Origin of the sequence: Streptomyces sp. NPDC006516 (assembly GCF_040611875.1) — a bacterium.
GTDB lineage: Bacteria > Actinomycetota > Actinomycetes > Streptomycetales > Streptomycetaceae > Streptomyces.
Genome location: NZ_JBEXPD010000002.1, coordinates 1,124,857 through 1,182,527, shown reverse-complemented (window position 1 = coordinate 1,182,527; position 57,671 = coordinate 1,124,857). Strand labels below are relative to the sequence as shown.

The 57,671-nt window shown below is 71.3% G+C and carries 43 protein-coding genes, 2 pseudogenes and 1 riboswitch (1 of these 46 running past the window's edge); of the genes and pseudogenes, 25 read left to right on the top strand and 20 right to left on the bottom strand.

Annotated elements, in window-relative coordinates; all coding sequences use genetic code 11:
• Positions 1-55 precede the first annotated feature (55 nt).
• The 5 genes from ABZY45_RS11540 to ABZY45_RS11520 form a co-directional block, all read right to left on the bottom strand.
• Positions 56-1,816, bottom strand: a complete 1,761-nt coding sequence (locus tag ABZY45_RS11540) for an ABC transporter substrate-binding protein (RefSeq protein ID WP_356738519.1) — start codon at positions 1,814-1,816, stop codon at positions 56-58.
• A gap of 48 nt (positions 1,817-1,864) precedes the next feature.
• On the bottom strand, positions 1,865-2,857 hold the full coding sequence (locus ABZY45_RS11535; RefSeq protein WP_356738517.1) for an ABC transporter permease: 993 nt from the start codon (positions 2,855-2,857) through the stop codon (positions 1,865-1,867).
• A 386-nt stretch (positions 2,858-3,243) separates the two neighbouring features.
• The gene (locus ABZY45_RS11530) at positions 3,244-3,996 is read right to left on the bottom strand and encodes an enhanced serine sensitivity protein SseB C-terminal domain-containing protein (RefSeq protein ID WP_356738791.1); all 753 of its coding nucleotides are present in this window, start codon (positions 3,994-3,996) and stop codon (positions 3,244-3,246) included.
• 235 nt (positions 3,997-4,231) lie between these two features.
• Positions 4,232-5,002: an enhanced serine sensitivity protein SseB gene (locus ABZY45_RS11525; RefSeq protein ID WP_356738515.1), complete on the bottom strand. Its 771-nt coding sequence runs from the start codon at positions 5,000-5,002 to the stop codon at positions 4,232-4,234.
• Between the two features lie 239 nt (positions 5,003-5,241).
• The gene (locus ABZY45_RS11520; RefSeq protein WP_356738513.1) at positions 5,242-5,931 is read right to left on the bottom strand and encodes an AAA family ATPase; all 690 of its coding nucleotides are present in this window, start codon (positions 5,929-5,931) and stop codon (positions 5,242-5,244) included.
• Positions 5,932-6,104: 173 nt separating this feature from the next.
• Positions 6,105-6,202: riboswitch (glycine riboswitch) on the top strand.
• A gap of 165 nt (positions 6,203-6,367) precedes the next feature.
• Here ABZY45_RS11520 and gcvT point away from each other — a divergent pair.
• From gcvT to ABZY45_RS11485, 7 genes and pseudogenes are all read left to right on the top strand, one after another.
• Positions 6,368-7,495, top strand: coding sequence for a glycine cleavage system aminomethyltransferase GcvT (gene gcvT, locus ABZY45_RS11515; RefSeq protein ID WP_356738511.1), 1,128 nt, complete (start codon positions 6,368-6,370; stop codon positions 7,493-7,495).
• An 89-nt stretch (positions 7,496-7,584) separates the two neighbouring features.
• Positions 7,585-7,962 carry a glycine cleavage system protein GcvH gene (gene gcvH / locus ABZY45_RS11510; protein ID WP_356738509.1) on the top strand — a complete coding sequence of 126 codons (378 nt, stop codon included), beginning with the start codon at positions 7,585-7,587 and terminating at the stop codon, positions 7,960-7,962.
• An 18-nt stretch (positions 7,963-7,980) separates the two neighbouring features.
• Positions 7,981-9,240, top strand: coding sequence for a serine hydroxymethyltransferase (gene glyA, locus ABZY45_RS11505; RefSeq protein ID WP_356738507.1), 1,260 nt, complete (start codon positions 7,981-7,983; stop codon positions 9,238-9,240).
• Positions 9,241-9,397: 157 nt separating this feature from the next.
• On the top strand, positions 9,398-10,783 hold the full coding sequence (locus ABZY45_RS11500) for an L-serine ammonia-lyase (RefSeq protein ID WP_356738505.1): 1,386 nt from the start codon (positions 9,398-9,400) through the stop codon (positions 10,781-10,783).
• A gap of 226 nt (positions 10,784-11,009) precedes the next feature.
• The gene (locus ABZY45_RS11495; RefSeq protein ID WP_356738503.1) at positions 11,010-11,282 is read left to right on the top strand and encodes a hypothetical protein; all 273 of its coding nucleotides are present in this window, start codon (positions 11,010-11,012) and stop codon (positions 11,280-11,282) included.
• A pseudogene (locus ABZY45_RS11490) lies at positions 11,279-11,463 on the top strand (DNA-binding protein); the annotation flags it as partial. The gene ABZY45_RS11495 and the pseudogene ABZY45_RS11490, both read left to right, overlap by 4 nt.
• A gap of 90 nt (positions 11,464-11,553) precedes the next feature.
• Positions 11,554-11,649: pseudogene (locus tag ABZY45_RS11485) on the top strand (helix-turn-helix domain-containing protein); the annotation flags it as partial.
• 164 nt (positions 11,650-11,813) lie between these two features.
• On the opposite strand, the gene ABZY45_RS11480 reads toward ABZY45_RS11485, so the two are convergent.
• Positions 11,814-12,656: a hypothetical protein gene (locus ABZY45_RS11480; protein ID WP_356738501.1), complete on the bottom strand. Its 843-nt coding sequence runs from the start codon at positions 12,654-12,656 to the stop codon at positions 11,814-11,816.
• Positions 12,653-12,907 (bottom strand): hypothetical protein, encoded by a 255-nt coding sequence (locus ABZY45_RS11475; RefSeq protein WP_356738499.1) that lies wholly within the window; start codon positions 12,905-12,907, stop codon positions 12,653-12,655. The genes ABZY45_RS11480 and ABZY45_RS11475 overlap by 4 nt, the downstream gene beginning before the upstream one ends.
• 648 nt (positions 12,908-13,555) lie before the next feature.
• Between ABZY45_RS11475 and ABZY45_RS11470 the strand changes: the two genes are divergently transcribed.
• The 6 genes from ABZY45_RS11470 (at position 13,556) to ABZY45_RS11445 (ending at position 20,263) form a co-directional block, all read left to right on the top strand.
• On the top strand, positions 13,556-14,029 hold the full coding sequence (locus tag ABZY45_RS11470) for a carboxymuconolactone decarboxylase family protein (RefSeq protein ID WP_356738497.1): 474 nt from the start codon (positions 13,556-13,558) through the stop codon (positions 14,027-14,029).
• Between the two features lie 174 nt (positions 14,030-14,203).
• Positions 14,204-15,103, top strand: coding sequence for an ABC transporter ATP-binding protein (locus ABZY45_RS11465; protein WP_356738789.1), 900 nt, complete (start codon positions 14,204-14,206; stop codon positions 15,101-15,103).
• Positions 15,100-16,068 carry an ABC transporter permease subunit gene (locus tag ABZY45_RS11460; RefSeq protein WP_356738495.1) on the top strand — a complete coding sequence of 323 codons (969 nt, stop codon included), beginning with the start codon at positions 15,100-15,102 and terminating at the stop codon, positions 16,066-16,068. The genes ABZY45_RS11465 and ABZY45_RS11460 overlap by 4 nt, the downstream gene beginning before the upstream one ends.
• Before the next feature lie 24 nt (positions 16,069-16,092).
• Entirely contained in the window at positions 16,093-16,518 is a 426-nt protein-coding gene (locus ABZY45_RS11455; protein ID WP_356738493.1) for a GntR family transcriptional regulator, read from the top strand.
• A 234-nt stretch (positions 16,519-16,752) separates the two neighbouring features.
• Complete coding sequence (locus ABZY45_RS11450; RefSeq protein WP_356738491.1) at positions 16,753-17,760, top strand: terpene cyclase; 1,008 nt, start codon at positions 16,753-16,755, stop codon at positions 17,758-17,760.
• 217 nt (positions 17,761-17,977) lie between these two features.
• Entirely contained in the window at positions 17,978-20,263 is a 2,286-nt protein-coding gene (locus ABZY45_RS11445; protein WP_356738489.1) for an N-acetylmuramoyl-L-alanine amidase, read from the top strand.
• Positions 20,264-20,306: 43 nt separating this feature from the next.
• On the opposite strand, the gene ABZY45_RS11440 is transcribed toward ABZY45_RS11445, so the two are convergent.
• The 6 genes from ABZY45_RS11440 to ABZY45_RS11415 form a co-directional block, all read right to left on the bottom strand.
• On the bottom strand, positions 20,307-20,522 hold the full coding sequence (locus ABZY45_RS11440; RefSeq protein ID WP_203182564.1) for an EF-hand domain-containing protein: 216 nt from the start codon (positions 20,520-20,522) through the stop codon (positions 20,307-20,309).
• A gap of 126 nt (positions 20,523-20,648) precedes the next feature.
• Positions 20,649-21,461, bottom strand: a complete 813-nt coding sequence (locus ABZY45_RS11435; protein WP_356738487.1) for a polysaccharide deacetylase family protein — start codon at positions 21,459-21,461, stop codon at positions 20,649-20,651.
• Between the two features lie 378 nt (positions 21,462-21,839).
• Positions 21,840-22,355, bottom strand: coding sequence for an ATP-binding protein (locus tag ABZY45_RS11430; protein ID WP_356738485.1), 516 nt, complete (start codon positions 22,353-22,355; stop codon positions 21,840-21,842).
• A 251-nt stretch (positions 22,356-22,606) separates the two neighbouring features.
• Positions 22,607-23,374, bottom strand: a complete 768-nt coding sequence (locus tag ABZY45_RS11425) for an enoyl-CoA hydratase-related protein (protein ID WP_356738483.1) — start codon at positions 23,372-23,374, stop codon at positions 22,607-22,609.
• Positions 23,375-23,461: 87 nt separating this feature from the next.
• A complete protein-coding gene (locus ABZY45_RS11420) occupies positions 23,462-24,715 on the bottom strand; it encodes an Ig-like domain-containing protein (RefSeq protein ID WP_356738481.1) in 1,254 nt (417 codons plus the stop codon).
• A gap of 205 nt (positions 24,716-24,920) precedes the next feature.
• Positions 24,921-26,141, bottom strand: coding sequence for an Ig-like domain-containing protein (locus tag ABZY45_RS11415; RefSeq protein WP_356738479.1), 1,221 nt, complete (start codon positions 26,139-26,141; stop codon positions 24,921-24,923).
• Positions 26,142-26,409: 268 nt separating this feature from the next.
• On the opposite strand from ABZY45_RS11415, the gene glgX reads away from it, so the two are divergent.
• On the top strand, positions 26,410-28,530 hold the full coding sequence (gene glgX, locus ABZY45_RS11410) for a glycogen debranching protein GlgX (protein WP_356738787.1): 2,121 nt from the start codon (positions 26,410-26,412) through the stop codon (positions 28,528-28,530).
• A 10-nt stretch (positions 28,531-28,540) separates the two neighbouring features.
• Here glgX and ABZY45_RS11405 read toward each other — a convergent pair whose 3' ends face one another.
• The 4 genes from ABZY45_RS11405 to ABZY45_RS11390 form a co-directional block, all read right to left on the bottom strand.
• On the bottom strand, positions 28,541-29,197 hold the full coding sequence (locus tag ABZY45_RS11405; protein ID WP_356738477.1) for a response regulator transcription factor: 657 nt from the start codon (positions 29,195-29,197) through the stop codon (positions 28,541-28,543).
• A gap of 21 nt (positions 29,198-29,218) precedes the next feature.
• Positions 29,219-30,469: a sensor histidine kinase gene (locus ABZY45_RS11400; protein WP_356738475.1), complete on the bottom strand. Its 1,251-nt coding sequence runs from the start codon at positions 30,467-30,469 to the stop codon at positions 29,219-29,221.
• Positions 30,470-30,594: 125 nt separating this feature from the next.
• Positions 30,595-31,368, bottom strand: a complete 774-nt coding sequence (locus tag ABZY45_RS11395) for an ABC transporter permease (protein WP_356738473.1) — start codon at positions 31,366-31,368, stop codon at positions 30,595-30,597.
• Positions 31,365-32,273, bottom strand: a complete 909-nt coding sequence (locus tag ABZY45_RS11390; protein WP_356738471.1) for an ABC transporter ATP-binding protein — start codon at positions 32,271-32,273, stop codon at positions 31,365-31,367. Before ABZY45_RS11390 ends, ABZY45_RS11395 begins: the two co-directional genes overlap by 4 nt.
• A 153-nt stretch (positions 32,274-32,426) precedes the next feature.
• Between ABZY45_RS11390 and ABZY45_RS11385 the strand changes: the two genes are divergently transcribed.
• From ABZY45_RS11385 to ABZY45_RS11375, 3 genes are all read left to right on the top strand, one after another.
• Positions 32,427-34,229 carry an ABC transporter ATP-binding protein gene (locus ABZY45_RS11385; RefSeq protein WP_356738469.1) on the top strand — a complete coding sequence of 601 codons (1,803 nt, stop codon included), beginning with the start codon at positions 32,427-32,429 and terminating at the stop codon, positions 34,227-34,229.
• Positions 34,226-36,097 (top strand): ABC transporter ATP-binding protein, encoded by a 1,872-nt coding sequence (locus ABZY45_RS11380; protein WP_356738467.1) that lies wholly within the window; start codon positions 34,226-34,228, stop codon positions 36,095-36,097. The genes ABZY45_RS11385 and ABZY45_RS11380 overlap by 4 nt, the downstream gene beginning before the upstream one ends.
• Before the next feature lie 394 nt (positions 36,098-36,491).
• On the top strand, positions 36,492-38,537 hold the full coding sequence (locus ABZY45_RS11375) for a M4 family metallopeptidase (RefSeq protein WP_356738465.1): 2,046 nt from the start codon (positions 36,492-36,494) through the stop codon (positions 38,535-38,537).
• Positions 38,538-38,629: 92 nt separating this feature from the next.
• Here the strand turns inward: ABZY45_RS11375 and ABZY45_RS11370 are convergent, their stop codons facing one another.
• Positions 38,630-40,432, bottom strand: a complete 1,803-nt coding sequence (locus ABZY45_RS11370; RefSeq protein ID WP_356738463.1) for a SpoIIE family protein phosphatase — start codon at positions 40,430-40,432, stop codon at positions 38,630-38,632.
• A 179-nt stretch (positions 40,433-40,611) separates the two neighbouring features.
• Positions 40,612-43,290: an alpha-glucan family phosphorylase gene (gene glgP, locus ABZY45_RS11365; RefSeq protein WP_356738461.1), complete on the bottom strand. Its 2,679-nt coding sequence runs from the start codon at positions 43,288-43,290 to the stop codon at positions 40,612-40,614.
• Positions 43,291-43,998: 708 nt separating this feature from the next.
• Between glgP and ABZY45_RS11360 the strand changes: the two genes are divergently transcribed.
• The 4 genes from ABZY45_RS11360 to glgB all read left to right on the top strand — a co-directional run bounded on the left by ABZY45_RS11360 (position 43,999) and on the right by glgB (position 51,987).
• On the top strand, positions 43,999-46,110 hold the full coding sequence (locus tag ABZY45_RS11360) for an alpha-1,4-glucan--maltose-1-phosphate maltosyltransferase (RefSeq protein WP_356738459.1): 2,112 nt from the start codon (positions 43,999-44,001) through the stop codon (positions 46,108-46,110).
• A complete protein-coding gene (gene treS, locus ABZY45_RS11355) occupies positions 46,107-47,813 on the top strand; it encodes a maltose alpha-D-glucosyltransferase (RefSeq protein ID WP_356738457.1) in 1,707 nt (568 codons plus the stop codon). Before ABZY45_RS11360 ends, treS begins: the two co-directional genes overlap by 4 nt.
• Positions 47,814-48,062: 249 nt before the next feature.
• Positions 48,063-49,511 carry a maltokinase gene (locus ABZY45_RS11350; RefSeq protein ID WP_356738455.1) on the top strand — a complete coding sequence of 483 codons (1,449 nt, stop codon included), beginning with the start codon at positions 48,063-48,065 and terminating at the stop codon, positions 49,509-49,511.
• A gap of 40 nt (positions 49,512-49,551) precedes the next feature.
• The gene (gene glgB, locus ABZY45_RS11345; RefSeq protein WP_356738453.1) at positions 49,552-51,987 is read left to right on the top strand and encodes a 1,4-alpha-glucan branching enzyme; all 2,436 of its coding nucleotides are present in this window, start codon (positions 49,552-49,554) and stop codon (positions 51,985-51,987) included.
• A gap of 120 nt (positions 51,988-52,107) precedes the next feature.
• Here the strand turns inward: glgB and ABZY45_RS11340 are convergent, their stop codons facing one another.
• Positions 52,108-52,578, bottom strand: a complete 471-nt coding sequence (locus ABZY45_RS11340) for a hypothetical protein (protein ID WP_356738451.1) — start codon at positions 52,576-52,578, stop codon at positions 52,108-52,110.
• Positions 52,579-52,986: 408 nt separating this feature from the next.
• Here ABZY45_RS11340 and ABZY45_RS11335 point away from each other — a divergent pair, with 408 nt between their 5' ends.
• The 4 genes from ABZY45_RS11335 to ABZY45_RS11320 form a co-directional block, all read left to right on the top strand.
• Positions 52,987-53,706, top strand: coding sequence for an IclR family transcriptional regulator (locus ABZY45_RS11335; protein ID WP_356738449.1), 720 nt, complete (start codon positions 52,987-52,989; stop codon positions 53,704-53,706).
• 372 nt (positions 53,707-54,078) lie between these two features.
• Positions 54,079-55,833 carry a hypothetical protein gene (locus ABZY45_RS11330; protein ID WP_356738447.1) on the top strand — a complete coding sequence of 585 codons (1,755 nt, stop codon included), beginning with the start codon at positions 54,079-54,081 and terminating at the stop codon, positions 55,831-55,833.
• A complete protein-coding gene (locus tag ABZY45_RS11325) occupies positions 55,830-56,720 on the top strand; it encodes a hypothetical protein (RefSeq protein WP_356738445.1) in 891 nt (296 codons plus the stop codon). Before ABZY45_RS11330 ends, ABZY45_RS11325 begins: the two co-directional genes overlap by 4 nt.
• A protein-coding gene (locus tag ABZY45_RS11320) for a membrane dipeptidase (protein WP_356738443.1) crosses the window boundary here: on the top strand, positions 56,717-57,671 show its 5' portion. Its footprint extends 56 nt past the window's final position; only the first 955 of its 1,011 coding nucleotides appear in the window; it begins with the start codon at positions 56,717-56,719; its stop codon lies off the right edge, out of view. The genes ABZY45_RS11325 and ABZY45_RS11320 overlap by 4 nt, the downstream gene beginning before the upstream one ends.

Sequence of the window (57,671 nt, the reverse complement as noted above, 5' to 3'; positions counted from 1 at the left end):
CCGCCGGCCCGGCGCCTTCACCTGCCTTTCAGGGGATGCTGTCGATGAACAGGTGTTACTTGGTGGACGTCATCAGCACGTAGTCGTACATGCCGAGGTACGCGTCCGTGACCGTGACGTTCGCCGCGGAGTCCGGGCGGTAGAGCAGGTTCTTGCGGTAGACGAGCGGAACGAGGGAGGCGTTCTCCATGACCTTCTGGTCGACCTCGCCCCACGCGGCGTTACGCGCCGTGGTGTCCACCGTGCCGATGCCCTTGACCAGGGCCTCGTTGACACCCTTGTCGTTCAGCTCCATCAGGTTCGTGCCACCGGACGGCTTGATGGCCGTGCCGTTCACGATCTGGTCCAGGAAACCGAAGCCGGTCGGCCAGTCGGCGCCCCACTGCATCATCATCATGCCCGCGTTGTTCTTGTGGACCCACTCGGGCACACCCGCGAAGTCGGTGAAGTACTTGTCCGACGGGAACTGCTTGATGTCGGCGGTGATGCCGATCGCCTTCAGGCTGCCCTGGAGCTGCGTGGCGGCGGTGATCTCGTCAGGACGGTCCGAACGGGCCGTCAGCGTGGTCTTGAAGCCCTTGGGCTGACCGCACGCGGTCAGGTGCTCCTTCGCCTTGGCGACGTCACCCTTGCTGCCCTCGGTCGGGTAAAGGTCGAACTTCTTGTACCCGGCGACGGTCGGCGGGATGACCGTGGTGGCCGGGTCGCCCTTGACGGAGCCACCGATGGAGTCGATGAGGCTCTGCTTGTCCACGGCGTACTGGACGGCCTTGCGGCACTCGATGTTGTCGAACGGCTTCACGTTGACGTTCAGCGCCAGGTACTGCAGGACGCCGGCGTACGGGTTGTCCGTCTTCGCCTTCTCGGCGGCCTTCACCAGGACCTTGGGCTGCGTCTTGGACTGCAGGCCCGTGCCCGCGACGTCCGCGGTGGTGACGTCGTTGAGCAGGTGGTCGTCGACCGTGGTGGGGTTGACGTTGAGCTTGAGCTCGATCTTGTCCGGCAGCGCCTTGCGGATCGGGTCCGTCTTCGGGTCCCACTCCGGGTTGCGGACCAGGGTCGCGCCCTTGCTCTCGTCGTACGCCGAGAACTTGTACGGCCCCGAGGAGACCATCTTCTGGACGTAGCTGGCACCCGTGTCGGCCTTCTGCGGGACCGGAGCGGTCTGCGAGAAGGCGGCCAGGTAGTCCATGTCGGCGAACGGCTTGTTCAGCTTGAAGACGATCGTGTGGTCGTCCGGGGTCTCGATGGACTTGAGACCCTCGGCGGACTTGTCCTTGTACGGACCCTTGTACTTCTCGCCGCCCTCGAGGTAGGCCTTGAAGTACGTCGGGCCGTTGGACAGGGCCTCCGGCGCGAAGTTGGAGCGCTCGACGGCGTACTTGACGTCCTTCGAGGTGATCTCGGTGCCGTCCTCGAACTTCACGCCCTTGCGGATCGTGTACGTCCAGGTCTTGGCGTCGTCACTGGCCTTGCCGAGACCGGTGGCGAGGTCCGGGACGATCTCCAGGCTCTCCTTGCCGGCGGCCGGCTTGAAGGTCACCAGGGAACGGGCGTACAGGCGGGAGAAGTTCTGCACCCAGCCGTAGTACGTGTTGCCGGGGTCCAGGGAGTCCGGGCCACTGGAGTGCTCGAACGTGACCGTCCCCCCCTTCTTGTCGGTCGCGTTGACGATGCTGGTCAGAGCGGCGTCCGCCTTGGCGTTGCCCCCACCGCCGTTGCTGTCACCGCCCGAGTCACTGCTGCTGCACGCCGATGCGCCGAGCGACACCGCTACGGCCACGGCTATGGCCGCTGCTGTCTTTCTGTTCTGCATGCTGAGGAAAGCCCCCTCGCTAGTCCGGTGCGGCACTGCCTGCCGCGATTACTTGCCACGAGGGTCGAGTGCGTCACGCAGCCCGTCCCCCAGCAGATTGAAGGCCAGCACGGTGATGAAGATCGCCATGCCGGGGATGACCATGAACATCGGGTCCACCTCGTAGAGGTCGACCGCCTGGGTGAGCATGCCGCCCCATGACGCCTGCGGCGGAGCGATACCGACGCCGAGGAACGACAGGGAGGCCTCGAAGAGGATGTTCGTGGGGATCAGCAGCGTCGCGTACACGAGGATCGGCGCGATCAGGTTCGGCAGCAGCTCGCGGAACAGGATGAACGGTCCGCGGGCGCCGAGCGACCTGGCCGCCTCGACGAACTCACGCTCGCGCAGCGACAGGGTCTGCGCGCGGACGATACGGCCGATGTAGGGCCAGCTGAAGAAGCCGATCACGAAGATGAGGACCGCGATCCGCAGCGTGAGCCCTTCCATCCCGAAGGCGTTGCCCTGCAGGGAGGCGGAGATGGAGATCGCGAAGAGGAGCAGCGGGAAGGCGAGGAAGGTGTCCATCAGGCGGCTGATGAAGCTGTCGACCCAGCCGCCGTAGAAACCGGCGACGACACCCATGACGACGCCGATCACGACGGACAGCAGGGTGGAGCCGACGGCGACGACCAGGGAGACCCAGGAACCTTCGAGGATGCGGGCCAGGATGTCGCGTCCGGTCTGCGGTTCCACGCCGAGGGGGTGGTCCCAACTGATGCCGCCCAGGGCGCCCTTGGGCGCCAGCATGACGGGGTCGACCAGGCTCTGGTTGAACGCGTTGGGGTCGAGCCCGAGGAGCGACTGGAGCGGCTTGGACAGGACGGCGGTGAGGATCAGCAGCACGACAACGATGCCACCGGCCATCGCGGCCTTGTCCCGCTTGAAGCGGGTCCAGGCGATCCGGCCGAGCGAACGGCCCTCGATCTCCTTGCGCCCGGCGCCTTCCAGCACCGTTTCGGGCCGCGCATCCGCCCCGGTGGTCTCGATCGGTGCCGTCATTGCGCTGGAGACCCCTCTCGGCCGGCGGATGGCCGGCCTGTGACCGCCGCTGTAGCGGCTCGTACAGAACGTGACACAAGTGGTGGTGTGCGGCCGAACGGGCCCTGTTTGAAAGAGGGCTGCGCCGGGCAGGGAACCACCTGCTGTGTGGAGTCTTCAACCACTTTGCGATCACCCGCCAGACCTGACGGGGAATGTTTGCTCAAACGTGATGCTGCCAAGGGGCTTCCGTTATCCGGACAGCCGTGCTTGCTGAGCGGACCTCTCGGTCACTAATCCGCTATACCGGACATGGCACCCAACTGTGCTGATCAGGTCATCAATTGACCGTGCGCCCTGTGGACACCCGCTCTTCCGCCGACGCCGGCGACCGCGCCGACGGGCGGTCAGTAGGCGTGCGGAGCCTGGCCGGTGGGGGGCGGGTAGCCGTAGCCGGGGACGGCGGGTGCCTGGGCGTGCGCCTCGCGGTCGTAGAACGGCCGGGAGTTGGCCTGGAGCCACATCGCGACGGGGTCGTACTCGTCGGACATCGAGACCGTGGAGACGGGCAGCCCGTCGGGAACGGCCCCGATCGACTGCCGCATCATCGCCCGGACCGCGTCGACGGACGGCCGCCCCGTGTCGTAGAGGTCGAGCCCGATCGCGAGGTACGGGACGCCGAGCGCGGGCTGCACCCAGGCCCGGCGGAGCGCCCTGACGGCGGGGGTGCGGTGGGCGTTCTGCGACAGCAGGGCGTAGAACTGCGGGATCTCGATGGCGGGTTCGGTGAGCCGCAGCGGCCCCGCGGGCATCCGGTCGAGACCGGTGGCGATGCGCCGCAGGTCCAGCCAGGGGATGCCGACGCCGCCACCGGGGGCGTGCGGGTTGAGCCAGATGCCCCAGCGGTCGGGGAAGAGCGCCCTGGCGATGTCGCGGCCCGTGGTGACCTCGTGGGCCCTGTTCCAGCCGCTCGCCGAGAGCTCCTGCGCGGAGGTCACGCACGGGGCGTAACCCAGGCCATCAACCTCCATGTTGCCGTACTGGGCGTCGGGGGCACCCGCCGTCCCGTGCCAGAGCAGCATCCAGACCTGGCCCTCCGCCAGGGATCGCAGCAGCGCCTCGTAGGTGTCGAGGCGCCCGGGTGTCACCTGACGCAGCAGGTGCTCGACGTCTTCCCGAGCCCTCGGCTCCGCCCGAACAGGGGAGACCCCGTCGGCCGCCCCCGTGCCTGACGCACTCACCCTGGGTCCCGCCCCTCTTCGATCCGCTGTTGAAGCATGCTTCGCGGTGCTGTCGTCCCGCTCCCGGGCACACGGGGCGGCCTCGTCATCCAACCAGCTTATGCGCCGCCTCGGACACCTTCCGGGCGCCACGTGGCGGTGTGGGCCCCAGCCGTCAGTGGCCCTCGCGCCGGTAGAACGGGCGTACCTTTTCCAGCATCCAGTCGCCGACCGGGTCCTGCGCCACGTCCAGCAGGACGAGATTGACCGGCCAGGGCACCTGTATCCGGCCCAGCGCGCGGCCGAGGGCCTCCATCGGGGCGCTCTGCCCCGCGCCCTCCCAGGTGGCGAACTCGACGCCGACGAACAGGACGGGGCTGTCGCCCTCGATGCTGGCCAGCGCCCTGCGCGCCGTGCTCACCACGCCGGTGTCCTGGAACTCGGCGGACACCGCGGCGAGGAAGTCGACCGGGTCCTCCTTCCAGTCCGGCTCGTACAGCCGCACCCGGCCGCCGCTCGCGGGGCCGTCCAGCGGTGTGCGCCCGGCCCGGCAGAGCTCGGCCACGGCGGGCGGCGGAAGGGGCACGCCGACCGCGCCGCCCGGGTTCACCGCGATGCCGAGCTGCGGCGGCAGCCCGCGGGCGAACTCGCGCGCGGGCGCGATGGTGAAGGAGAGGTGGGAGCCGACGCACTGGAGGAACTGCCCCTCGGAACTGAAGACGGGGACGAAGGCGGCGCCGCCGATGTCGACGGTCGGCAGGTCGAGGTCGGGGCTGTCCGGGCCGCCGCCGTTGGGGAGGGGCACCCAGATCTGGCTGCGGCCGAGCACCTCGATCAGCCGGCCGGCCGCTCCGGGGACGCCGAGCGAGGCGGTGAGCACTTCTTCGAGCTCGTTGGCCGGCCATCCCTGCGACGGATGGGGCGGCGCCTGGGCCGGAATGTCCACGGTGTCTGAGTCCTTTTCTCGCCATGCGGTGCGGCAGAAACCTTAGACCGGCTCACGCCTCGCCCGCAGTGCCGCAGGCCGGAGCCCCGCCCGGCCCCCGCGTACCGTCCGGATCGCGGACAGGTGGCCGGACCACCGCGAACTGTGCGTATGCGAACGGTGACGCCCGGGGCACTCACCGCGGGCCGCTGTGGACCCTCGCCACGGACGCCCGGACCGGCTCCTCCGGTCCGTCGTCCCTACTCCTGCCCCGAACGCGCCTCCGGGAACGAGATCCGCCGGATCGCCCCGGCGGTCTCCCGGTCGATCAGCACCGCCGACGCGCACCCAGGAGGCAGCAGACCCCGCTCGGTGTCGCGCAGCAGCCTGCCCACCGCGCGCCGGTGACGGGCGAAGGCGTATCCGGACACACCGCGCCCACGCTCCCGCTGGCCCTGCCGGGCCACCTGCGGGGTGACGTCGAGCAGCACGAGGTGCAGGGTCCTGCCCCGGCGCCGGGCCTCACGCGCGAGCCAGCGCCGCACCCAGGCCTGCGTCCCGCAGTCGTGGACGACGACCGAGGCGCCCGAGCGCAGGGCCCGCCACAGCCCTGCGTAGTGCGCCGCACGCACCAGCGGGCGGTAGAGCGCGTACGGGAGTAAGGCGGGCAGGGTTGCGGCCCAGCGGTCCCGGGTGTCCTGGGAGTCGATCGCGTGCCCCTGCACCGCCCGCCGGATCAGCGTCGACTTCCCGCTGCCGGGCAGACCCGAGACCACGACCACGTCACCCGCCGCGAAGTCCAGGACGGTCGGGCCGCGAGCGCCTCCGCCCCGCAGATCACGCACCACCGGAGCCGGCCCGCCCCCCAGCTCCCGGGCGGGTGCGCCCGGCTGCTGGGGCATCGCACCGCGCGCCGCCCCCGCGGTCGCCGCGTAACGCTGCAACGTCATCGTCTTCCCCCTGCCGAGTGACCCACTGACCTGCCCAAGAAGTGTAAAGAAAAGGTAATGCGGCACAACCGCTTCCGGTCGCACGTGTCGGGACCCGCACCCGTGCGGACCTGATCGCCCCACTCTCCCGCAATGCGTGCGATGATGACCCCGCCAACTGCATACCGGCCGTTTGAATCCGCGCGGGAGAGTCCCGGACACCGTGTGCGCCGGGCGCCGAAGGAGCAAGTTCCTCCCTTGAATCTCTCAGGCCCCGTACCGCGTGGATGAGGCAGATCTGAAAAGCGGGCCGCTTCGCGGCTCCACCCAAGGTGCAAGCCGACCCTGAAGGGGATGCCCCCTCCAGGACCCTTTCAGGGGCTCTCGGCGAACCTCTCAGGTTCCGATGACAGATGGGGAGGGAAATCCCCTGTCGTCATGCCCTGGAGCCATGTCCATGAGCACTGCCCCGAGCGCCGCCCCCCGCCAGACCGCCCTCGACGCCCTGCACCGGTCCCTGGGCGCGACCATGACCGACTTCGCCGGCTGGGACATGCCGCTGCGGTACGCCAGCGAGCGCGACGAGCACAACGCCGTGCGCACCCGGGCCGGACTGTTCGACCTGTCGCACATGGGCGAGATCACCGTCACCGGTCCGCAGGCCGCGGCCTTCCTGAGCTACGCCCTGGTGGGCAACATCGCCACCGTCGGCGAGGGCCGGGCCCGCTACACGATGATCGTCGCGCAGGACGGCGGAATCCTGGACGACCTGATCGTCTACCGGCTGGCCGGCGACGAGTACATGGTGGTCGCCAACGCGGGCAACGCCCAGCTCGTCCTCGACACCCTCACCGAGCGAGTCGCCGGTTTCGACGCCCAGGTGCGGGACGACCGCGACGCCTACGCGCTGATCGCCGTCCAGGGCCCCGACTCCCCCGCCGTACTCAAGTCGGTCACGGACGCCGACCTGGACGGACTGAAGTACTACGCCGGGCTCCCCGGAACGGTCGCCGGTGTGCCCGCGCTCATCGCCCGCACCGGCTACACGGGCGAGGACGGCTTCGAGCTCTTCGTCGCCCCCGGCCACGCCGAGCAGCTGTGGAAGGCCCTGACGGAGGCCGGAGCGCCGTACGGCCTGATCCCCTGCGGGCTCTCCTGCCGGGACACGCTGCGCCTGGAGGCGGGCATGCCGCTGTACGGGCACGAGCTGACCACCGCGCTGACGCCGTTCGACGCCGGCCTCGGCAGGGTCGTGAAGTTCGAGAAGGAGGGCGACTTCGTCGGGCGCGAGGCGCTGCTCGCCGCCGCCCGGCGCGCCGAGACCGCCCCGCCCCGCAAGCTCGTCGGCCTGGTCGCCATGGGCCGCCGGGTGCCGCGCGCCGGTTTCCAGGTCGTGGCCGGCGGGGAGGTCGTCGGCGAGGTCACCTCCGGGGCCCCGTCCCCGACCCTGGGCAAGCCGATCGCCATGGCGTACGTGGACGCCGCGCACGCCGCGCCCGGCACCGAGGGTGTCGCGGTCGACATCCGGGGCACGCACGAGCCCTACGAGGTCGTCGCGCTGCCGTTCTACCAGCGCCGTAAGTGACACCGCGCCCGCGCACGTGACGCAGTCGTGTCTCACACCGTAAGACCACCGTTCATCAGCACTCCCCCGCGTACAGGAGAATTCAGGTCATGAGCAACCCCCAGCAGCTGCGGTACAGCAAGGAGCACGAGTGGCTGTCGGCCGTCGAGGACGGCGTGGCCACGGTCGGTATCACCGAGTACGCGGCCAACGCGCTCGGCGACGTCGTCTACGCCCAGCTCCCGGAGGTCGGTGACACGGTGACCGCGGGCGAGACCTGCGGGGAGCTGGAGTCGACCAAGTCGGTCAGCGACCTGTACTCGCCGGTGTCCGGCGAGGTGACCGCGGCGAACCAGGACGTCGTGGACGACCCGTCGCTGGTGAACTCCGCCCCCTTCGAGGGCGGCTGGCTGTTCAAGGTGCGCGTCGCGGAGGAGCCGAACGACCTTCTCTCCGCCGACGAGTACACCGCGTTCTCCGGCAACTGAGACCCAAGGGACCCACTGATGTCGCTTCTCAACTCCTCCCTCCACGAGCTGGACCCGGACGTCGCCGCCGCCGTCGACGCCGAGCTCCACCGCCAGCAGTCCACCCTCGAGATGATCGCCTCGGAGAACTTCGCTCCGGTCGCGGTCATGGAGGCGCAGGGCTCCGTCCTCACGAACAAGTACGCCGAGGGCTACCCCGGCCGCCGTTACTACGGTGGCTGCGAGCACGTCGACGTGGTCGAGCAGATCGCGATCGACCGCATCAAGGCGCTCTTCGGCGCCGAGGCCGCGAACGTCCAGCCGCACTCAGGTGCGCAGGCCAACGCCGCCGCGATGTTCGCGCTGCTGAAGCCGGGCGACACGATCATGGGTCTGAACCTGGCTCACGGCGGTCACCTGACCCACGGCATGAAGATCAACTTCTCCGGCAAGCTCTACAACGTGGTCCCGTACCACGTCGACGACACCGGTGTCGTGGACATGGCCGAGGTCGAGCGCCTCGCCAAGGAGTCGAAGCCGAAGCTCATCGTGGCCGGCTGGTCGGCCTACCCGCGCCAGCTGGACTTCGCCGCCTTCCGCCGCATCGCGGACGAGGTCGGCGCGTACCTGATGGTCGACATGGCGCACTTCGCGGGCCTGGTCGCCGCGGGTCTGCACCCCAACCCGGTGCCGCACGCCCACGTCGTCACGACCACCACGCACAAGACCCTCGGCGGTCCGCGCGGTGGCGTGATCCTCTCGACGCAGGAGCTCGCGAAGAAGATCAACTCCGCGGTCTTCCCCGGTCAGCAGGGGGGTCCGCTGGAGCACGTGATCGCGGCCAAGGCCGTCTCCTTCAAGGTGGCGGCGGGCGAGGAGTTCAAGGAGCGCCAGCAGCGGACCCTGGACGGTGCCCGCATCCTGGCCGAGCGCCTGGTGCAGCCGGACGTGACCGAGGTGGGCGTCTCCGTGCTCTCCGGCGGTACGGACGTCCACCTGGTCCTGGTCGACCTGCGCAACTCCGAGCTGGACGGCCAGCAGGCCGAGGACCGGCTCCACGAGCTGGGCATCACGGTCAACCGGAACGCCATCCCGAACGACCCGCGGCCCCCGATGGTCACCTCCGGCCTGCGCATCGGCACGCCGGCGCTGGCCACCCGCGGCTTCCAGGCCGAGGACTTCACCGAGGTCGCCGAGATCATCGCGGCAGCGCTGAAGCCCACGTACGACGCGGAGGCCCTCAAGGCCCGCGTGACCGCGCTGGCCGAGAAGTTCCCGCTGTACCCCGGCCTCAAGTAGTCACCCGCAGTTTGCACACAGGGTGGGGGCACCACGCACACTGAACACAGTGAGCGTGGTGCCCCCACCCCTTTGCCCCGCGTTCCCGGGCCCACCCGGCCCGTCCCGCACCACCCGGGCGGACAACGACGTCCACCAACGCCTTAGGAGTACCCCCGTGGCCCTCTCGGTCTTCGACCTCTTCTCGGTCGGTATCGGCCCGTCCAGTTCCCACACGGTCGGCCCGATGCGCGCGGCCCGCATGTTCGCCCGCCGCCTCAAGAACGAAGGGCTGCTGGCCCACACCGCCTCGGTCCGGGCGGAGCTGTACGGCTCGCTCGGCGCGACCGGCCACGGCCACGGCACGCCCAAGGCCGTGCTGCTCGGCCTGGAGGGCGAATCGCCCCGCACGGTCGACGTCGAGGGCGCCGACGCCCGCGTCGAGGAGATCCGCGCCTCGGGCCGCATCAGCCTCCTGGGCGTGCACGACATACCGTTCGACGCCGACGAGCAGCTGGTCCTGCACCGGCGCAAGGCGCTGCCGTACCACGCCAACGGGATGACCGTCGGCGCGTACGACCGTGACGGCACCGCGCTGCTGGAGAAGACGTACTACTCGGTGGGCGGCGGCTTCGTCGTCGACGAGGACGCCGTGGACGGCGAGAACCCGATCGTCCCGGACGACACGGTCCTCAAGCACCCCTTCCGCACCGGCGACGAGCTGCTGAGGCTCGCCAGGGAGACCGGCCTGTCCATCTCCTCCCTCATGCTGGAGAACGAGAAGGCCTGGCGGACCGAGGACGAGATCCGCGCCGGGCTCCTGGAGATCTGGCGCGTCATGGAGGCCTGCATCGCGCGCGGCATGTCCCGCGAGGGCATCCTGCCCGGCGGCCTGAAGGTCCGCCGCCGGGCCGCGAACTCGGCCAGGCAGCTGCGCGCCGAGGGCGCCCCCCAGACGCACGCGATGGAGTGGATCACCCTCTACGCGATGGCGGTCAACGAGGAGAACGCCGCCGGGGGCCGTGTCGTGACGGCCCCGACGAACGGCGCGGCGGGCATCATCCCGGCGGTCCTGCACTACTGGATGAACTTCGCCGCAGGCGGCTGTACCGAGGCCGAGAAGGACGACGGCGTGGTCCGCTTCCTGCTGGCGGCCGGTGCCATCGGCATGCTCTTCAAGGAGAACGCCTCCATCTCCGGAGCCGAGGTCGGCTGCCAGGGCGAGGTCGGCTCCGCCTGTTCCATGGCCGCCGGCGCCCTGGCCGAGGTCCTCGGTGGCTCGCCGGAGCAGGTGGAGAACGCCGCGGAGATCGGCATGGAACACAACCTGGGCCTCACCTGCGACCCGGTCGGGGGCCTCGTCCAGATCCCCTGCATCGAGCGCAACGGCATGGCCGCGGTCAAGGCGGTCACGGCGGCGAAGATGGCGCTGCGGGGCGACGGCAGCCACAAGGTCTCCCTGGACAAGGTCATCAAGACCATGAAGGAGACGGGCGCGGACATGTCCGTGAAGTACAAGGAGACAGCCCGGGGCGGGCTCGCGGTGAACATCATCGAGTGCTGAGGTTCTGGGCCCTGACCAGCGCGTTCGTACCTTTCAGCGCTGTCAGGGCCTTCCCCCGCTCACACGATGGAAAGCCCCTGGGACAGACGTGAAAGTCCAGGCGGACCCCCCGCTGATGGGCGTGTGACCTGGGAGTGCGGGACACCCGCGCGGCGATGATGTCCTCGGGCACAGCGGATCGAATCATCACCCCTCCCATAACAAAAGTCTTGTTGACCTGGGTCCCATGGCTGCCACCCCGGCGCCCGGCGAAGGACCCGTGCGACCCGTATCGGTCTCGCTCCACGAAGGCACCATCGCTGCCCTCAAAGCACGTACAGGCAAGCGAGGGATGTCCGCCTACGTCGAGTCCCTCATCCAGCGACAACCGGAGCGGGACCCACTGCGCGAACTCATCGAGGATGCGGAGGCCGACCATGGCCCGGTCGACCGATCGGCCGTCGACGCCAAACGTGAAATCCTCCGCGGCGAGACGGCCGGCTCGGCGGACGCCGCGTGAGCGGCACGCTCGTCCTGGACTGCGAAGGCCTGTCCGAACTGGTACGACGCACGCCTGAGATCACCGAGTGGCTGACGGCAGCCGAAGCCGAAGACATCCGCGTCGTCACCAGCTCGTGGCCGCCACAGCGCTCACCTCGCCGGCCCCGGTGACCGTCCTGACGTCGGACCCCGAAGACCTCCTCCTCGCGCGGCTCGTGTCACCGTCCGACCGTGCCCCCGTACAGGTAGCGGCGCGCCGTGGTGAAGCGGCGCAGGGCGTCCGGCCTCTGATGCCGATGCCGGGGCTCGCTGCGGGCCTGGACATGGCGGGGGCCGCGGAGCTGCTCGCCGTGCACCCCAACACCTGCCGCTACCGGCTCCGCCAGGCCAGGGAGCAGGTCGGCCTGGACCTGGACGACCCCGACGAGCGGGTGGTGCTCCGGTTGCGGGCCCGGCTCTCGGACGGCGGTCCGGCAGGCGGAGCCCGAGACCGGCCGGTCGCCGCTCCGGCCGAGGGGTTCGCGGGGCCGAGACCCGAAGAGCGTGCGGTTCACGGCCGTTCGAAGAACTGGAGGAGACCGCCGGCGGAGAAGCAGAGGGCACCGGTGAGGGTGCCCCAGTTGGCGATGTCGGCGTTGCTCAGGCTGCCGGTGGCCGGGCGGGTGTACGCGGCGAGTGCCGAGACCATGAAGAGGACGGAGCCGAGCTGGTTCACGGCGACGATCCACCAGCCCAGGTCGCGGGGCAGCAGGCGCGGCCGGCCGTGGCAGATCTCGACGACGGCAAGGTGCCCGGAGATCAGGAAGAGCACGCAGCCGATCATGTCGGGCGCCCAGATGAGACGGTTGATCTGCTGCACGGTCAGACCTTGCAGGAAGGAGTCGAGCAGGTCGACGGCGAAGACCAGGGTGCCGGCGAACAGGACGAACGTGCTCAGCCAGTCGGCCCGTGACGGCTCGTAGCTCCACCATCGCCAGCGCCGGGTGACCAGGGCGCCTTCGCCCCCGGGGACGTGGCGCGGCGCGTTGATCACCTGGAGCAGGGACACGTAGCCGCCGGTGTTGAAGCACAGGCCGCCGGCGAAGTAGATCGACGCGCAGGTGGTGGCGTCGCCGGAGCCGAACTGGGCGACGGCGGCTCCGGCGGCGAAGAGCGCGCCGCCGAGGACGAAGGCGGTGGCGGCGATCGCGTTGAGCCTGCGCAGCCGGGCGACGGCGGTGTGGTCGGCGCGGGCGTGGTGGGCGGTGGCCGCCCCGGGGGGCTGGACGGTGATGAGCCCGCGTCGCCGGGCGAGCCGGGACTCCCAGAGCGCGTTACCGCCACCGGGTGGCTGCCAGGTGAGCCGTGTCGTGAACGGCCCGGCGCCCTCGGCGTGCTGTTCGGGCCGGCTCATGCGGGCGGGACGGCGGCGATGCCGCCCTCCTCCTCGGGGCTGATGAGGGCGCGTCGCTTCCTGGCTCCGCGCCACCACAGCGGGCGGACGTGGGTGAGGGCCACCAGGCCCGTGATCAGCGCGCGCCAGGACGGCGGCTGGGGCGCTCGGCCGCTGCCCTGTGGGGCGGTGGAACCTTGCCGCCCCACATGCGGTCGGGGCCCGGCAGCCCCGTCCGCCTGCGGGCGGGGGTTGTCTCCCGCTTCCCTCATGGCATCTCCCCAGATCTCTGAGGCGTGGGCGCCGTCGGCCACGGATCCCGTTGACCCCGTCGACTCTGCCAGAGCTGACCGGAGGCGGCCCGGCGGCGGAGCGCGCGTTCGTCCGATCAGCGGACGGCCGGGCACCAGCACCGAGCCGTCGCTCCGAGCCCTGTCGCGCGATGAGTGCGTGGGTCTTCTTCCCGCCACGCGAGCGTCTCCACCGGGCCGGACGGGGCGCTCGTGCACGGGCTGCACACCTCCCCCGCTCTCCCGCTCCTCGCCGGTCCGTAGGCCGGGCCGGCTACGGCCCACGGGCGCGGCACCACCAGCCCCATCACCTGTGCGTGGGCACGCGTGCCCAGCCGGACCGACCAGGCCACCCCGACGAGCAGGGCGCACAACAGCAGCGCGGCGAAGGGGGCCAGTCGTCACCGCGCTGCTGCTGGGCGTGTGGAAGTGGTCCGGCGGCTCCTGGCCCGGCGCCCTGGCGGGATTCCTCCTGCGCTGGCCGGCCCCCGGCTGACAGGCGTTCTGCTGACAGGTCCTCCGCCGACCGGCCCCACGGAGAGACGTACGTCACATCCGCGCCGTGTCACATCCGCGGGCGCCCGTTCCGTCGAAGCGGTGTAAGCAACGACGACAGCACGGGAGTGCATCATGAACGCTCGCTTGAACCTCTTCGGCAGCCCTCTCGCCGGCCAGTTCCTTAGGCACATCAACTCGGCCGACAAGGTGCTCTCGGACTCGGGGCTGCCGGCCGCCACGCAGGAACTGGTGAAGATCCGCGCGAGCCAGATCAACGGCTGCGGCTTCTGCACGGACATGCACACCAAGGACGCCGCGAAGGCCGGTGAGACCCCGACGCGCCTCCACCTGGTCGCGGCCTGGCGCGAGGCCACGGTGTTCACCGACGCCGAACGCGCCGCTCTGGCGCTGGCCGAGCAGGGCACCCGGATCGCCGACGCCGCCGGCGGCGTCACGGACGAGGTCTGGGCCGAGGCCGCCGAGCACTACGACGAGGACCAGCTCGCCGCTCTGACCGGCCTCATCGCGCTGATCAACGCCTACAACCGCATGAACGTCATCGTCCAGCAGCCCGCGGGTGACTACCAGCCCGGCCAGTTCGGCTGAGGACGCGGCAACCCGGCTCCCCGGGGCGCGTGGTCCGTGGACCGCATGCCCCGGGGAGCCGCGTTTGACAGCCGCGCCCCGCGAGAACCATGATTCCATTAATTGACTAATGGAATTGAGGCGAGGCGCGTGGCGGAGACGAACATTGCGGGCGAGGGCCCGGGTCCCTGGGCCATGGAGGCCCGGGGGCTGGGGAAGCGCTACCGACGCGGCTGGGCGCTGCGCGACTGCTCCTTCCGGCTGCCCGCCGGGAGGATCTGCGGGCTCGTCGGGCCCAACGGGGCGGGCAAGAGCACGCTGCTCGGCACGGCGTCCCGGCAGGTGGCGCCTTCGGAGGGCGAACTGCGGGTCTTCGGGGTGCCGGTGGACGATCCGGCGGTGTTGCCGAGGTTCGCCTACCTCGGGCAGGACAAGCCGTTGTTCAAGCGGTTCACCGTGGCGGAGACGCTGCGCATGGGCGGCGAGCTCAACCCCGGCTGGGACGCCGGGGCGGCGGAGCGGATCGTGCGCTCGGGGGACGTGCCCATGCACGCCGCGGTCGGCACGCTCTCCGGCGGCCAGCGCACCCGGGTCGCCTTCGCGCTCGCCTTCGGCAAGCGGCCCGACCTGCTGCTGCTCGACGAGCCGATGGCGGACCTCGACCCGCTGGCCCGGAACGAGATGAGCACCCTGCTGATGGCGGAGGCAGTCGAGCGCGGCACCACGGTGGTGATGTCCTCGCACCTGCTGTCCGAGCTGGAGGACATGTGCGACTACCTGCTCGTCCTCGCCGGCGGCCGGATCCGGATGGCCGGGGACGCCGACGCCCTGGTCCCCGCCCACGCCCTGGTGACCGGGGTGACCAGGGACGGTGAACTGCCCGCCGCCCTGACCCGGCACACGGTGATCGAGAAGCGTGTCCAGGGGCGGCAGTTCCAGGCGATGGTGCGGCGCGACGGCCCGCTCTCCGGGGACTGGCAGGTCTCCGAACCCAGCCTGGAGGAAGTGCTGCTCGCGCATCTGCGCTCACCGGACGCACCCGCGCTGTTCACGCCGGGCGCACAGCCCGAGACCGAAGGGGCCAGGACCGCATGAGCACCACCCTGACCGGAAAACCGACCGCTCGGTCCGCTCGCCCGGGGCTCCTGCGCGGGCTGACCTGGCTGGTCCTGCGCCAGCACCGGGCCACGCTGGGCTGTCTCCTCGCGCTGACGGTGCTCTGCTCACTCTGGATCGTCTACCAGCGCGGCCAGCTGACCGAGGTGCTCGACGCCCGGGGCTGGCCGGAGAAGACGGTGCCGCAGCCCGTCGTGGGTGCGGGCTACCGCAACCTCACCGCGCTGCTGGGACTGCTGCCCGGCGTCCTCGCCGTCTTCCTCGGCGCCCCGCTGATCTCCGCCGACCACGAACAGGGCACCGCGCGGCTCGTCACCACGCAGTCCGTCACGCGCCGCCGCTGGCTCGTGGCGAAGCTCGGCTGGTGCCTCCTGATCACCCTGGTGGTCTGCTCGGTGCTCTCCGCCGTCTTCACCTGGTGGTGGCGGCCCCACCGCTCGGTCCTGCCGGACATCTGGATGGACCCCTCGGTCTTCGACAACACGGGCCCCGTGCTCCCCGCGCTCGCCCTGTTCCTCACGGCCGCCGGTGTCACCATCGGCGTCCTGCTGCGCCGGGTCCTCGCCTCCATGGTCGTCACCCTCGTCTTCTGCGTGGCGGCGCAGACCGTGTGGGGCATGGTGCGGGACCGCCTGGCCGCCCCCCGCACGATCACGTACCCGCTGGACGCGGACTTCCCCGCACGGCTGAACGACGCGTACGAGGTGGACCGATGGGTCGCGAGCGCCGACGGGCAGCTGTACGGATGGGGGTCGTGCGCCGAGGCGACCGAGCAGGCCACGCGGGCGTGCGTCAAGGAAAAGGGCATCGTCGACAACGTCTTCGTATACCTCGATCCCAGCCAGATGGCGGCCATGCAGTGGACCGGCGCGGGCGTCCTGCTCGCCGGCACCGTCGCCCTGACGGCGTTCACCCTGTGGTGGGCGTCCCGGCGTCCGCTGTAGGACCGGCCACGTGCTCTACGTAAAATGTCGGCATTCGAGCGGAGGGTGATGTCCGTGGTCGTGTTCCGCATCGACAGACGCAGCGGCGTGGCGACGTATCTCCAGATCGTCCGGCAGGTCGAACAGGCCCTGCGGATGGGCGCGCTGGAGGAGGGGGACCGCCTCCCCACGGCCGCGCAGGTCGCCGCCACCACCAAGGTCAACCCGAACACGACGCTCAAGGCCTACCGCGAGCTGGAGCGCGCGGGGCTGGCGGAGGTCCGCCAGGGGGCGGGGACCTTCATCACGCGCACCCTTGTGGAGCCCGGCTCCGGTGATCGGTGGCCGCTGCGCGACGCGCTCGACGAATGGCTGCACCAGGCGCGCGCGGAGGGGCTCGGCGGCGAGGAGGTCCAGGCTCTTTTCCGGACGTCCTTCGAGGCCGTCTATCCCCCGGCGGCGGAGGACTGAGCGCGCCTGGCCCCGCCGGCCCGCGCACCCGGTGCGCCCGGTCCGCCAAGGGCCGGGCGCACCGGCGTACCCCTTCCACCGCCGTCCCGGTGGACCGTCGGCCCCCCGCCGCGGCCCGCTGACCGGGCGGGCCGGCCCGGCATGATCCGGACGAAAGACTTGGCGCGGCTTCCCTCCGCAACTCCCAGCGCGTTCACTGGTGGTGACGCATGGTGACTTCGACGAGGGGCGGCGATGAGCCAGATCGTTCTGCCGGTGCTCCACATGCCGTTCCGCGGTGCGGGGTGCAACCCGGGTGCGGCGGAGGCCGGGGAGGCCGTCCACCGGTGGGCCGGGGAGCAGGGCCTCGTCCTGTCACCCGTCGCCCGTACGAGGATGCTGCGTGCCCGCCCCGAGCTGCGGGCCTCGCTGCTCTTCCCCGACGCCTCGCGGGACCATCTCGCGCTCGTCTCCCGGTGGCTGTTCTGGGCGCTCCTGGTGGACGACGAGTTCGACGACGGAGCCGCCGGTCACGATCCGCGACTGTGCGGGGAGACCATCGGCCGGCTGGTGGAGGTGTTCGACGGCGCCGCCCCGCGCAGCCCCGTGGAACACGCGCTGGAGGACCTCAGAGAGAGCACCTGCACCGGCAGTTCGCCGGAGTGGGAGCGGCGGTTCGGACGCCACACCGTCCGCTGGCTCTGGACGCGTTACGCGGAGGCCGCCGAGCGGGCCGCGGGGCAGATGCCGAGCCGGGCCGACTTCGCGAGGCATCGGCTGGACTCGGGAACGATGCGCATGGTCCTGGACCTGCACGAGGTCGTCGCCGGGGTGGACCTTCCCGGGGCCGCGCGCGGCCTGCCCGCGTACACCGCTCTGCGTGAGGCTGTCGTCGCCCACGCGGGCCTGTGCAACGACATCTGCTCCGTACAGAAGGAGGCCGTCGTCGGGAACGGCCACAACGCCGTCGTCCTCGTCCAGCGCGATCGGGGCTGCACACTCCAGGAGGCGGTCAACGAGGCGGGCGTCCAGCTGTCCCGCATCGCCGAACGCCTCCAGCGCGCCGAGAAGGAGCTGGCCGGGCAGATCGAGGCGGCCGGGATCGAGGGACCTGCGCGGGCGGCTCTGGAGCGCTGCCTACGGGACTACCGGGCCCTGGTGCGGGGCGACTTCGACTACCACGCGCGCGCGGAGCGCTACACGCGCCCCGATCTGGTCGAGGCCGACCTGCGGGGCACGCTGTCCCGCTGCTTCACGGCCTGACTCAGGTCCGGCGGGCCCGCTTCACCGCCCGGCCCGGGTCCGGCGGGACGGCAGTCGGCCGACGAGGCTCCGTGCGTCCGTAATCGTGACCGGTCCGAGTCCGTGGAACTGGCACGGCCTGTGAAGAATGCGCGAAGATCGGGCCGTGAACCGGCCGGTAGCCGGTCACATCCCGCCCACTGCCGCCTCGGCAGTCATTCATCCTCGGGGACCAGACATGCGAGTGAAGCGAAGAATATGGGCCACGGCCGCCGTCGCGACGACGGCCGTGGCAGGTGTGCTGGTGTTCGAGGGGGTCACGGGCCTTTCCGAGGTGCCCGACGACTTCGGCGCCTCGTCGGGCCCGGCGCGGACCGAAGTGCACCGGTCCGCGCTGAAGGTGTCGAAGGACGGGACGAGCGCCTCGCTGCGACAGTCCGGCACCGAGCCGTTCAGCATGCTCGGCGTCACCTGGACCGACCCTTCGGCGAAGATCACCGGCACGGTCGAGGCCCGTACGCGCTCGCTGCCGAGCGGTGACTGGTCGGCCTGGCTGCCCATCGACACCGAGGTGGACGGGCGTACCGAAGCCGGGCGCCCCGGCACCCGTGGCACCACCGAGCCCCGATGGGTCGGGCCCTCCGACGGCGTCGAAGTGCGCGTGTCCGCCGCGGACGGCACCTCCGCCGGGCTCCCGGCAGGCCTGCGGCTCGACACCGTCGACCCGGGCCGGGTCGGCTCCGCTCCCATCGCGTACGCCGTGGACGCCACCGAAGAGCCGTCGGCCGATCCCACGGACGCCGCGCCGGAGCCCACCGCCCCGTCCACGGACCCGAGCGAACCTGCCGGCGGCGAGACCACCGGCCCGGCGACCGAGGCCCCCAGCCCCAGTGCCCCCGTGGACCCGTCCACGACGGCGGACCCCTCCCCCACGGCCCCCACCGGGCCGCCGTCCGCCACCGCGACCGCCGAGCCCACGGCGACGCTGCCGCCTCCTCTGCCGTCCACGGCGCCGAAGCCCCCGATCGTCTCGCGGGCCGGCTGGAACGCCGACGAGTCGCTCAACGACGAGTCCCCCGACTACATGGACACGGTCAAGGCCGTGTTCGTGCACCACACCGCGCAGACCAACACGTACTCCTGCGCCGACTCGGCCGCGATCGTCCGCGGGCTGCACGCCTACCACGTCCAGTCGAACGGCTGGAAGGACCTCGGCTACAACTTCGTCGTCGACAAGTGCGGCACGGTCTTCGAGGGCCGCAAGGGAGGCGTCGACCGCGCGGTGCTCGGCGCGCACACCTACGGCTTCAACCGCGAGACGGCGGGCATCGCCGTCATCGGGCTGTACACGGACTCCGCGGCCGCGACCGCCGCGACGACGGCGGTCGCCAGGGTCGCGGCGTGGAAGCTCGGCCAGTACGGCGTCAGTCCTTCGGGCACGGCCACGCTGACCGCGGGCGCCGACGGCACCAACTACGCCGGCAAGGCGTTCACCGGGGGCACGGCCTATCCGTTCGCCGCCGTCTCCGGGCACCGCGACGGCTACAACACCGAGTGCCCCGGCACGAAGTTGTACGCCCAGCTGCCCACGATCCGGGCTCACGCGGCCGGGCCCGTCACCGGTCTCGCGGTCAAGTCGGTCACCGGCGCCGCGCTCTCGGGCACGACGTACTACACGAAGGCCGACCTCACCGTCGGCTGGTCCGCGACCACCCCCGCCGTCTTCGTCACGAAGTACGAGCTGCTGGTGGACGGGAAGCCGGTCGCCACCACCACGGGCAGCGCCACCTCCGCCAAGGCCACCCTGGCCGTCGGCAGCCACAAGGTGCAGGTGCGGGCGACCCACCAGTCGGGGAAGACCTCCGTCTCCGCGGCGGCGACCGTCGTCGCCGACCGGACCGCGCCGGTCTTCTCCACGAAGCCGAGCCTCTCGCTGCGCACGGGCACGGTCAGCACGACGGCGGTCCCGCTCACCCTGAAGTGGAAGGCGTCCGACGCGGTGCAGCTGCGGGACGTGCGTCTGACCGCTCCGGTCGCCAAGACCTACGGCCCGACGACCACGAGCGCGTCGCACACGGCGAAGTCCGCCGTGGCGACGACCTGGAAGATGACCGCGTACGACCGGGCGGGCAACAGCCTGGCCGCCTCCGTCGCCGGCACCCCCGTCATCCTCCAGGAGTCCTCGGCGACGAGGAGCGGCAGCTGGACCACCAAGTCGTCGTCCAGCTATCTCGGCGGCAGGTCCTACTCCAGCGGGACCAAGAACGCCGCCCTGACCTGGACGTTCACCGGCCGCTCGGTCGCGTGGGTGGTGTCCAGGGCGTCGACGTCCGGACAGGCGTACGTCTACGTGGACGGCGTCAAGGCGGCGACGGTGGACCTGAAGTCCTCCACCACCAAGTACCGCCAGGCGATCTGGACGAAGTCCTGGTCGGCCTCCGCCAAGCACACCGTCAAGATCGTGGTGGTGGGTACGAGCGGCAGGCCCACCCTCACCACCGACGGCCTGGTCTACCTCAAGTAGCCGGGCCTCCGCGCCGGACCGGCACCTGCCGGCCCGGGGCGGGTCAGGCCTTGTTCTGCGAGGCCCAGAACTCGTCGAAGGTGAGCTCGCCGTCACCGTTGCCGTCGTGGGCGTTGATGACGGCCTGCGCCACGGTCTCGGTGACGTAGGGGTCACCGAGCTGAGCCATGGCGCTCTTGTACTCGGCCGCCGTTATGCTGCCGTCGCCGTTCTGGTCGAAGCGCTCGAATGCCTTGCGTGCCGACTCGATGTCCGCCACTGTTCCGCCCCTTCGTTAAGCGTTGTTGACGGAGGTCAGATTATCCGGCGGCCCGGACGGCCCCGGCATCGCTCCGCCGCTGGACGGATCGGGCCCGCGCGGGCGCCGGTGGGCGGGACGCGGGCGTCAGGTCAGCAGCTCCGTGGCGGTCACCGCGCGCATCCCGCGCCGGCCGATCTCGGCCAGGAGGAGGGGCAGGGCGGCGAGAGTGTCCCGGTGGCCGAAGTGCAGGCTCACCACGGCGCCGTTGCGGAGTTCGCCCGCGACCTTGCGGGTGACCGCCGCCGTCCCGGGCGAGCTGAGGTCCAGGGAGTCCACGCCGTAGGACAGGACGTGCGGATACCCGGCGCGGCGCGCGAGTTCCTGGACGAGCGGGGTGGCGTACCGGGCGCGGGAGGGCCTGAACCAGGTGCCGATCGACCCGGTGAGCCGCCGCAGGCGCTGGGCGCAGCCGGCGATCTCCGCGTACGCCCGGCCCTCGTCCATCGCGTTGATGTCGAGGTGGCTCTGCGTGTGGTTCCCGAGGTCGTGACCGCCGTCGAGGATCCGGCGCGCCATGTGGGGGTACCGGTCGAGCCAGCTGCCGACGGCGAGGACGGTGAGCCGGGCACCCGCCTGTTCGGCCTCGGCGAGGACGGCACCGGCCAGGGCCGGGTCGCCCTGGCCGTGGAAGGTGAGGGCGACCCGGGGACGGCCGGCGGGGCCGCGCTCGATCTGGACCGGCTGTCCGGGGAAGCGGCGCGGGGCGGGGGCCGCGGCGGAGGTGGGGCGCACGGCGTCGCGCACCTCGGGCGCGCCCCGTGCCTTCTCCGCCGTGCCCGACGAGGGCGGTGAGGATCCTCCGGGCGCGCACGCCGTGGCGGACGCGCCCGCCACGAGCGCTCCGGCCGCAGCCCGCAGGACGTCCCGGCGGGGCATTTCCGTCCCGCGACCGTCCATGCCGTGCACCTCGCGGGTCGGTTCGGGTGCTTTGTCCCCCGAGATTTCACACACAGTAGGACGAGATAACCGGAAGGACGAGGGAGACACCCTCACGTAGTGATCAATGAATCACGCGGTGAAGTGGAAGAATGTGTGAAGAATGCCAGGCGCGTGACCCATCACACCTGTGATTACGAAGCGAAAAGAGGCATTATGTTGGGCTATTGCCCGTTTCGCCGCTTTGGCTCCTCGGTCGCCCGTCTGCCATAGTCGGTGACACGACCTCCTCCGACCCGAGCCAGGTCCCACGTGCGGCCGTGGACACACCCCCCATTCCACGGCCCCCTCAGAAGCCCCCGACGCGCCCCACCCCGGCCGACCGGGGGCTTCTGCGTGTCAGCGGTCCGAGGTGCGCATCTCGAACCAGGTGGTCTTGCCGCGAGGCAGGAGATCGACGCCCCAGCGGTCGGAGAGCTTGTCCACGAGGAAGAGCCCTCGTCCGCTCACATCCATCTCCCGGACCGGCATCAGACACGGCAGCCCGCGCGAGGGATCCCGCACCTCGATCCGGACCCAGCCGCGACGTCGCAGCATCCGCAGACCGAAGACCCGCGCACCGGTGTGCCGCACCGCGTTGCCCACAAGCTCCGAGACGAGCAGGACGCCGTGCTCGGCGGTCTGGGCGGGTAACTGCCACTGCCGCAGCATCACGCACGAGGTGATCCGGCGGGCGGTGGCGGCGGACTCGGGGCGGGAGGGCAGGCGGACTTCGTCCTCCGTCGGATTACCGAACAACTCCAGCGCCTTGAACGCCTGTTCGTCTTCGCCGGCAGTCATCCAGCGTGCCGCCGTCGCGCTGCTGCGCGGTCGCGGCTGCTCCACACCCTCCAGGCCCGCCATGCCCCCCATCATGGCCGCACACAACGCTCTCCGTGACCGTTCCGACGGAATCCCTTGCCCGGAACCAGTCATTCCGGGCTGGTTCTCCGGCATATGCCAGGGGCAGAAAGGGGGGTGTCACACCCCACCCCACCTGCGCCGACACGGGCGGAGCAAGCAATTGCACGGGCGGAGCGGACGCCGCATCTTAAGGTTCTCTTAAGGTGCGGCTAATCCGCCCACACGGATGAACGCACGCGCCCCTGTACGCAACTCACGTTCGGTCAGAGGAATTTGGCCTTGCCCGGGCCCTCCTCCACGAAGCTGCGCATCCCCCGCTCCCGGTCCTCCGTAGCGAACAGACCGGCGAACCAGTTGCGCTCGATCGTCAGTCCGGTGTCGATGTCCGTCTCCAGGCCCGCGTCCACGGACTCCTTGGCGGCACGCAGTGCGATCGCGGGCCCACGGGCCAGCCGGGCGGCCCACGCGTGCGCCTGCTCGTACACCTCCGCGGCGGGCACCACACGGTCCACCAGGCCGATCGCCAGGGCCTCGTCGGCCCTCACCTGACGGCCCGTGAAGATGAGGTCCTTGGCCTTCGACGGGCCGACGAGCCGGGCCAGGCGCTGGGTGCCGCCGGCGCCGGGGATCAGGCCGAGCAGGATCTCCGGCTGGCCGAGCTTCGCGTTGTCGGCGGCGATCCTGAAGTCGGCGCAGAGCGCCAGCTCGCAGCCGCCGCCGAGGGCGTAGCCGGTGACGGCGGCCACCACGGGCTTCGGGATGCGCGCCACGGCGGTGAAGGAGTCCTGGAGGGCCTTGGAGCGCGCGACCATCGCCGCGTGGTCCATCACCTGCATCTCCTTGATGTCCGCGCCCGCCGCGAACACCTTCTCGCCGCCGTAGAGGATCACCGCCCGCACGTCGTCGCGCCGGCCCGCCTCCTCGGCGAGCTCGCGCAGCCGGTCCTGGACCGCGACGTCCAGGGCGTTCATCGGCGGGCGGTCCAGGCGGATCGTGCCGACGTTGTCGCTTACTTCGAGGGTTACGGTCATGGGGGCAGGTTAACCGTCGCTAACGACAGCGGGCCCGGTGCCGTTGGTCACAGCACCGGGCCCGCTCCCGCGTACGGGCGGGGGGATCTACTTGATCCACTCCGACCAGTCCATGTTCCAGCCGTTGAGTCCGTTGTCCGGCTGGATCACCTTGTCCTTGGAGTTCTTGACGATGACGACGTCGCCGATCAGGGAGTTGTCGAAGAGCCACGCGGCGGGCGTCTTGCTGTCCCACGCGCCGCGCACGTCCCGCAGACCCACGCAGCCGTGACTGGTGTTGGTCGTGCCGAAGATGCCCGACGCGCCCCAGTAGTTGCCGTGGATGAAGGTGCCCGAGGTCGACAGGCGCATCGCGTGCGGCACGTCCTTGATGTCGTACTCCCCGCCGAAGCCGACGGTGTCACCGTTCATCCGGGTCACCTTGAGCTTCTCGCTGATGACCATCTGTCCGTTGTACGTGGTCGTGGCCGGAGCGCCCGCGGAGATCGGGATGTCCTTGATCTGCTTGCCGTCCCGGACCACCTTCATCCGGTGGGAGCTCGCGTCGACGGTGGAGACCTGGCTGCGCCCGATGGTGAACTTCACGGTCTTGGCCTGCTTGCCGTAGACCCCCGGCCGCCCCTCGACGCCGTCGAGGTCGAGCCGCAGGGTCACCTTGGTGCCGGCCGCCCAGTACTCCTCGGGGCGGAAGTCGAGGCGGTCGTTGCCGAACCAGTGCGGCTCGATCTGCACGGCAGGCTCCGCCGTCACGCTGATCGCCTTCTCCACGGCCGCGGGGTCGGTGATGCCGCGGGTGAAGTGGATCGACACCGGCATGCCGACGCCGACGGTCGAACCGTCCTCCGGCGTGTACTGGCCGATGAAGGTGTTCTGCGGGACCAGCGTGGTGAAGCTGGTGTCCTTCGCGGACTCACGGCCCTTGGAGTCCTTGGCCACCGCGTGGACGGTGTACTTCGTCGCGGCGGCGAGGTGACGGTCAGGCACCCAGCTGCGGCCGTCCCCGGCTATCTTGCCCCCGACCTCCTTGCCCTTGGGGTCGGCCACCTTCACCGTGCTCAGCTTGCCCTGGGCGGCCGTGATCTTCAGCGCCCCGCTCGTCGCCACGTCGTCGGCGCCGTCCTTGGGCGCGATGGTCACCACGGCCTGCGATGCGCTGGTGTCGTCGACCTTCGCGCCGCCCGCCTTGCCCTTGTCGTCGTCGCCGGCGTTCGCGTTCCCGCCGCAGGCGGTCACCAGCAACAGCAGCACCCCCAGGACCGGAGCGAGAAGGACGGGGGCCTTACGCCCGCGCCGTCCTCCGCTCGTACCGGCCCACTCCCCCGATATCGGCTGCCCGTTCAATGTGGTCGTCTCCCCTCGCACGGCCCTGGCCCCGCCACGGCCCGCACCCCCGCGCGCTGTACATGCACGCCCGGCGCTAGATAATCACACCGCGCGTAAGGAGAACTCCTCCGGAATGTCACTGTTCGGTCCCAAGTCGTCCCACCCGGCCCCCGGATGGTCCCGGAGACGGTGTCTCCGGGACCTGTGCAGGTCGGACCGGGGGTCACCGCAGGGCGGAGCCCGCCTTCCACTCGGGCCAGCCGAGGTTCCAGCCGCCGAGGCCGTTGTCCGGAGCGACGGTCTTGTCCGCGGAGTTGACCACCTCGACGACGTCGCCGACGAGCGTCCGCTCGAAGAACCATCCGGCGGGGGTGTCGGAGCTGCCGCCCTTCACGTCACGCAGCCCGATGCAGCCGTGGCTGGTGTTCTCGGAGCCGAAGACGTCCGGGGACTCCCAGTAGTTGCCGTGCAGGAAGGTGCCCGACTTCGTCAGCCGCACCGCGTGGGGCACGTCCTTGATGTCGTACTCCCCGCCGAAGCCGACGGTGTCGCCGTTCATCCGGGTCACTTCGTGCAGTTCGGAGACCACCATCTTCCCGTTGTACGTGGTCCGCTTCTCGGCGCCCGCCGAGATCGGTACGGTGCTGACGAGTTCGCCGTCGCGCCGTACCTCCATGGTGTGTGCCGCGGCGTCCACCAGTGAGGTCTGGGACCGGCCGATACGGAAGGTCACCTTCTTCCGCTGGCTGCCGTAGATCCCGGGCGCACCCTCGACGTCGCGCAGCCCCACGTCGACGGTCACCTCGGTGCCCGGCTCCCAGTAGCCGGCGGGACGGAAGTCCAGCCGGTCCTTGCCGAACCAGTGGCCGACGACCTCGACCTCGGGCTTCGTGGTGATCCTGATGGCCTTCTCCACGGCGGCACGACGGGTGACCGGCCGGCTGAAGTCGAAGGAGACGATCATTCCGGTGCCCACGGTGGACCGGTTCTCCGGCTTGAAGTAGCCGATGAAACGGTCCTCGGGCACCAGGGTGGTGAAGGTGGTGCTGCGCGCCGAGCGGTGGCCGTCCTCGTCGACGGCGACGGCCTCGACGCTGTACTTGCCGGCCAGTCCGAGCCGGTACCCCTTGTCGCGGGGCGCCCATGAACGGCCGTCCTCGGCGATCCGGCCCGGTACCTCCTGGTGTTCCGCGTCCTCGATCCGTGTGACCTTCACCCGTTCGAGCCGTCCGCCGGGGACGGTGACCCCGAGTCGGCTGTCGGCGCCGACATCGCGCGCCCCGTCCTCGGGGACGATCCGGATCGCGTCCCCGGGTGCGCGGTCGTCCCCGAACAACGACCTCGCCTCGGTGCAGCCCGTGAGTACGGCCAGCACGGTGAACAGTCCTGCCCATGTCAGCACGGCGGCCGAACCCGCCCGTGCTCTCTTCGCTTCGTGGTTCACGCTCCCCCAACGACGGGACCGCCCGGGGGGCACGTGAGTGCGGGCCCCGCCGTGGGCAGAACAAAGGGGGAGGACCCCACCAGGAAGGCCGCGGCCGGGACGCCGTACGCCCTCTCTCCGGGTACCGGTCCTACGAGCCGCAGGAGGCCCAGAGGTGTCGAGTACAGCCGAGCAGGAGGAAACGCCGCGCACCGCGGGGCGGATGGGGGCGCCCGGACCGGCCCCGGTGGGCGGAGCCGGTGAACCACCCGTATGGCCGGGTGCGCCGATGCCGCTGGGCGCCCGCTTCAGGGTGGGCCCGGACGGTGTCGCCGGCACCAACTTCGCCCTCTGGGCGGGCGGGGCCGAGGCCGTCGAGCTCTGCCTCTTCGACGAGCACGGCGGTGAGACCCGGCTCCGGCTGACCGAACTCACCCATGAGATCTGGCACGGCTTCGTCCCCGGGGTCCGCCCGGGGCAGCGGTACGGCTACCGGGTGCACGGCCGCTGGGACCCGTGGACCGGTGCCCGCTGGAACGCGGCGAAGCTGCTCCTCGACCCGTACGCCCGCGCGGTGGACGGTTCCTTCAGCCTGCCGCCCGAGGTCTACGGGCACATGCGGGACTGGCCCGACCAGCATGTCGCGGACACGGTGCGGGACGACCGGGACTCGGCTCCGTTCGTGCCCAAGGCCGTCGTGGTGCACGACGACGACGACTGGGCGGAGGACCGCAGGCCCAAGACCCCGTGGGCGGACTCCGTCATCTACGAGCTGCACGTACGCGGCTTCACCAAGCTCCACCCGGACATCCCCCCGGAACTGCGCGGCACCTACGCCGGACTGGCCCACCCGGCCGCCGTCGGCCATCTGCGGCGCCTCGGGGTGACGGCGGTCGAGCTGCTCCCGGTCCACCAGTTCGCCCACGAGGACCACCTCCTGCGGCGCGGACTGCACAACTACTGGGGCTACAACTCCATCGGCTACTTCGCCCCGCACGCCGGCTATGCCGCGAACGGCACGGCGGGGGCGCAGGTCGGCGAGTTCAAGCAGATGGTGCGCGCCCTGCACGACGCCGGGATCGAGGTGATCCTCGACGTGGTCTACAACCACACGGCGGAGGCCGGCGAGCTCGGCCCGACGCTGTCCCTGCGGGGCATCGACAACCGCGGCTACTACCGCCTCCAGCAGGACGCCCGCCGCTACGCGGACTACACGGGCTGCGGCAACACCCTGCACGTGGTGCAGCCGCAGGTGCTGAGGCTGATCACGGACTCGCTGCGCTACTGGGTGACGGAGATGGGGGTCGACGGTTTCCGCTTCGACCTGGCGGCGGCGCTCGCCCGCTCGATGCACGACGTCGACATGCTCTCCCCCTTCCTCGCGGTCATCGCCCAGGACCCGGTGCTGCGCCGGGTCAAGCTGATCGCCGAGCCGTGGGACGTCGGCAACGGCGGTTACCAGGTGGGCGCCTTCCCGCCCCTGTGGACCGAGTGGAACGACCGCTACCGGGACGCCGTGCGCGACTTCTGGCGCGGCGCCCTGCCCGACGTACGCGACATCGGTTACCGGCTCACCGGGTCGAGCGACCTGTACGCCTGGGGCGGCAGGCGGCCGTACGCCTCCGTCAACTTCGTCACGGCGCACGACGGTTTCACCCTGCGCGACCTGGTCAGTTACGAGCACAAGCACAACGAGGCCAACGGCGAGGGCAACCGCGACGGCACGAACGACAACCGCGCCTGGAACTGCGGCGCGGAGGGCGAGACCGACGATCCGGACGTCAACGCCCTGCGCCGCAGGCAGCTGCGCAACCTCCTGACCACGCTGCTCCTGTCGACCGGGGTGCCGATGCTGGTGGCCGGCGACGAGATGGGCCGCACCCAGGGCGGGAACAACAACGCCTACTGCCAGGACAACGAGGTCAGCTGGGTGGACTGGTCGCTCCTGGAGGACCCCCGGTGGCGCGAGCTGGCCGAGCTGACCGCCCGGGTGCTGGCCCTGCGCCACCGCCACCCGGTGCTGCGCCGGAGGGCGTTCTTCGCCGGGACGCCCCAGGCCCCGGACGGACTGCGGGACCTGGCCTGGTTCACGGACCGGGGCGCGGAGATGACCGAGGGCGACTGGTACGCGCCGGCGGCGACCCTCGGTCTCTATCTGTCCGGGCGCGACATCCCCGGCCGTGACGCGCGGGGCGGGCAGATCACCGACGACAGCTTCCTGGCGGTGCTGCACGCGGACCACCGGCCCTGCGACTTCACGCTGCCAGGGCCGCCCTGGGCCCAGTCCTACGAACTGGTGCTGGACACCTCGCGCGAGGAGCAGTCCACGGCCCCGGGGACGGTCCACCAGGGCGGTACGGCGCTCACGGTGCCGGGGAGGACGGTGCTGCTGCTGCGGGTGACGGGGTGAGCGGGCGCGCTCAGCCGAGGATGCCGCGCTCGTAGGCGACGGCGACGGCGGCCGCGCGGTCCTTCGCTCCCAGCTTGGCGAAGACATGCGTGAGGTGGGTCTTCACGGTCGCCTCGCTGATGAACAGTTCGGCGGCGATCTCCCGGTTGGAGGTCCCCCGCGCGACGAGTCCCAGCACCTCGCGCTCGCGCGCGGAGAGCGACTCGTTGCCCGGCGACGTGGGGGTGCGCACCCGCGAGACGAGGCGGGAGGCCACGGCGGGCGACAGCACGGTGCGGCCGTCGGCGGCGGCACGTACGGCGGTGAAGAGCTCGTCGCGAGGCGCGTCCTTGAGGAGGTAGCCGGTCGCACCCGCCTCGATGGCGGGCAGGGTGTCGGAGTCGGTGTCGTACGTGGTCAGGACGAGCACCCTGGAGCGGGCGCCGAGCCGGGTCAGTTCGGCGATGGCCGCCACACCCCCGCCGCCCGGCATCCGCAGGTCCATGAGCACGACATCGGGGTCCAGACGGCCGGCGAGCTCCACGGCGGCCACGCCGTCCGCCGCCTCGCCGAGCACCTCGAAGCCGGGCGCGGCGGCGAACATACCGCGCAAGCCGTCGCGTACGACGGGGTGGTCGTCGACGACCAGGAGGGTGATGACGCGCGCGGTGCCCGTAACCTCAGTCATATCGCGCCAGGTTACTGCGCGTCAGATACGCCGGACCAGCGGTACGCGTGCGGAGACGGCCGTGCCCTGGCCGGGTTCCGACTCGATCTCCACCGTGCCCGCGATCCGTTCGGCGCGGGCCCGCATCCCGCCGAGGCCGAAGCCGCCCGTGCCGGTGCGGGCGGGCAGGGCGGCCGGGTCGAAGCCGCAGCCGTCGTCGCGGATGTCCAGGGTGATCTCGTCCCCCATGTAGGAGAGGGTGACGCCCGCCCGTGCCGCACCGGAGTGCCGGGTGGCGTTGGCGAGGGCCTCCTCCGCGATACGGAGCAGCGTCGCGCCGACCTCGTCGTGGAGCGGCTCGACGGTGCCGGTGACGGTGAACTCCGCCCGCAAGCCGCTGCGTTCGGCGTACCCGGTGACCGTCTTGCCGAGCGCGCGGGGGAGGTCGTCGTGCTCCAGCGCGGCGGGCACCAGGTTGTGGACGGAGCGGCGGGCCTCGCCGAGGCTGTGGCGGGCCAGCGCGGCGGCCCGGTCCAGGTGGACGCGGGCGGTCCCCGGGTCGGTGTCGCGGGTGGAGGCGACGGCCTGGAGCTGGGTGATGATGCCGGTCAGCCCCTGGGCGAGGGTGTCGTGGATCTCCGCGGCGAGCCGGCGCCGCTCGTCGTCGACCCCGGCCTCGCGGGCCTGTACGAGGAGCTGGGCGTGCAGGGCCGCGTTCTCCGCCATGGCCTCCTCCAGCCGGATGTTGGTGCGTTCGAGTTCGGCGATGGTCTCGGCCTGGACGCGGGCCTTCTCCTCCTCGCGCATCCCGGCGTTCCAGAAGAAGAGGGCGAGAGAGGAGTTGAGGACGTAGAGGGCGCCGAAGGCGATCCAGTTCATCAGGTGGGCGGGCGGCAGCCCTCCGCTCTGCGAACCGGCCAGGGTGGCGGCGGTGGCGAGCAGCCCGATCCGGACAGCGGGCTTGGGCAGCAGCGGCTCGACGTCGAAGTAGCCGAGGGCCGCGTAGATCGCGAAGAACGGGTTGAGCCAGGTCAGGGCGAAGGCGAGGACGGTCCGCAGTGCGTAGTACGCCATCGCGGCGGGCGCCGCCGGCGCGGAGCGCGGGCGGGTCCGGCCCCACCATGCCTGGAGGCCGTAGGCCACCGCCACCAGCGCCCCGGCCGTGTACATCTCCGCGCGGGTCATGAGGAGGTCGGCGGCGACGGCGGAGACGAGGGTGGCCAGGGTGAGCGCGGCGTAGGGTCCGTACCGGTAGAACTGCTCCCAGCGGTCCTCGATCGGTCGGGGCGCCATCGGGTGAGGCGCCACCGTGACACGCGGGTGCGAAGGGCGCGGAGACTGCGTCATCCGCGCAGTCTCCCCCGGCCGCCCGCGCCCGTCACTCCCCCGCCGTCCTGCGGATGCGGCCCGGCTCTGTGTCACTGCCACCGGAAGAGACGGCTCGCGGCGTAGCCCAGCAGCGCGGTCCACGCCGCGACCACGCCCAGGCAGGCCCAGCTCGGCCAGTGGCCGGAGGCGGCCTGGTCCAGTGCCTGCGCGGCTGCGCCGAAGGGGGTGAACTCGACGATGCGGCGCAGGGTGTCGGGCATCGCCTGGACGGGCACCCAGACCCCGGCGGTGAACATCATCACGAGGTAGGCGACCGAGCCGACCGCCGTGGCCGCCTTCGTCGTACGGGACAGGGCGCAGATGGTGGCGCCCATGGCCAGCACGACGGCGACCGCGAGCAGCAGCGCCAGGACGTAGCCGGTCAGGTGCCCGGGGAGCGGGACGTCGTAGAGGAGGCGCCCCGCCGCCAGGACCAGGATCGCCGAGCCGAGGGCGGCGGCTCCGTGCAGGGTGATCTGCGCGGTGAGCAGCGCGGCGGGCCGCACCGGGGTGGTGGACATGCGGCGCAGGATGCCGCGTTCGCGGTAGGAGGTGAGCACCGGCGGCATCGCCTGGAGTCCGGCCATGATCATGGCGAGCAGGATCGAGACGGGGACGTAGAGATCGATGACCCGGCGTCCCGCGAGGTTGTCATCCGCTTCCTTGAAGGCCGGGACGAAGCCGAGGACGACCAGGAGGACGGACGGGAAGACGAGGATCCAGAACAGACTGCCGGGTTCGCGGAGGAAGAGCCGGGTCTCCGTCCTGAGGACGGCGGCGGCGGGGGCCGGGCGGGACGCGGTGGTGGGCATGGTCGTGGTCATGAGGCCTGTTCCGTGAGGTCGAGGAAGACGTCGTCCAGGCCGGCGTCGACGACGCGCAGCTGACGGGCGGTGAGATGGTGGCGGGCCAGGAGCGTGATGACGGCGTTGGCGGTGTCGTCGGTACCGTGGATGACGACCCTGCCGTCGGGGTCGGCGACCTCGACGGAGACCGCTCCGGGCAGGCCCGCGAGGTCGGCGGGCGCCAGCGGGGCCGACGGGGTGAAGGAGATGGCGGTGGATCCCGCGGAGCTGCCGATGAGTCCGCCGGGGGTGTCCAGCGCGACGACCCGGCCCTTGTCGATCACCGCGATCCGGTCGCAGAGCCGCTGGGCCTCCTCCATGAAGTGGGTGACCAGGAGGACGGTCACCCCGCTGTCCCGGATCTCCTCGATGAGCCGCCAGGTGTCGCGGCGGGCCCGTGGGTCGAGGCCGGTGGTGAGCTCGTCCAGCACGACCACGCGCGGGTTCCCGATGAGCGCGAGCGCGATGAACAGGCGCTGCTTCTGTCCGCCGGAGAGCTTGGCGAAGGGGCGGTCGATGTGGCCCTCCAGCCCGAGCCGCGCGGCGAGCGCGCGCCATCCGGCGGGCCGGGGGTAGAAGGCGCTGTAGAGCTCCAGCGCCTCCCGCACGGTCAGTTTGGGCTGGAGCTCGCTCTCCTGGAGCTGGGCGCCCAGCAGCTGGGTGACCTCGTGACGGTCGGTGGCCGGGTCGAGCCCGGCGACCCTGACGGTGCCCGCGTCGGGTACCCGCAGGCCCTCCACGCATTCGACGGTGGTGGTCTTCCCGGCTCCGTTGGGGCCGAGGATCCCGAAGATCTCCCCCTCGTCGACGGTGAAGCTCACCCCGTCGACCACGGGACGGCCCCCGTAGGCCTTGCGGACCCCGTTCACTTCGATGATTGCCATGCCCGTAAGGATTCCGGCGGGGGTCCGGCGCCGGTATCCGCCGTCACGCTCGGACCGGCATCAGCCGATCGGTTGACCGCGGCGTACGACCCGGCAGGCATGACCGGAAAATCACGTGAGCGATGTCAGTGGTGAACCATAGGCTCGCTCCTGATGCCCGAAAAACCTGCAGAGCCCACGGACCGGTCCGCCGTGCGCTCCCTCCTGCGTCTGTGGCCCTACGTCAGACCCGTGCGTGCGCGCTGGATCGGCGCCGCCCTCGTGGCGGTGCTGGCATCCTGTCTCGCCCTGGTGATCCCCCTGGTCCTGAAGTGGATGGTGGACGGCCCGGTCGCCGACCGTGATCCGGGCGGGGTCTGGCTGGGTGCGCTCTACCTGCTGCTCCTGGGCATCGTCGAGGCGGGGCTCTTCGGGCTCCGGCGGTGGCTGGTGGCCCGGCCGCTGGCCGGGGTGGAGGCGTCGATGCGCGCCGATCTCTACCGCCATCTGCAGCGGCTGCCTGTGGCCTTCCACGACCGCTGGCCCTCGGGGCAGCTGCTGTCGCGCGGGACCACGGACCTGATGCTGCTGCGGATGTTCCTGGCCTTCCCGCTGACGTTCCTGCTGGTCAACGGCACGACGATCCTGATCGGTTTCGTGATTTTGTTCGCCCAGGAGTGGTCGCTGGGGCTGGTGCTCCTCGCACCCGCCGTGCCCCTGATGATCCTCTGCTCGCTCTTCGAGACGAAGTACGCGGTGGTGGCACGCCGGGCCCAGGACCAGGTCGGTGATCTGACCACGGTCGTCGAGGAGAGCGTGCTCGGCATCCGCATCGTCAAGGGCTTCGGCCGCAACCGCAGCCAGGCGCTGGCGTTCCGGGCGCTCGCCCAGCGGCTGCGCACCACGGAGCTGGGCAAGGCCCGGCTGCTCGCCGGGATCTGGGCGCTCATCACCGCCATCCCGGAGCTGGCGATCGGGGCGGCGCTGGTGCTCGGCACCATCGAGGTCGCGGACGGGAATCTGTCGGCCGGGACGCTCGTCGCGTTCCTCTCGACGGCCCTGGCGCTGCGCTGGCCGGTCGAGTCGATCGGCTTCCTGCTGGCCATGAGCCAGGAGTCCGCGACGGCCGCCGACCGCTACTTCGAGGTGATGGACGTCCCGGAGGAGGCGGAACCCGAGCCGCGGGCAGGAGTGAAGGCGCGGAACGAAGGCGGTCTCGTCCTCGACGGGGTGGAGTTCCGCTACCCGGACGCCGACCCCGGCTCCCCTCCCGTGCTGGCCCGGATCGACCTGCGGATCCGCCCCGGCGAGACGATGGCCCTGGTGGGGGCCACGGGGTGCGGGAAGACGACGCTGACGGCGCTCGTCCCCCGGCTGCACGACGTCACGGCCGGCCGGATCCTGCTGGACGGCGAGGACATCGCCGCCATGGAGCGTGCCCGGCTGCGTGAGCTGGTGTCGGTGGCCTTCGAGGAGCCGACCCTCTTCTCGGCGACCGTGGGCGAGAACGTGCTGCTGGGGGCGGAGGGCGCGAGCGAGGAGGACCTTCTCCGGGCGCTGTCCGTCGCCCAGGCCGACTTCGTCCACGACCTTCCGCAGGGTGTGGACACCCAGGTCGGCGAGCAGGGCCTCAGCCTCTCCGGGGGCCAGCGGCAGCGACTCGCGCTGGCCCGGGCCGTGGTCGGCGAACCCCGTTTCCTGGTGCTCGACGACCCGCTCTCCGCTCTGGACGTGCACACCGAGGCACTGGTGGAGGCGGCTCTGCGGCGTGTGCTGGAAGGGACGACGGCCCTGGTCGTCGCCCACCGGCCGTCCACGGTGATGCTGGCGGACCGGGTGGCGCTGCTGTCCGGCGGCCGGATCAGGGCCGTGGGCACCCATCAGGAACTCCTGCGCACCGACGCCGAGTACGCCTGGCTGATGTCCGGCGAACGGGGCACCGGTGTCCCCGTCCCCGTGGAGGGCAGCATCCGATGACCAGTACGACTGCTGACGGCCCCGCCCTCACCGGCGACGACCTGCCCGAGGGACGGGCGGGCGGACCGCACGACGACGGGGACCTGTTCGACCACGACGCACTGCCCGCCCCGCGCGGAGCCACCTGGGCCCTGCTGACCTCCCTGCTCGGCCCGTTGCGGGCCAGGGTGGCCGTGGCCGCCCTCGTCCTGCTCTTCCAGCAGGCCGCCGTACAGGCGGGCCCGCTGCTCGTCGCGTACGCCATCGACAGCGCGGTGCCCGCGTTCCGGGACCATGACCACGGTCCGCTGGCCGCCGTGGGCATCGGGTACGCCGTGTGCTCGGTGGGCGCGGGAGTCCTCCAGTACGCCTTCATCCGGGCCGCCGCGCGGATCAACCAGGACGTGCTGCTCGACCTGCGCGGACGGATCTTCCGGCACGCGCAGGCGCTGAGTGTGGACTTCCACGAGCGGTACACCTCGGGCCGGCTCATCTCGCGGTCCACCACCGACGTGGAATCCCTGCGCGAGCTGCTGAGCGAGGGGCTCCAGGAACTGATCGGCGTGGTCCTGTCGTTCGTGTCGATCTCCCTCATGCTGCTCTGGCTCGACCTCGGCATCGGGTCCATCGCGGTGGCCTCCTTCGTGCCGCTGTACCTTCTGGTGCGGAACTACCGCCGGCGGGCGTCCGAGGCCTATTCGGCGCGCTCCTCGGCGATCGCGGCGGTCATCGTGAAGTTCGCCGAGACGATGAACGGCATCCGGCCCGTGCAGGCCTTCCGCAGGGAGCGTGCCAACGACGGGGACTTCGCGGTGCTCAACCGCCGTCACGAGCGGAGGAACGGCGACGCCCTGCTGGAGATGGCCCGTTACGTCGTCGGCTCCCGTCTCGTCGCCAACACGGCCGTGGCCGCCATGGTGCTGTGGGGCGCCTACCGGGTCGCCTCGGGCACGCTGGCGCTCGGCGTACTGGCCGCGGCGGTGCTCTACCTGCGGAGGCTGTACGACCCGATCGACCGGCTCGCGATGTTCCTCAACTCCTACCAGTCGGCCGCGGCTTCGCTGGAGAAGATCGCCGGGCTGCTGGCGCAGACGCCCACCGTGCCCGAGCCGGTCGCGCCGAAGGCGCTGCCCGGCCTGACCGGTGAGCACCCGGGCCGTGAGGTCACCTTCGAGGAGGTGCGGTTCGCGTACCGGACCGGCGGCGAGGTCCTTCCGCGCTTCGGGCTGACGATCCCGGCGGGCCAGACCGTGGCCGTGGTCGGCTCGACGGGTGCGGGGAAGTCGACGCTCGCCAAGCTGCTGGCGCGCTTCTACGACCCCACGGAGGGCCGGGTCCTGCTGGACGGCACCGACCTGCGCGATCTGGCGACGCCCGAACTGCGCCGCGGTGTGGTGATGGTGACCCAGGAGGCGTTCCTGTTCTCCGGGACGATCGCCGAGAACATCGCGATCGGGCGCCCGGACGCCGGCCCCGAGGAGATCGAGCGCGCCGCCAAGGCCATCGGGGCGCACGACTTCATCGCCTCGCTGCCCGACGGTTACGAGACAGACGTCCGTAAGCGGGGCGGGCGGATCTCCGCAGGTCAGCGGCAACTCGTGGCGTTCGCACGCGCGCTGCTCGCGGACCCGGCCGTGCTGATCCTCGACGAGGCGACGAGTTCGCTCGACGTCCCCGGGGAGCGTGCGGTGCAACGGGCCATGGATACCGTCCTGCACGGGCGTACGGCGGTGGTCATCGCCCACCGGCTGTCGACGGTCGAGATCGCGGACCGGGTGCTCGTGATGGAGCACGGCCGGATCGTGGAGGACGGTACGCCCGCCGAACTCATCGGCGGTGACGGCCGTTTCGCCGGGCTGCACAAGGCGTGGCGGGAGAGCCTGGCCTGACGGCCGCCGGGGCCCGGCGCTCCCGAAGACGAAGACACGCCACGAGGGACGGCGCGGAACTGGCCACAGTTCCGCGCCGTCTCAGCACGTGGTCCACTTCCGCTTCGCCTTTCGCCCCCCGCGCGACGTACACAGGGCCGGAACCTCGACGCACCCTGCGAATACAGGGTTCGGGGCATCTCGGCGGGGCCTTCGCCACCCCCGGGCGACACACGGGGAAACGTTCGCTTAACGAACACGGCACTTCCGGCAACGGACGACTTCCGGCCAATGTGTTGACGCGGTCCTGACACACCCCTGCTTCTGCTGGCACTCTTCCCCCGTTCCACGCACCGCCTGCTCTGCCGGCCGACTCACCCAGTCGGCCGTGACCCCCCTCGCAGAAGGAGTCCGCGTGAGACCCACGCCCAGCCGTCGTGCCACAGCGACCGGCGCTCTGATAGCCGCAGCAGCACTCCTCGCCGTAGGAATCCAGGGCGGTGCCGCCACGGCCGCCCCCGAGGCCGCCACCGCGGCCCCGGCCGCCGCGGTGAAGGGCGCAGACCCCGGCGCGCTTCCCGCGAAGCTCTCCCCGGCGCAGCGCGCCGAGCTGCTCAGGGAGGCGAACTCGACCAAGGCGGCGACCGCCGAGGAACTCGGTCTCGGAGCCACGGAGAAGCTCGTCGTCCGCGATGTCGTCAAGGACGTCGACGGCACGACCCACACCCGCTACGAGCGCACCCTGGACGGTCTCCCCGTCCTCGGCGGCGACCTGGTCGTCACCGCGTCGGAGTCGGGCACGACCGAGGGAGTCACCAAGGCCTCCAAGGCGACCGGCGCACAGCTGAAGGCCGTCGGCAGCACGGCCGGCATCGCCCCGGCCACAGCCGAGAAGCAGGCGCTCACCGCGGCCCGCGCCGACGGCTCGAAGAGCACCGCGGCGAGCAAGGCCCCGCGCAAGGTCGTCTGGGCGGCGAGCGGCACCCCGCAGCTGGCCTACGAGACGGTGGTCGGCGGACTCCAGCACGACGGCACGCCGAACGAGCTGCACGTCATCACGGACGCCTCGTCCGGCGCCAAGCTCTACGAGTGGCAGGCCATCGAGAACGGCACGGGCAACACCCAGTACAGCGGCCAGGTCACGCTGGGCACGTCGGGCTCCGGCAGCTCGTACAACCTGACCGACACGGCGCGCGGCAACCACAAGACGTACAACCTGAACCGCGGCACCTCGGGCACGGGGACGCTGTTCTCCGGCGCCGACGACGTCTGGGGCAACGGCAGCGCGTCGAACACCGAGACGGCCGCGGCCGACGCCCACTACGGCGCCGCGGAGACCTGGGACTTCTACAAGAACGTCATGGGCCGCAGCGGCATCAGGGGCGACGGCGTGGGCGCGTACTCCCGCGTCCACTACGGCAACAACTACGTCAACGCCTTCTGGTCCGACAGCTGCTTCTGCATGACGTACGGCGACGGCAGCGGCAACCTCGCGCCCCTGACCTCGCTGGACGTGGCGGCCCACGAGATGACGCACGGCGTCACCTCGAACACCGCCGGCCTCAACTACAGCGGTGAGTCGGGCGGTCTCAACGAGGCCACCTCCGACATCTTCGCGGCGGGCGTGGAGTTCTACTCCAACACCGCCACCGACCCGGGCGACTACCTCGTCGGCGAGAAGATCGACATCAACGGTGACGGCACCCCGCTGCGTTACATGGACAAGCCGAGCAAGGACGGGGCGTCCAAGGACTACTGGTACTCCGGCCTCGGTTCGGTCGACGTCCACTACTCCTCGGGTCCGGCGAACCACTTCTTCTACCTGCTCTCCGAGGGCAGCGGCGCCAAGACCGTCAACGGGGTGTCCTACAACTCCCCGACCTCGGACGGCCTTCCGGTGACCGGCATCGGCCGGGACAAGGCGCTGCAGATCTGGTTCAAGGCGCTCACCACGAAGTTCACCTCCACCACGAACTACGCGGCGGCCCGTACCGGCACCCTCGCCGTGGCCGGTGAGCTGTACGGCACCACGAGCGCCGAGTACACGGCGGTCGCCAACGCGTGGGCCGGCATCGCCGTCGGCTCCCGTCCCGGTGGCGGCGACCCCGACCCGGGCGGCACGGTCTTCCAGAACACGACCGTCAAGGCCCTCGCCGACCGGAGCACCACCAACATCCCCGTCGTCGTCAGCGGCGTCACGGGCAACGCGCCCAGCGACCTCTCGGTGGCGGTGAACATCACGCACACCTACCGCGGTGACCTCGTCCTCGACCTCGTCGCCCCGGACGGCACGGCGTACCGGCTGAAGAACTCCTCGTCGAGCGACTCCGCGGACAACGTGGTGGCGACCTACACGGTCAACGCCTCGTCCGAGGTGGCCAACGGCACGTGGAACCTGAGGGTCCAGGACGCCTACTCCGGCGACACCGGCACCTTCAACAGCGTCAAGCTCACGTTCTGATCCTCCGCCGGCGCTGAGCGGGCGCCGGCGGAACACGGAACGCTGCGGACCGGACGGCCCGGGGGAGCGTGCTCCCCCGGGCCGTCACACGTTCAGCCGGGGAGGTTCTGCTCCGCCCAGACGACCTTGCCGGTCGCCGTGCGGCACGAACCCCACCTGCGGCAGAGCAGGTTGATGAGCTGCAGGCCCCGTCCGCCCTCGTCGCTGACGTCGGCGTGCTGGATCTGCGGCAGATCGGGTCCGGTGTCGGCGAGCTCCACCTGGAGCCGCTCGTCGTACAGCAGCCTGAGCCGGCCGGGTCCGCCGCCGTAGCGCAGGGCGTTGCCGACCAGTTCACTGACGACCAGCTCCGTCACGTCGGCGAGTTCGTCCAGGCCCCATCGGCCGAGCTGCTCGGTGACCAGCTTGCGGGCGGTGGAGGCGGGGTTGCCCTCGGTGGGCAGGTCCCACTCCCGCAACCGCAGCTCCTGCGGCGGTTCGTGGCCCCCCGCGACGAGCAGCACCGCCTCGTCGAAGCGTCCGTCGTCCTGGCGCGGCGAGGTGAGCGGGCCCCCGGCGTCGAGCTGCCCGGGCTCCATCGCGGCCACGGACGTGCGCAGCCGCTCCAGCTGTACGTCCACGTCGTCGGTCCTGGTCTTGATCAGCCCGTCGGTGTAGAGCACCAGCCGGCCGCCCGCCGGACCGCGCAGCCGCAGCGGGTCGTACGGGATGACCCCGGCACCCAGCGGCGCCCCGACCGGTACGTCGACATAGCGGGCGCTGCCGTCGGGGCCGACCAGCAGCGGCGGCGGATGACCCGCGCTCGCGACGGTGTAGCTGGAGTCCGCCGGGTCGTAGACCGCGCACAGGCAGGTGGCGACCTGGTCGTCCTCCAGATCGCGGGTCGCCAGGTCCAGCCGGGCGAGCACCCGGTCGGGCGCGATGTCCAGGGTCATGAGGGTCCGGGCGACGGTCCGCAGCCGCCCCATGGTGGCGGCCGCGGGCAGTCCGTGGCCGGTGACGTCGCCGACGACCAGCGCCGTACGCCCGCCGGGGAGCGCGACCACGTCGTACCAGTCGCCGCCCACCCCGTGCGCGTCGACCGCCGGGGCGTAGTGGGCGTGCACCCCCAGCCCCGGGGTGTGGGGCGTGGCCCGCGGGAGCAGGGATCGCTGCAACGACACGACGTGCTGGCGTTCGCGTCCGTAGAGCCGGGCGTTGTCGATGAACACCGCCGCCATGGAGGCCAGTTGACTCGCCAGGTCCAGGTCGGCGCGGTTGAAGGGCGGGCTGTTCCCGGCTCGTACGAAGTCGGCGGAGCCCAGCAGGACACCGCGGGCGATCAGCGGCACCGCCATGTAACTGTGCACACCCTGACGCCGCATGGCCCGCGCGGCGCTGTCGGTGGGCGTGACGCGCCGGTAGTCCTCCAGGGTCATGCGGCTGACCAGCACGGGCCGGCCGTTGCGCAGGCACTCGGTGGTCAGCAGCGTCTCGCGGCGCTCCCGGCGGTCGACCACCTCGCCCACCGGGGCGGGTTCGAGCTCGTTCAGGGCGTCGATGGCCCGGACCGCCATGGCGCGGGTGACGGGGACCGCCGCGCCGGTGACGCGTTCGCCCTCCTCACCGCGCAGCACCGACTCCAGCACGTCGACGGCGGCGCCGTCGGCCAGCCGCGGGACGCTGAAACCTGCCAGTTCCTCGGCGGTCCGCTCCAGGTCGAGGGTCGTGCCGATGCGGGTGCTCGCGGCGTTGAGCCAGCGCATCCGGGCCGCGGTCGTGAAGCGGTCGCCGCGCAGCGGGACGGATTCCGGGCGACGGACGTGCAGCGGCCTCGATGTGCCGTTCCGCGCGGCCAGCCGACGGGTCAGGCGTCTCGCTCGGCCTCCGCCGCCGTTCACCGTGCTGACCTCCACTCGCGTCCCTGTCAGGGAACGCCTCGCTGTCACGTCGGTGGCTGCTGGAGCACACCGGCACGGCTGTCATGTTAGCGAGATCACGGCGAAAACACCCCTGCCGGTTCGCCGGTGAGCTGCGGGCACAGGGGTGGACCCGGCGCCGCACACGCGCGCCGGGCCCACCGGGAACCGTGACGTCAGCGCAGGAGCACCCCGCCGCCGTCGACCGTGGCCGCGTTCGGCACCGCGACGAGGCCGAGCTCCGCGCCCGAGGCGAGCAGCGGATGCGAGGGCAGCACACGCACGGTGTAGCCGTACGGGCCTGTGCGGTCCAGGGCGAGCGGGCCCTCGTACAGCCAGCGGTCCTCCAGGTCGTGGCCGCCGGCCGGCTTCAGCGGAAACGTCTGGGCGTCCGCGATCGCGTCGCCGGAGTCGACCCGCCCCGCGACCACCTGCACCTCGACGTCGTCCGGGTCGAGGCCGCCGAGGGCGATCCGGACCCGGAGCGCCAGCGTGGACCCCAGCTCGGCGGATCCGCCGACGACCGTGTCGGCCGAGGCCTCCACGTGGTCGACGGCCACCTGGGGCCAGGCCACACGGATCCTGGCCTTCCAGGCGGCGAGTTCACGCGCCGTCGCGGGCTCCAGCGCCCGGCGGGCGAGCGCCGCGGGGGCGTAGAGCCGTTCCACGTACTCCCGGACCATCCGCCCCGCGAGGACCTTGGGGCCGAGGGTGACCAGGGTGCGGCGGACCATCTCGATCCACCGCTCGGGCAGGTCCTCCGCGTTGCGGTCGTAGAAGCGCGGTGCGACCCGGTCCTCGATCAGCGAGTAGAGGGCGCCCGCCTCCAGCTCGTCGCGCCGCTCCTCGTCGGTGGCGGAGCCGTCGGCCGTGGGGATCGCCCAGCCGAAGTCGGGCTCGAACCACTCGTCCCACCAGCCGTCCCGCACGGAGAGGTTCAGGCAGCCGTTGAGCGCCGCCTTCATCCCGCTGGTGCCGCAGGCCTCCAGCGGGCGCAGCGGGTTGTTGAGCCACACGTCGCAGCCCGGGTAGAGCTTCTGCGCCATCCCCATGCCGTAGTCCGGCAGGAAGACGATGCGGTGACGCACCTTCGGGTCGTCCGAGAAGCGCACCAGCTCCTGGACCAGCCGCTTCCCGCCGTCGTCGGCGGGGTGGGCCTTGCCCGCGACCACGATCTGGATGGGGTGCGTCGGGTGGAGCAGCAGGTCCCGCAGCCGGTCGCGGTCGTGCAGCATGAGGGTCAGCCGCTTGTACGAGGGCACCCGGCGCGCGAAGCCGATGGTGAGCACGTCCGGGTCGAGGACCCCGTCGATCCAGCCCAGTTCCGCGGTGCCCGCGCCGCGCCTGCGCCAGGAGGCGTAGAGCCGCTTGCGGACCTCGGCGACGAGCTGCTCGCGCAGCCCCCGGCGCAGGTCCCAGATCTCGCGGTCGGGGACGGTTGTGACCGCGTCCCAGCGTCTCGGCGTGGCGGCGGCCCCTCCCCCGGCGCTGGCCGTGCGATCGATCCCTGCGCCGGAGAGCGCGTCCTCCGCGCGTTCGGACCCGACGGTGAGGGCGCCGAGGCGGAGCACCTCGGGGGCGACCCAGGTCGGGGCGTGCACCCCGTTGGTCACCGAGGTGATCGGCACTTCGGAGGGGTCGAATCCCGGCCACAGCCCGGAGAACATCTCCCGGCTGACGGATCCGTGGAGGGTGGAGACCCCGTTGGCGCGCTGGGCGAGCCGCAGGCCCATCACCGCCATGTTGAAGAGGTCGGGCTCGCCGCCGGGGTACGTCTCCATGCCGAGGCGCAGGATCCGTTCCACGGGGACGCCGGGCAGCTCGCCGTCGTCACCGAAATGACGGGCCACGAGCTGGCGTTCGAACCGGTCTATGCCGGCGGGCACCGGGGTGTGGGTGGTGAACACGGCGCCCGCCCGGACGACCTCCAGGGCGGCGTCGAAGTCCAGGCCGCCCTCGGAGAGCTCCCGGATGCGCTCCAGTCCGAGGAACCCGGCGTGGCCCTCGTTGGTGTGGAACACCTCGGGGGCGGCGTGCCCGGTCAGCCGGCAGTAGGTGCGTACGGCGCGCACCCCGCCGATGCCGAGCAGCATCTCCTGGAGCAGCCGGTGGTCGCTGCCGCCGCCGTAGAGCCGGTCGGTGACGTCGCGCTCCCCCGGTGCGTTCTCCTCGACGTCGGAGTCCAGGAGCAGCAGGGGTACGCGGCCGACCTGCGCCTGCCAGACGGAGGCGTACAGGGAGCGCCCGCCGGGCAGGGCGAGCACCACCCTGCTGGGCGTGCCGTCGGTCTCCCGCAGGAGGGTGAGCGGGAGCTCGTTGGGGTCCAGTACGGGGTAGTGCTCCTGCTGCCAGCCGTCCCTGGAGAGGCTCTGACGGAAGTATCCGTGACGGTAGAGCAGGCCCACCCCGATGAGCGGCACGCCCAGGTCGCTGGCGGCCTTCAGGTGGTCCCCGGCCAGGATGCCGAGGCCTCCCGAGTACTGGGGCAGGGCGGCGGTGACCCCGAATTCGGGTGAGAAGTAGGCGATGGCGGCGGGGAGCTCCGCGCCCTGGGCGAGCTGGTCCTGATACCACCTCGGACCGTCGAGGTAGGCGTTCAGGTCCTCGGACACCTCGGTGAGGCGGCGCAGGAAGTGCTGGTCCCCGGCCAGCTCGCCGAGGCGCGCGGCGGAGACGGCGCCGAGCAGGCGCACGGGGTCCGCGTCCGCGGGCCGCCAGCCCTCCGGGTCGGCGGCCTGGAAGAGCTGTTGGGTCTCGGTGTGCCAGGACCAGCGCAGATTGCGGGCGAGGTCGCTGAGCGGTCGCAGGGGTTCGGGGAGGACGGGACGCACGGTGAATCGACGAATGGCCTTCACGTATCCCACCTTTACAGGGGACGTACGGATCCGAGGGGACGCACGACGGTGTACGCCCTCTCCGTCACCCTCGACGGTAGCGGTGCGGCGCGCCGGATAGCCACGGCGCGCGACCGGCTCAGTGGGCCCGCCCGGGCGCGGCCCGCCCGCCCCCGCACCCCGGCGCTGCACCGGGCGCGCTCTCCCTCTGCCGCCTCCCGGACCACTCCGATCACAGGGACCCCGCCCGCCCCGTGGGCCCCAGCCGCCGCTTGAGCCAGATGCGCCTGTTAAGTCCTCGTCTGTCACGGGCGATATGGCTGATTTCCCCTCCTCGCTCGGACTTGTGGCACCCCGCACCACAGGGAAGGCTGCCAAGGTGCCCACGTGCCGGCCGGGGGAACGGCGCGCGGCCCACAGCGTGCGCCTGTTGCACCCAGGAGTTAACACGCCGCCGGGTTGGCCGCCCGAAAGCGGTGGGAAGGCTTCCCCGGTGCACACCCCCGCGCTGCACACCTCAGGTGCCCCGGTCGGAGCACGAACCCCCCGCGCACCTGCCATTCGAGGCCATTCGAGTGAACGCGGACAGGAGCGGCCATGCCCACAGCCCGCCAGCCGACAACTGAGCAGCTACAAAGGACGCAACCCCACCATCGCGGCGCGCGCGGTCAGCCCTTCACGCCCACGTCGCACGCCCTGCATGCCGAGCTCCGACCCCCAGGTGATTCCATGATCGGTCGCATTCCCGTCCTGGACGTCCGTCCGCTCGTCGACTGCGGCAGACGGCCGGCCAAAGCCGTCGCGGGCGAGACCTTCGAGGTCAGCGCCACCGTGTTCCGCGAGGGACACGACGCGGTGGCCGCCAACGTCGTCCTGTGCGACCCGAACGGACGGCCCGGCCCCTGGACGCCGATGCGCGAGCTCGCTCCCGGCACGGACCGCTGGGGCGCCGATGTGACCCCGGAGGCCGAGGGCCACTGGACGTACACCGTCGAGGCGTGGAGCGATCCGGTCACCACCTGGCGCGACCGTGCCGCGATCAAGATCCCGGCGGACATCGACACGTCCCTGGTCCTGGAGGAGGGCGCCGAGCTGTACGCCCGTGCCGCCGAGGGCGTGCCCAAGCAGGACGGGCGGGAGGCCGTGCTGGCCGCCGTCGACGCCCTGCGCGACACGGGCCTCACCGCGGCCGACCGGCTCGCGGCCGCGCTGACGCCCGAGGTAAACGAGGCGCTCGGCCGCCACCCCTTGCGGGAACTGGTCACCGCCTCCCGCCCGATGCCACTGACCGTGGAGCGCAGGCGCGCCCTCTACGGCTCCTGGTACGAGCTGTTCCCCCGTTCGGAGGGGGCGCGGCTGGAGGAGGCCGCGCCCGCGAAGCCGGCCCGCAGGCCCCGGGCCACGAAGACGGCCAAGACCGCCAGGTCCGCGACGGCCGCCGCCACGCGGAAGAAGAGCCCCACGGTGACGGCCGAGGTCCCCCCGCCGGCGCCGAAGCTGGTCAGCGGCACCTTCCGCACGGCCGCCGAGCGGCTTCCCGCCGTGGCCGCGATGGGCTTCGACGTCGTCTACCTCCCCCCGATCCACCCCATCGGCACCACGCACCGCAAGGGCCCCAACAACAGCCTCACCCCCGGCGCGGACGACCCGGGTGTGCCCTGGGCGATCGGTTCCGCCGACGGCGGCCACGACGCCGTCCACCCGGACCTCGGCACCATCGAGGACTTCGACCACTTCGTCGCGACGGCCCGCACGCTCCGCATGGAGATCGCCCTGGACTTCGCCCTCCAGTGCTCCCCGGACCACCCGTGGGTGACGGAGCACCCGGAGTGGTTCCACCACCGGCCCGACGGCACCATCGCCTACGCCGAGAACCCGCCCAAGAAGTACCAGGACATCTATCCGATCGCCTTCGACGCGGACATGAGCGGGATCGTCACCGAGACGACGCGGATCCTCCGGTTCTGGATGGACCACGGCGTACGCATCTTCCGCGTCGACAATCCGCACACCAAGCCGGTGGTCTTCTGGGAGAAGGTGATCGCCGACATCAACCGGACCGACCCCGACGTGATCTTCCTGGCGGAGGCCTTCACCCGTCCCGCGATGATGCGCACGCTGGCCTCGGTCGGCTTCCAGCAGTCCTACACGTACTTCACCTGGCGTAACACGAAGCAGGAACTCACCGAGTACGTGTCCGAGCTCTCGGGCGAGAGTGCCTCGTACATGCGGCCCAACTTCTTCGTGAACACGCCCGACATTCTTCCCGGTTACCTCCAGGAGGGCGGCCGTCCCGCCTTCGAGGCCCGGGCCGTGCTGGCATCGACGCTGTCCCCCTCCTGGGGCGTGTACGCCGGCTTCGAGCTGTACGAGAACACCCCGGTGCGTCCCGGGAGCGAGGAGTACCAGGACTCCGAGAAGTACCAACTCAGGCCCAGGGACTGGGAGTCGGCGGAACGTGAGGGCCGCTCGCTCGCTCCCCTGATCACCACCCTCAACCGGATCCGGCGTCGCCATCCGGCGCTCCAGCAACTGCGCGACGTGCACTTCCACCCGGTCGACAACGAGGCGCTGATCGCCTACAGCAAGCGCTCCGGTTCGGACGTCGTCCTCGTGGTCGTCAACCTCGACCCTCACCACACCCAGGAGGCCACGGTCTCGTTGGACATGCCGCGTCTCGGCCTCGACTGGCACGAGAGCGTGCCGGTGCGCGACGAGCTCACCGGCGACACCTATCACTGGGGCAGGGCCTTCTATGTGCGTCTCGAGCCGGGTGTGACACCGGCGCACATCGTCGCCCTGCGACCGTCCCCGCCGACCGGAGGGTCACCCACACCATGATCGTCAATGAGCCCGTCCACGACCTGTTCGAGGACACTCCCGCCAAGGACCGCGATCCCGACTGGTTCAAGCGCGCCGTCTTCTACGAGGTACTCGTCCGGTCCTTCCAGGACTCCAACGGAGACGGTGTCGGTGACCTCAAGGGCCTGACCGCCAAGCTGGACTATCTCCAGTGGCTTGGCGTCGACTGCCTGTGGCTGCCGCCGTTCTTCAAGTCCCCGCTGCGCGACGGTGGTTACGACGTCTCCGACTACACCGCCGTGCTGCCCGAATTCGGCGACCTCGCCGACTTCGTGGAGTTCGTCGACGCCGCGCACCAGCGCGGCATGCGCGTGATCATCGACTTCGTCATGAACCACACGAGCGATCAGCACGACTGGTTCCAGCAGTCCCGCACCGACCCGGACGGTCCGTACGGCGACTACTACGTCTGGGCCGACGACGACAAGCAGTTCCCGGACGCGCGGATCATCTTCGTCGACACCGAGACGTCCAACTGGACCTTCGACCCGGTCCGCAAGCAGTACTACTGGCACCGGTTCTTCTCGCACCAGCCGGACCTCAACTACGAGAACCCGGCCGTGCAGGAGGAGATCATCTCGGCCCTGCGCTTCTGGCTGGACCTCGGCATCGACGGCTTCCGCGTCGACGCCGTGCCCTACCTCTACCAGCGCGAGGGAACCAACTGCGAGAACCTCCCCGAGACCCACAACTTCCTCAAGCGGGTCCGCAAGGAGATCGACGCCAACTACCCGGACACCGTGCTGCTCGCCGAGGCCAACCAGTGGCCCGAGGACGTCGTCGACTACTTCGGCGACTACCAGGCCGGCGGCGACGAGTGCCACATGGCGTTCCACTTCCCCGTGATGCCGCGGATCTTCATGGCCGTACGGCGCGAGAGCCGGTATCCGGTCTCGGAAATCCTGGCGAAGACCCCCGAGATCCCTTCGGGCTGCCAGTGGGGCATCTTCCTTCGCAACCACGACGAGCTCACGCTCGAGATGGTCACGGACGAAGAGCGCGACTACATGTACGCGGAGTACGCCAAGGATCCGCGGATGCGGGCCAACATCGGCATCCGCCGGCGTCTCGCGCCGCTGCTGGACAACGACCGCAACCAGATCGAGCTGTTCACGGCGCTGCTGCTGTCGCTGCCCGGCTCCCCGATCCTCTACTACGGGGACGAGATCGGGATGGGCGACAACATCTGGCTGGGCGACCGGGACGCCGTACGCACCCCGATGCAGTGGACGCCCGACCGCAACGCCGGTTTCTCCTCCAGCGATCCGGGGCGGCTCTACCTCCCCACGATCATGGACCCGGTCTACGGCTACCAGGTGACCAACGTGGAGGCTTCGATGGCCTCGCCGTCGTCGCTGCTGCACTGGACGCGGCGGATGATCGAGATCCGCAAGCAGAATCACGCCTTCGGCCTCGGCTCGTACAACGAACTGCCGTCGTCCAACCCGGCCGTGATCGCGTTCACCCGTGAGTACAAGGACGACCTCGTGCTGTGCGTCCACAACTTCTCGCGGTTCGCACAGCCGACGGAGCTCGATCTCAGGGCCTTCAACGGGCGTCATCCGGTGGAGCTGATCGGCGGGGTGCGCTTCCCGGCCGTCGGTCAGTGGCCCTATCTGCTGACACTCGCGGGGCACGGTTTCTACTGGTTCCGGCTGCGGAAGGATGCCCCGGTCGGCTGACCGCCGGTGACGGACGGCTGACGGCGCCTCACCGTGGAGGCGCCACTCGCGGGGCGGTTTCCGCCGCCCCGCACGGGGCACTCTCCCCCATATCGAGCTCTTCCGGGCTCCTTCGGGCGCCCATCGGCCCAATGATCGAGTCCTACGGACTTTTCCTCACCGACACGTCCCGCACAGCCGGACAGCCATTGCCGCAATCCGGGACACTCTTCGCATCCTGTGGTGTGCCCGGGGAAAGGACGCGATGCCATGTCGGAGGCTGCATCCACTCGAGTCGCCCTGGCGAAGAGCACAACATCACGAAAGACGACGAGACGGCATCCGCCGGGCAGCACGGGCAGCACGGCCCTGCTCGCCTCGCTCGCCCCGCTGCTCCACGAGTGGGTGCCACGCCAGCGCTGGTTCGCGGGCAAGGGGCAGGCGGTCACCGGCTTCTCGCTGATCGCTGCCACCGAGATACTGCCGCTGGACACCACGAGCACGGGCCCGGGACTGCTCCATCTGCTCGTCCGGGTCCATCAGCCCGGCGGCCGCCACGCCCAGGCCCAGGCCCAGGGAGACTGCTACCAGCTGCTGCTCGGCGTGCACGGCACGCTGCCCCCACGACTGGCGGACGCCCGCATCGGCCAGGTGGCGGAGGGTCCGCTGGCCGGCCGCACCCTGTACGAAGGGCTGCACGACCCCCGGGTCGCCGACCTCCTGCTGGAGCGGTTCCGTCACCCCGGCACGCTCGGCCCTCTCCGTTTCGACCGCGCGGAACCGATCCCTCCGGGGCTCACCCCGCGCGTCCTGGACACCGAGCAGTCCAACTCCTCGCTGGTCTACGGGGACGCCTTCATCCTGAAGATCTTCCGGCGGGTCTTCCCGGGCACCAACCCCGATCTGGAACTGCCGCTCGCGCTCGGCCGCGAGGGCTGCGGGCGGGTCCCCGCCCCAGTGGCCTGGTTCGAGGCGACCACCGGCCCCGAGCCGCTCACGCTCGGAGTGCTGCAGCCGTTCCTGCGGGGCGCCCAGGACGGCTGGCAGCTCGCGCTCGCCGCGCTGGCCGCCGGACGGGACTTCGTTTCCGAGGCGCACGCGCTGGGCCGTGCCACGGCCGAGGTGCACACGGCCCTGGCGGCGGCGCTGCCGACGCCCCCGCTGGCCCACGACCGGACCAGGCACCTGGTGGCCGGGATGGTGGAGCGTCTGGAGGCCGCCGCCCAGGCCGTCCCCGCGCTCGTCCCGTACGTACCGGGCCTGCGCACCGCCTTCGACGCCGTCGCGGCGCTCGGGGAGACCGGCCGCGGCTGGGCCGCCCAGCGGGTCCACGGCGATCTGCACCTGGGCCAGACCCTGCGCGGGGACGACGGCTTCTGGTCACTGATCGACTTCGAGGGAGAGCCGGCCAGGCCGCTGCCCGAACGCCGCAGCCCGCAGCCGACGGTGCGTGACGTCGCGGGGATGCTGCGGTCCTTCGACTACGCCGCCCGCTCGCACCACCCGTGGAACCCGGAGTGGGCGGCCCGCTGCCGTGCCGCCTACTGCGAGGGCTATGCGAGTGCGGCGGGCGCCGATCCGCGCGGCGAGCCGGAACTGCTGCGCGCCCATGAGACCGACAAGGCGGTGTACGAGGTGCTGTACGAGGCCCGGCACCGCCCCGACTGGCTGCCGGTGCCGATGGCCGCCATCCAGCGCCTGGCCGCCGAGCCCGCGTGACCTCCCCTCCCACCACTCACCTTTCGAGGAGGCAGTCCCTGTGACCGCCCGCAAGCCGTCCCGCAAGTCGCCCGAGTCCGTCGAGGTCCCGCCCACGGCCCAGCCGGTGACCACCGAGGTCACCGCTCCCGCCGGGGCCCCGGCCGCCTCCGCCACCCCCGCCCCAGCCGCGTCCGGCGCCGACGCGCCCGCCGAGGCCGCGCCCGCGGCTCCGGCCAAGCGCCCCCGCGCCAGGAAGACGGCCGCCGCGGGGGCCGGCGCCCCGCCCCGGCCCCGGCGCGGCGGAGGCAGCAAGAACGTTCTGCCGGCCGCCGCGCTGGATCCGGCGGACCGGGGCCGGCTTCTCGCCGGCGACCACCACGCGCCGCACGACGTCCTCGGCGCGCACCCCGCGTCGGGCGGAGTGCTGTTCCGGGTGCTGCGCCCCTTCGCCCGCTCGGTGTCGGTGCTGATCAAGAGCAAGCGCGCCGAACTCCAGAGCGACGGCGACGGCTTCTTCTCCGGGGTCCTGCCGCTGCCGGCGGTGCCCGACGCCTACCGCCTCCAGGTCGTCTACGACGACAACACGATCGAGGTGGAGGACCCCTACCGCTTCCTGCCCGCGATCGGTGAACTCGATCTGCACCTGATCGGCGAAGGCCGGCACGAGGAGCTGTGGAAGGCACTCGGCGCCCAGCCGATGGAGCACCAGGGCGTGACGGGAACCCGCTTCACCGTCTGGGCCCCGAACGCCCGGGGGGTGCGCGTCGCGGGAGACTTCAACTACTGGGACGGCACCGCCTTCCCGATGCGCTCGCTCGGTGGCACCGGGGTGTGGGAGCTCTTCCTCCCGGGCGTCGGTGAGGGCGCCGTGTACAAGTACGACATCTGCCGGCCCGACGGCTCCCACACGCAGCGCGCGGACCCGATGGCTCGCGGCACCGAGGTGCCCCCTGCCACCGCTTCGGTGGTGACGGCGTCGCACCACGAGTGGCAGGACGCCGACTGGATGAGCCACCGCGGGGACCGCCCGGTGCACCAGGCCCCCTTCTCCGTCTACGAGGTCCACCTGCCGTCCTGGCGTCCCGGCCTCGGCTACCGCGAACTGGCCGCTCAACTCCCGTCGTATGTAAGGGAGCTGGGCTTCACCCACGTCGAGCTGATGCCGGTCTCCGAGCACCCGTTCGGCGGCTCCTGGGGGTATCAGGTCACCGGCTTCTACGCGCCGACGTCCCGCATGGGCTCACCGGACGACTTCCGCTTCCTGGTCGACGCCCTGCACGCGGCCGGGATCGGTGTCCTGATGGACTGGGTTCCGGCGCACTTCCCGCGCGACGACTGGGCACTCGCCGAGTTCGACGGCCGGCCGCTGTACGAGCACTCCGACCCGAACAGGGCGGCGCACCCGGACTGGGGCACGCTGGAGTTCGACTACGGCCGCAAGGAGGTCCGCAACTTCCTTGTCTCCAACGCCACTTACTGGTGCGAGGAGTTCCACATCGACGGTCTGCGGGTCGACGCGGTCGCCTCCATGCTCTACCTCGACTACTCCCGCGAGGACGGCCAGTGGTCGCCAAACGAGCACGGCGGCCGGGAGAATCTGGACGCCGTCGCCTTCCTCCAGGAGATGAACGCGACGGTCTACCGGCGCAACCCCGGAGTCGTCACCATCGCGGAGGAGTCCACCGCCTGGGAGGGCGTGACCCGCGCGACGGACCATGGCGGCCTGGGCTTCGGCCTGAAGTGGAACATGGGCTGGATGCACGACTCCCTCGTGTACATCTCCAAGGAGCCCGTCCACCGCAAGTACCACCACAACGAGATGACCTTCTCGATGGTGTACGCGTACAGCGAGAACTACGTGCTGCCGATCTCGCACGACGAGGTGGTGCACGGCAAGCAGGCCCTGGTCACCAAGATGCCCGGCGACTGGTGGCAGCGCCGCGCCAACCACCGCGCCTATCTCGGCTTCATGTGGGCCCACCCGGGCAAGCAACTCCTGTTCATGGGACAGGAGTTCGCGCAGGGGGCGGAATGGTCCGAGGGCCACGGCCCGGACTGGTGGCTGCTCGACGAGACGTACGAGGCGTCCGGCGACCACCGGGGTGTACGCACCCTGGTCACGGATCTCAACGCGGTCTACAACGCGCTGCCCGCGCTCTGGCAGCTGGACACCTCCCCGGAGGGCTTCTCCTGGATCGACGGAGGCGCCGCGGAGGACAACGCGTTCACCTTCGTGCGCTACGACGCGGACGGCTCACCGCTGATCGCCATCTCCCACTTCTCACCGGTGGTGCGGCACGACTACCGCATCGGCGTACCGGACGGCCCGGAGTCCTGGGTGGAGGTCCTGAACACGGACGCGGCCCGCTACGGCGGCAGCGACGTGCGCAACGAGGAGCCGCTCAAGCCGGAGGCGGTGCCGGCGCACGGCAGGGACACCAGCATCACGCTGACCCTCCCGCCGCTGGCGACGGTCTGGCTGCGGCCCGCCTGACGGGACGGGGAGGGGCGGTGCACCGGGTCTCCGCGTGCACGGCCGCTCCTGCGGAAGACGAGGCGGTGCACCTGGACCTCCGGGCGCACCGCCCCCTTCCGGCCTCACGGGCCGGTCCGCCTACTTGAGCTTGTACGAGCAGGGCTTGCCCGTCGCGCCGCCCTCGTTCTCGACGACCGTTTTACCGTCGACCGTGATCGAGCATCCGGCCGCGACCAGCTTGCCGTCGGCGGCCATCGTGTTGCCGGGCGTGACGATGACCAGACGGCCGACCTCGCGCTCCGCGCCGCGCGGGGCGATGGTGGCCGTCTTCGTCCACGGCAGGTCCACCTCCTTGAAGCCCGAGTCGTCGAGGGTGTACATGACGTTGCTCTTGCCCGTCCCCTCGACCTTGATCGTCACCTCGTGCGACGTGCCGTCCTCCGGCGCGCCCGCACCGGACTCCTTCGCCTGCGCGGACTCCTGGACGGCGGGGCCGCTCCCCTTGCCCGCGTCGGCCGACCCGTCCTCGCCACCACCGCAGCCCGTCAGCAGAGCGGCCGTCAGGACAAAGGCCGTCGCGGTGAGTGTCTTGCGCATTGCTTCCCCCATGATCGGTATCTCCTGGCGCGCATGAGACGCCCAGGTCCCGAAAGAGCCTAGTCAGCCGCTCCGACAGCGCTCCCCACGGCCCACGCCCGCAGCCGGACGGCCATATCGCCCGGCGACGGCACGCGAGCTGACGTCGTGACGTCCGCCATCACGAGACGGAGGCTGCCGCGCAGCCATGGCGTCTCCACATGGAAGACAGACACACACCCTGCACCACCTGGCCCGGAACCTTGAATTCATAGGTCAGCCAGGAAAACTCCTGTCAAATCCAAGGAATATAAAGGCCCACCGCACACCTGATGGGGTGTCCGATGTTTTTCTTCGGGCGGCCATTGACGGCCTGGTGAGCGCGGTGTTTTAGTGACGCATCCCGATCGGAGACAGTGTCCTCTTATAGGAGACAGCGCATTGGCCACCCAGATCCTCACCTCCTCGCTCAAGACGCTGGAGGTCCTCGCAGCCCTCGCCGACGAGCCGCAGGGTGTGGGTGTCTCCGAGCTCGCCCGGCGCACCGGCGGCAGCCGGGGCTATGTGCACCGGCAGTTGGTGACGCTGTGCGCGGGCGGGTGGGCCGAGCAGGCGGAGGACGGGACCTACCGGCTCAGCCTTCGTGTCTCCAGGCTCTCCGACGCCGCCTTCGCCCAGGCCGGACTCGGCCATCGGGCCACCGCCGCGATGGAGGAACTGGCCGCTCTGGTGGACGAGACCGTCTCGCTCGCCGTGCTCGACGGCGATTCGGCGCGGATCGTGCAGCGGGTCGAAGTGGACCGGCTGCTGCGCGTCGACTCCCGGATAGAGGCGCGGATGCCGATCTCCGACACCGCCTCCGGCCGGGTGCTCACCGCCTGGGCGCTGCCGCACGATCTGGCCGCGCTGCGGGACGCGGGCGTACCGACCGCCGGTGACGCGGAGTTGGAGCGCATCCGGGACCTCGGATACGCGATCTCGCTGCCGAACCGGCTGGAGCCGACGGTCGCCGTTGCGGCACCGGTGTTCGACGCCAGGCGCCGGGTGATGGCGGCTCTGTCCGTGGTCGGCCCGATGGTCCGCTTCGACGCCGAGGCTGCGGCGGGTGATGCCGTGGCCTGCGCAGCCCGGGTCACCAAGATCGTCTCCGGGAGCAGGTGACCGCCGCCGTCCGACCGCCCACCGGGCCCTGACCCGGACACCCCGCCCCGCACCATCCCACCGCATCCGCGCAGACCCAGGGCTTTCGTCCGCCCGGGCACGGCCCCTCGCGGGCCCGGCGCCGCCGCCCCCGACCGGGGCGTGCCCCGCCGCGCCGCCGTCCCACGCACCACTTCGCGACCGGACCTCACCCTGCCCCCGGCCGTGCCTTGACAGAGCGTTCCCGACACGCCTGGTTTCGGGATGCCCGCTGCCCTGCCACAGACCCGTACCCAACTCGTCGCCTCACGCGGGCCGGTTCAGCGCCCCGAGGCGACGAACGCCGCCCCATGGCGGCACCGCACCGCACGACCCGCACGAAAGGAACCATCCGTGGCACCACAGCCCAGCCCGGCCGGACCCGTCGGCCGGCCGGCCGCCGAGATCATGACTCCGGCCGCCCTCTCCTCCTTGCAGGCCGGGCGTCTGTCGTCGGCCCGCTCCCTGGTCAACCGGATGCTTCGCGAGCAGTGGCGCGTCGAGCGCCGCTCCCTGACCGTCGAGGCGGACGGCAGCGGCGAGGCCGTCTACCGCATCCATGCCGCGGACCGCGTGATGGACTTCGTGGCCTTCGCCTTCCCGCCCTCGTCGCAGGAGCGCACCCTGCGCATCTTCGACCTGGGCTGGGACATGATGGGCGCCCTCCTCGACGGCCCCGCCACGCCCGAGGACATCGAGCACACCCGTAACGAGATGCCGCGCCTCTACCACGGCCGTGCCACGGGGCACACGCTCACCTGGTGCCGCGCCAACCGTTCGCTGCGCGTCTTCGAGCACGTCGTCGGGGCCCTGGCCGCAGGGCGGCAGCCCGACACCGTCGCGCTCGCCCGCGTCGGCTATCTGATGCGCAACATCGGCCTCGACGGCAACGGCACCTTCGGCACCCGCACCTTCCTCGCGTACGGCGAGGACCACCCGCTCGCGGTGCCCTACCACGCCCAGTTGCTGTCCGCCTACATGATGCGCGAGCTGAGCGCGGACCTCGTCGAGGCGCTGGCCGCCCGCCGCTCGGACACGGCGGTGGCCCTCGACCCCGAGGTACGCCGCTTCCTCGGCGTCGGCAACAGCTCCGCGCTCGGTCTGGTCCTGTGGGTGGGCAACCACCCGGTGCTGGTGGACCGCTGGATCTCGCTGCGCGAGCAGGCCCTCGCCCATGCACGCGGTCTCACGGCGGCCCCCGGTTCCGGTGTGGCGGACACGCTGGTCGCCCTGCTGGAGCGGGCCGCCGTCCACCAGAGCGAGGACGTCAACGAGTACACCTGCTTCACTCCCGCCGCACGGATCGTCGCCGATCTGCGACGCGTCCTCGACGCGATACCCGTGCGCGCGGCGGCGGCCCGGGCGGACGGCCGGGTGCCGACCGTGGCCGAGCTGGTCGACGGTGTCGAGGGCGTCTGCGACGAGGCCACCGAGGTGGTCAACTCCGTGCTGACAGAGCTGGATCCGGCGGAGTCGGACCGGCTGGCGGCGGGCCTCACGGTCAACGAGACGTTCCGCCGGGACGGCTCGATGGCCGCCGGTGAGCTGCGCGCCCTGCTCGCCGACCGTTACGCCTGGGCGCTCGCCGTCGACCGCACCGCACCCGGCGCGGTCGCCAACACCTGGTACAAGTCGCGGTCCGCCGAGGAGCCCCGGTGCGGCGCGACCGCCGAACTGCCCGAGGGGACCGTCGATCTCACCGTCGACGTGCCCGGCATGGCCCAGCACCTCGACGGCGTACTCGCAGCCGAGGACCCGGCCCTGCCCGTCGGACGGCTCCTCGCGCGCCGCCCGGAACTGCGGGGGGCCGTGGAGCGCCTCCAGTCCCTCGCCGGGCACGCGTACGCCGTTCCGCACGCCAACATCCGCGACGCCGCCTTCGTGCCCGCCCGGATCATCCGCCTGGCGAACGCCGCCCTCTACGGCCTCGAACGCACCAAGGACTACCTGGGCCGTGACCTGCGCGGTGTCATCTTCCAGGGCGCGCCCACCGCGGCCGATCTGGCGGACGCCGACGCCGCCGGCCCGTGGTTCTGGCCCGCCGTACCGCACCCCGCCGACACCGTCGCCCTCGACGCACCCGCCCTCCCGAACGGAGCTGCCCGATGACCTCCGCCACCCTCACCAGCGGCACCGGGAGCGACGGCGCGACCGACCGCCTCGGCCGCACCCGGCAGAACGCCTCCGACGCCGCGAACCTCCGCCTGTCGCTGCGCGAACTGCGGCTCGTCACGGAGCGGCTGCTCCAGGCCCAGGGTCTCGCGCTCGGTGCCGTACCCGCCGTACGCGACCTGGTCCTGCACGCCCAGGCCGCCGGGCTGCCCGCACTCGAATACCTCGCCGAGGGGCTCAGCGAAGCCGACCGCGCCGGTTCGGGCCGGGTGGAGATCGCCGCCGAGGCCCCGGGCGCGCTCGTGGTCGACTGTCTCGGCCAGAGCGCCCTCGTCGTCGCACCCGCGCTGCTCGACCTGCTCCAGGCCGAGCCCGGCGAGCGGGTCGTCCTGTGGGCCGGGAGCATCGCGCGGGCCGGGCTCGCCGCCGTACTGGAGCACCAGGGCACCGACAGGGGTGTGGTCGTCACGGTGGCTCCCGTCCTCGCGGACGCCGCCCCGGGGGCCGGACTGCCCCCGGTGCCCGGGGCCCTGTCCGGTGAGGGCGTGCTCCTCGTCATGGAGCGTCGCGCACCCGAACTACCGGACGACACCGAACTGTTGCGGCTGCTTCCGCTCGTGGGCTCGCTGCCCGCGGCCCGGGCGGTACAGACCGGTCTGGAGACCCCCGCCGCCCTGTGGTGGTCGCTCTTCGAGGACTCCGCCCGCGCGCTGTCCACGGAGTCGGTGACCTCCCTCAAGCACGCGGGCGCGACCGCCGTGGACGAGAACGGCGTGATCGAACCCGACCTCACCGACGACGTGGACTTCGTCGGCGGCACGGCCGCGAACTCCATCAGCTCCTTCAGCTCCATCCGCTCCATCAACGACGAGGCGCAGCGATGAACATCGACGGACTCGAGTGCGGCATCTTCAACCGGACGGTCTTCGAGGAGCTGCGCGCCGGGCGCGTGGACTGCGTGACCAACACCATCGCGTTCTGGGAGAACGCGGCGGAGACCATGCAGGCCCTCGCCGACTGGTACGGGCTGGAGCGCGACAACGCCGATCTCATACGGATCGCGTACTCCACGGCCGACATCGAGGCAGCGGCGGCCGAGGGCCGCACCGCCGTCCTCATGGGTACCCAGAACGCCTCCCCGATCGAGGACCGGCTGGACCACATCGAGCTGTTCGCCCGCATGGGCCTGCGGGTCATGCAGCTCACCTACAACATCCAGAACACCCTGGGCGCGAGCTGCTACGAGACCACGGACGCCGGTCTGACCCGCTTCGGCCGCAACGCCGTCGAGGAGATGAACCGCTGCGGCATCGTCGTCGACTGCTCGCACGTGGGCGACCGGACCTCGTACGACGCGATCCACGCGTCGGCCGTCCCGGTGGCGGTCAACCACGCCAATCCGCGCGAGTTCTTCGACCACGCCCGCAACAAGCGGCCCGAGGTCATCGACGCGCTCGCGGAGCGGGGCGGGGTGCTCGGCCTGACGATGTATCCGAACATAGCCGGCGAGTGGAGCGAGACCGTCGAGAGCTGGTGCGAGCTCGTCGCCCGCACCGTGGAGCGGATCGGCGTCGATCACGTCGGGGTGGGCTCCGACCTCGGGCGCTTCCTCACCGAGGAGCACATGGTGGAGATGCGCAAGGGCCACTGGACGCGCGGCCCCGAGTACGGGGCGGGCAAGCCCGGGCAGTCGCCGGTCGTGCCGGACCCGGAGTGGTTCGAGACGTCGGCCCAGTTCGGCAACATTCCCGCCGGGCTGGCCAAGGCCGGCTTCTCGCCCGCCGAGGTCGAGAAGCTGTGCGGCGGCAACTGGCTGCGCCTGTACCGGCAGACCA

Excerpts from the sequence above, each read along its gene's own strand:
- ABZY45_RS11405 (WP_356738477.1), bottom strand. The coding sequence starts at position 29,197 with ATGACTGAGGTTACGGGCACCGCGCGCGTCATCACCCTCCTGGTCGTC.
- ABZY45_RS11435 (WP_356738487.1), bottom strand. The coding sequence starts at position 21,461 with ATGGACGGTCGCGGGACGGAAATGCCCCGCCGGGACGTCCTGCGGGCT.
- ABZY45_RS11455 (WP_356738493.1), top strand. The coding sequence starts at position 16,093 with ATGTCGGCATTCGAGCGGAGGGTGATGTCCGTGGTCGTGTTCCGCATC.
- ABZY45_RS11475 (WP_356738499.1), bottom strand. The coding sequence starts at position 12,907 with ATGAGGGAAGCGGGAGACAACCCCCGCCCGCAGGCGGACGGGGCTGCC.
- ABZY45_RS11390 (WP_356738471.1), bottom strand. The coding sequence starts at position 32,273 with ATGGCAATCATCGAAGTGAACGGGGTCCGCAAGGCCTACGGGGGCCGT.
- ABZY45_RS11465 (WP_356738789.1), top strand. The coding sequence starts at position 14,204 with ATGGAGGCCCGGGGGCTGGGGAAGCGCTACCGACGCGGCTGGGCGCTG.
- ABZY45_RS11385 (WP_356738469.1), top strand. The coding sequence starts at position 32,427 with ATGCCCGAAAAACCTGCAGAGCCCACGGACCGGTCCGCCGTGCGCTCC.
- ABZY45_RS11445 (WP_356738489.1), top strand. The coding sequence starts at position 17,978 with ATGCGAGTGAAGCGAAGAATATGGGCCACGGCCGCCGTCGCGACGACG.
- gcvH (WP_356738509.1), top strand. The coding sequence starts at position 7,585 with ATGAGCAACCCCCAGCAGCTGCGGTACAGCAAGGAGCACGAGTGGCTG.
- ABZY45_RS11340 (WP_356738451.1), bottom strand. The coding sequence starts at position 52,578 with ATGGGGGAAGCAATGCGCAAGACACTCACCGCGACGGCCTTTGTCCTG.
- ABZY45_RS11400 (WP_356738475.1), bottom strand. The coding sequence starts at position 30,469 with ATGGCGCCCCGACCGATCGAGGACCGCTGGGAGCAGTTCTACCGGTAC.
- gcvT (WP_356738511.1), top strand. The coding sequence starts at position 6,368 with ATGAGCACTGCCCCGAGCGCCGCCCCCCGCCAGACCGCCCTCGACGCC.
- ABZY45_RS11470 (WP_356738497.1), top strand. The coding sequence starts at position 13,556 with ATGAACGCTCGCTTGAACCTCTTCGGCAGCCCTCTCGCCGGCCAGTTC.
- ABZY45_RS11430 (WP_356738485.1), bottom strand. The coding sequence starts at position 22,355 with ATGATGGGGGGCATGGCGGGCCTGGAGGGTGTGGAGCAGCCGCGACCG.
- glyA (WP_356738507.1), top strand. The coding sequence starts at position 7,981 with ATGTCGCTTCTCAACTCCTCCCTCCACGAGCTGGACCCGGACGTCGCC.
- ABZY45_RS11535 (WP_356738517.1), bottom strand. The coding sequence starts at position 2,857 with ATGACGGCACCGATCGAGACCACCGGGGCGGATGCGCGGCCCGAAACG.
- ABZY45_RS11520 (WP_356738513.1), bottom strand. The coding sequence starts at position 5,931 with ATGACGTTGCAGCGTTACGCGGCGACCGCGGGGGCGGCGCGCGGTGCG.
- ABZY45_RS11480 (WP_356738501.1), bottom strand. The coding sequence starts at position 12,656 with ATGAGCCGGCCCGAACAGCACGCCGAGGGCGCCGGGCCGTTCACGACA.
- ABZY45_RS11395 (WP_356738473.1), bottom strand. The coding sequence starts at position 31,368 with ATGACCACGACCATGCCCACCACCGCGTCCCGCCCGGCCCCCGCCGCC.
- ABZY45_RS11360 (WP_356738459.1), top strand. The coding sequence starts at position 43,999 with ATGATCGGTCGCATTCCCGTCCTGGACGTCCGTCCGCTCGTCGACTGC.
- ABZY45_RS11380 (WP_356738467.1), top strand. The coding sequence starts at position 34,226 with ATGACCAGTACGACTGCTGACGGCCCCGCCCTCACCGGCGACGACCTG.
- ABZY45_RS11450 (WP_356738491.1), top strand. The coding sequence starts at position 16,753 with ATGAGCCAGATCGTTCTGCCGGTGCTCCACATGCCGTTCCGCGGTGCG.
- ABZY45_RS11495 (WP_356738503.1), top strand. The coding sequence starts at position 11,010 with ATGGCTGCCACCCCGGCGCCCGGCGAAGGACCCGTGCGACCCGTATCG.
- ABZY45_RS11325 (WP_356738445.1), top strand. The coding sequence starts at position 55,830 with ATGACCTCCGCCACCCTCACCAGCGGCACCGGGAGCGACGGCGCGACC.
- ABZY45_RS11540 (WP_356738519.1), bottom strand. The coding sequence starts at position 1,816 with ATGCAGAACAGAAAGACAGCAGCGGCCATAGCCGTGGCCGTAGCGGTG.
- treS (WP_356738457.1), top strand. The coding sequence starts at position 46,107 with ATGATCGTCAATGAGCCCGTCCACGACCTGTTCGAGGACACTCCCGCC.
- ABZY45_RS11460 (WP_356738495.1), top strand. The coding sequence starts at position 15,100 with ATGAGCACCACCCTGACCGGAAAACCGACCGCTCGGTCCGCTCGCCCG.
- glgX (WP_356738787.1), top strand. The coding sequence starts at position 26,410 with ATGCCGCTGGGCGCCCGCTTCAGGGTGGGCCCGGACGGTGTCGCCGGC.
- ABZY45_RS11350 (WP_356738455.1), top strand. The coding sequence starts at position 48,063 with ATGTCGGAGGCTGCATCCACTCGAGTCGCCCTGGCGAAGAGCACAACA.
- ABZY45_RS11425 (WP_356738483.1), bottom strand. The coding sequence starts at position 23,374 with ATGACCGTAACCCTCGAAGTAAGCGACAACGTCGGCACGATCCGCCTG.